This is a genomic window from Gilliamella sp. Bif1-4 (assembly GCF_001690535.1).
GTDB classification, from domain to species: domain Bacteria; phylum Pseudomonadota; class Gammaproteobacteria; order Enterobacterales; family Orbaceae; genus Gilliamella; species Gilliamella bombi.
Genome location: NZ_LZHC01000062.1, coordinates 173,015 through 230,685, shown reverse-complemented (window position 1 = coordinate 230,685; position 57,671 = coordinate 173,015). Strand labels below are relative to the sequence as shown.

Here is a 57,671-nt window from a genome sequence, read left to right as displayed (position 1 = left end):
TGAACAGCTGTTTGAGGTAAACCAACTTGTTTTAACGCTTTTTGGATAACAGAAATTGTGGCCATATTAGTATTGATTGTCTCTTTACCCCCGCGAAGTATTGCGGCATTGCTTGTTTTTAAACAAAGAGCTGCAATATCAATTGTTACATTTGGTCGAGCCTCGTAAATCGCACCAATAACGCCAAGCGGCACTCTGTGACGGTGTAACTTTAAACCGTTTTCTAAAGTAGAACCATCAATGATTTGACCAATAGGATCAGTTAATGAAATGATTTTACGGACATCATTGGCAATAGAAGATAGTCGTTTGGGTGTTAACAATAAGCGATCAAGTATTGCTTCATTTAACCCTTGATCTTTGGCCAATTTAATATCTTCCCCATTAGCTGCAAGAATTGTTGCACTGTGTTCTTCTAATAAATCAGCGATAATGGTTAAAGCTTTATTTTTAGTTGAAGTAGGGCATTGTGCCAATTGATATGAAGCAAGCTTGGCTGCTTTACCTATTTGTTGTAACATTATAGTTGCCTCTAAAGTTTATTTTTTACAATTCTATTTGCTAAGCGGTATTTTCTCTAAAATAATTTTTATCTAACGTTAACATTGTATTAAAATTTAATAAGAAATCTTTATTTCATTACTCACTCGTCTTGTATTATCGTTATGATCTCACAAATTAAATTCATAATAAATTTTAATATCAATGATAGATATCAAAAATATACTTTTCTTGAAAAGAAGTAAAACTTAAGTGAGATATAAAAATAATATTTTACTATTTAAGAATTGCTGTATGGATGAAAATATGAGCAAAGAACAGTGCTTCTTTGCTCTAATAAGCATCAATTTATGACTCTTTATCTTTTAAAACTGTATGTAAAGTGTTTAAAAGTTCTGTTTTTGTGTCATTATCTAAACCACTTAAAGGTATCTTTAAAGTAGATTCCTGTTTACTTATTTTATTACAGTATTCTATAAATATTTTTTTAGGCTCATATCTAATAGATTTGATTTCATCGAAAAGCACACTTATATCGCTTCTTACTAGTGCAGGTCTGAGTGTAATAAAATCTTCACCAATGGTAATATATACCATAAAATAGTGCCAAATTGATATAACTAGTACCAATAGTAACATTGTAATATTATACCATAATTCTGGAGCTATGACTAACATTACTATGATAGCAATGAGACAAACGGCAATACGAGACATTGCCAAATATCGTGCATAAAATTGTTTAACAGTTTGATTTTTTGATTTCATTTTTTATCCTATATATTGTAATATCCTTTTATGTTCTAAAAATTGCGTCTTTCATCAAAAGATCTTGCAATTTCTTGACTCATAATTTTTCTTCCACCGAAAACACCGATTAATCCTAAAGGTATAAAAAAAATGCTACCTATAATGATTAATACACCTCCAATTTTTTTATTGTTTGTTGCAATAATTAATCCTACAGTAGCAACCAAAGAAAAAATAATAGCAAATGGTAAAAGTGTCCGAGATGCCTCATCATAGTTTAATAAAGCATTAAGATAAAATATTAATACGGCAAACCAATTGGCAATTATGCCACCAATAGCTAATCCCATAATTTTTACTCCTTATTGTTTATTGTTTTAATTATCATATCGTCACGGTGAACAGCAACGTGACCATATTCATAGCCAATAATTTGGCTAATTTCTTGCGAATGATGCCCAGCAATTTGCCTTAAAGCATCACTGTTATAACGACTAACACCGCGCGCAATGCGTTTGCCAAATTTATCGCAAATATCAATCACTTCACCACGAGAAAAATCTTTCTCTACGCTGATAATCCCTTTAGGTAATAGTGAACTACCATTATTTAAAATCGCATTAACAGCACCATCATCTAATAACACTTTGCCTGCTTTTGGTGCACCAAACAACCAGTGTTTACGATGCTCTAGTGGTGTTTTTTGTGGTGAAAAATGTGTTCCAATCGGTTTATTATTGACAATATCAATAATAACATTTGATTTATTTCCTGCAGCGATAATAACTTCTATACCTGCACTTCCTGCTACTTCTGCTGCTTGTAATTTTGTGCTCATGCCACCCGTGCCAAGCCCTGAAACACTACCACCGGCGATACTTCGCAAATTATCGTCAATATGATCAATTTCATGAATTAACTTGGCACTTTTATCAGCTCTTGGATCGGCTGTATAAAGACCTTCAATATCAGTTAATAAAATCAACTTATCTGCTTCGGCTAAAATGGCAGCTAGCGCTGATAAGTTATCATTATCGCCAACTTTAATTTCTGCGGTTGCAACAGCATCATTTTCATTGATGACAGGAACGATATGATTATCTAACATTGCTTTTAAAACGTCTTGGGCATTTAAAAATCTTTCACGATCTTCAAGGTCTGCACGGGTAAGTAACATTTGACCAATATAGATCTTATAGATAGAAAATAGCTGTTCCCAAAGTTGAATAAGCTTACTTTGTCCAACAGAAGCGAGTAATTGCTTTGAAGCAACAGTATTAGGTAGGGTAGGGAAGTTAAGATATTCGCGTCCAGCTGCAATTGCACCAGATGTAACAATGATAATTTTATGTCCATCTTTATGTAGACTTGCGCATTGTCTTATCAACTCAACTATTTGTGCTCGATCAAGTTGTTTTGTTCCACCTGTTAGTACACTGGTACCTAACTTAACAACCACGGTTTGTTGTTTTTTAATAGTCATAGCATATTCTTATTTTTTCGCGTTATATAACAGACTTCATCCACTTTACTGATTGTGTTAACGCCTGATGCAAACTTTTTTGTAACTGCGTTTTAGGTACAGTTATTACTTTATTTTGTTTGATTGAATGAATTAATTTTGCCTCACAAAGATCACTTAACTTATCATCCTCAAAGATGATATTCATAACAGGCACATGACAAGCATGAGTTAAAAGGCCTTGATTTTTGAGTGAAAAATAATTCAATTCTGCTGCTAATTGTTGGTTGGATATTGAAGGTAATCCTAAACGGCTAGCTAACATATCCTTATAACTATTTGGTAGATTTTTTTGTAGATCTTTATTGACAAAGATTTGATGAATAAGCGGAGTAAAGTTAAATATGCCTTTTATTTTATTTGGCATCAAATAGGCTAAACGTGTGGCAAGATGCGAACCAAACCTAAATCCAGCAACAATAACACGATGATCATCAATCCATGGTACAGAAGACAACTGTTCTAATATAGCTTGATGAATTTGGCTACTATTTTGTGATAAAGCAAAGTTACGGCTATAACCAATAGTTGGTAGATCAACAGTTAGCATGGCAAATCCATGTGGTGCTAAAAATTCACTAAAATAACGATAATAATCGATCTGCAAATTGCCTAACGCATTACAAATCAACACAACAGGGCAAATCCCTTCGCATTTTGGTAAATGTAAAATTGTTTTTACACTACGATTATCGACTTTAAATTCCAGTTCTTTTATTAAAAATGGCGAAAATTGAAGAGTTTTTGCATAATACTGATAAGCACATGTTTGGGCATACATTGCTAGTTCATCATTTTTAAAATGAGGATAACTAGCAATACTTGCATATATGCTGGCTATAAGATAATAATTGTGTAAATTATTTTTATCTTCATCAGTAAGACTAGCTTTATCAATTGATTCAGCTTTAGCTTGCCATACCGCTGCTTGATTTAAAAATTCATAGATCCAGTTGCCAGATTGATAGCCAACAACAGTGTCTAACCAGTTATCATTTGTGTGGCATCGAGTTGAAGCGGCTATTTTTGATAAAACTGCTTCAGTCTCTAATTTAGGTAATCCACGCCAATGCCACAAAATGGGATTAATAATTCGATACCATTTGGAGTCAATTTCACCATCAAAGGCACTAATGCTACTACCATCACTATTATCAATGCGATTGATAAGTGTTGAAGTTTCAGGATAATCAAATTGTGGTTTGAAGATCTGTTCAGTTAGATTTTTGGTAGTTGCCATAACAACCTTAACTTCCTTATTGATTATTTATGATCGCTAATAGGTTTAACAAACGTTACGCCTGTATCCCACGGTTGTTCAATCCAAGTATCTTGTGCAATATCGACAATATAATCATCAACAAGTGGTTTACCTGCAGGTTTGGCAAAAATAGTTACGAAGTGAGCTTTTGGATACATTTCACGGATTGTATGAGCGGTACTACCAGTGTCAACTAAATCATCGACAACAATAAAACCTTCACCATCGCCATTGGCTTGTTTTAATATTAGCTTTTCACGTTGGTGGTCATGGTCGTAACTTGAAATACAAACGGTATCGACATAGCGAATACTTAATTCACGCGCTAAGATCGCCGCTGGAACTAATCCGCCACGGCTAACGGCAATAATACCTTTCCATTGATTTGCAGGTAATAAGCGTTCAGAAAGTTGGCGCCCGTAGGACTGTAACATTTCCCAAGTGACATTGAATTTTTTCTTTTCAGCAATAAGTTCTGCTTTATGTTGCTTTTTTGCTTGGATTTGTTCTTCTGTTAATAAAATTTGATCTGTTGACATGGGTAACCTGCAATTTTAATCGATTGTACGAATAAATAAATATTAATGAACTAAAAATAGATGTAAAATTGCACTTTATTATAATGTGATTAGATAAAAAAAACCACTCATTAATTTATTACATACTTAATATTGAGGTTATATTATGCTTTCTACCTTAAGGCCCAAATTTATTTGGCAGATTTTTAATGATATCTGTAAAATTCCGCACCCGTCTCACCATGAACAAATGATAACTAAATATATTGTTGATTTTGCCAATACTCATGGTATTAATTGCAAACTTGATAAAGTAGGTAATATTTTGTTAAGTAAACCTGCTACCAAAGGTATGGAAGAGTGCCCATCAATTGCATTACAGGCTCACATGGATATGGTGCCACAAAAAAATGAAGATACTCGTCACGACTTTTTAACCGATCCAATTCAAGCTTATGTTGATGGCGAATGGGTAAAAGCCAAAGGAACGACATTAGGTGCTGATAATGGCGTTGGGTTAGCATCTGCGTTAGCTGTTTTAATCGATCCTGTTGTTGAACATGGACCGATTGAAGTATTGATAACAATATCAGAAGAAACTGGTATGCACGGCGCCTTTGGTTTACAACCTAATTGGTTAAAAAGTCACTATCTAATTAATACTGATTCTGAAGATGAAGGCGAAATATTTACAGGTTGTGCTGGCGGCGTTGACTTTACTACAACCTTTGCCGTTACTTATGCAGTAATGCCAGAAAGGCATGATTGTTATATGAATATTTCACTTAAAGGATTAAAAGGTGGACATTCAGGTTGTGATATTCACCTTGGTCGTGGTAATGCAATTAAATTGATGGCTCGCTTTTTAGCGCAATATGCACAAGATATCTCGTTTAGATTAGCTGATATAAAAGGTGGTTCACTACGTAATGCGATCCCAAGAGAAGCCTTTATTGAAATTACACTAAATAAACAAGAACTGCCAAAATTAGAAACCATTGTTAAACAATATCAAACAATTTTACACAATGAGTTAGGTCATGTAGAACCTGCTATCGAAATAACGTTATCGGAAGTTGAATCAAACAAAGTAAAACGCGTATTAACTACAGAGCATCAAAATAAAATCATAAGCTGGTTAAATTCAGCGCCTAATGGTGTAGTTAGAATGAGCGATCAACTTCATGGTGTGGTTGAAACATCGCTCAATTTAGGTATTGTTAGTATTGAGGACAATCAACTTAATGTCCATTTTCTTATTCGTTCTCAAGTCGATAGCGCTAAAGATGCAGTGGTATCAACATTGACATCACTTAGCCAATTAGCAGATGCTAATTATGAAATAAGTGGCGGTTATTCAGGTTGGGAACCTAATTTAGATTCACGGCTTTTAAAGCTTGCTAAAGATAAATATCACGAAATTTTTTCTCAAAAAGCTAAAATAATGGTGATTCATGCAGGGCTTGAATGTGGTTTATTTAAGCAAAGTTATCCAAATATGGATATGATATCAATTGGACCAACGATTGTTTCGCCGCATTCACCAGATGAAAAAGTTAACATTCAAAGTGTTTATCGTTATTGGGAATTATTGATAGCGATATTAAAATCAGCAACTTTATTAAAATAATCCAACACCTCACCTGCCGATCTTTATCGGCAGATATTTCGAACAGACTACTCGTGTCTATATTTACTAAAAAACAATTTAATACAACATAATACGTTAGAATATTAGGGTATCTGCAAAAAAACATTTGAAATTAAATTCAAAAAAAGTGAATAAAAATTCATTTTGTGCTTGTGCTAGTTTTATAAATAGCCTACTATATACTCATTATTGCATAATAATAGATAAGGATAGGTATGTTAAAGGCAATTATTGTTGGTGCGAGTGGCTATGCTGGTGCAAAATTAGCTTATTATCTACACAAACATCCACATATTGAACTTATTGCATTAACTGTATCAGAGAACAGTCAAGATGGTGGCAAGCTGATTTCTGATTACGATTTACATCCCCAATTAAAAGGTGTTGTTGACTTACCACTTATTGCCACTGCCAATTATTCTGCCTATATCAATGATCTTGATATTGTTTTTTTAGCTACTGAACATGCTATCAGCCACAATATAGCTCCTTATTTTTTAGAACATGGTTGTACAGTTTTTGATTTGTCGGGTGCGTTTAGAGTTAACTCTGCTAGTTTTTATACCGATTATTATGGTTTTACCCATCAACATCTAAAATGGTTAGATAAAGCAGTTTATGGTTTAGCAGAGTGGAATAGTGAACAAATCAAACAGGCACAACTTATTGCTGTACCAGGATGTTACCCTACAGTATCACAATTACCACTAAAACCATTAATCGAGGAGGAGCTACTAGATAATTCACAATGGCCTGTTATTAATGCTGTGAGTGGGGTGAGTGGAGCAGGGCGAAAACCTTCGCATAATAATATATTTTGTGAAGTAAGTTTACATGCTTATGGACTTTTTACGCATCGACACCAACCCGAAATTGCAACACATTTAGGTCAAGAAGTAATCTTTACACCTCATTTAGGCTGTTTTAAACAAGGTATCCACACCACAATTACTTGTCGAGTAAAAAAAGGCGTTAAATCACAAGATATCCTTAAAGCTTTAAATAAATATTACCAAAATAAACCTTTGATTAGAGTTTATCAAAAAGATTGGCCCGCATTAAAATCTGTCATTGGTCTGCCTTATTGCGATATTGGATTTGTATTAAAAGATCGTCATTTAATATTAATTTCTGTTGAAGATAACTTATTAAAAGGCGCAGCAGCACAAGCTGTGCAGTGTATGAACATTCGATATAATTTTGATGAAACCACATCACTATTATAAAAATGAGTGAATTATTTCTAAACTCTGTACAAAATTTTTAATGAATTAAAAGTAGGTTAAATTAATAGGAAACTAAAATGAAACCATTAATTATAAAAGTTGGAGGCGTATTACTCGATAATAAAGATGCCTTAAGTAAATTATTTGACGTTATTAGTGAGTACAAAAAAAATTTTCAACGATCATTAATTATTGTTCATGGTGGTGGTACGGTCGTTGATTCATTAATGGATAGGCTTTCTTTACCCGTAGTCCGTCGCAATGGATTACGGGTAACTCCTGCTGATCAAATTGACGTTATTGTTGGTAGCCTTGCTGGCAGTGCCAATACTACTTTATTGTCAGAAGCAAAAAAACAGCAAATAGCAAGTGTAGGACTCTGTTTAGCTGACGGTAATAGTGTAGAAGTTAAACAAATTTCAGAAGATTTAGGTTATGTTGGTGAAGCCAAAGCTGGCGATCCTACATTAATCAATCTACTTATTAATTCGGGTTACCTTCCCATTATTAGCTCGATTGGTATTACTCAAGCGGGACAAATGATGAATGTTAATGCCGATCACGCAGCGGTAGCACTAGCTAAGACCTTAAATGCAGATTTAATATTATTGTCTGATGTAGTTGGCGTACTTGACGAAAACAAACAACGCATTGAATCATTAACTCAATCGCAAGCGGAACAACTGATTGCTAAAGGTGTTATTACAGACGGTATGGTTGTTAAAGTGAATTCAGCTTTCGAAGCCGCCAAGGCCTTAGGACGACCAATTGATATTGCTAGTTGGAAAGAGTCCTACCAACTCATCGAATTATTTAATGGGCAATCAGGCACTACAGGCACAAGAATCATTGCTTAGATATTGAGCAGATATTATATTAAGCTAGTTATCTATATCTAACAATTAATAAAAAAATGTCTTTAACTCATTTTTATCGTCAGTTAATTTAGAAAGGGTATAACATGAAAAAAAGTGGAACAAAAAAGGTTGTGTTGGCTTATTCGGGTGGTTTGGATACATCAGCAATTATTCCTTGGTTGAAAGAAAATTATGGTGGATGTGAAGTTTATGCCTTTGTTGCTAATGTAGGTCAAGATCCAAAAGAACTAAAAGATGTAGAAAAAAAGGCTAAGGCATCGGGAGCAGTTGCTTGTAAGGTTGTTGATTTAAGAGAAGAATTTGTTAAAGATTACGTATATCCGGTTTTAAAAACAGGAGCCTTATACGAAGGAACTTATTATCTTGGTACCTCAATGGCTCGTCCAATTATTGCAAAAGCGCAAGTTGAATATGCGTTAGAAGTCGGGGCTGATACACTCTGTCACGGAGCGACTGGTAAAGGAAATGACCAAGTGCGTTTTGAAACAACCTATACTGCACTTGCACCACAACTTAAAGTGATTGCTCCTTGGCGTGAATGGGATCTGCGTTCACGCGAAGCATTAATTGATTATTTAAAAGTTCGTAAAATTCCAACAACTGCAACCGTTGAAAAAATTTACAGCCGTGACGAAAACGCATGGCATATCTCCACTGAAGGAGGTGTGTTAGAAAGCACATGGAACCAAGCTAATACAGATTGCTGGGCTTGGACTGTTTCGCCTGAAGATGCTCCAAACCAACCAGAATTAGTGAGCATTGGTATTGAAAAAGGCGAAGTGGTTTCAGTAAATGGGAAAAAATTATCACCATATAACTGTGTTGCAACATTAAATAAAATTGGTGCAAAACATGGTGTTGGCCGAGTTGATATTATTGAAAATCGCTTAGTCGGTATCAAATCGCGTGGTTGTTATGAAACGCCTGGCGGCACAATAATGATGACAGCATTACGTGGTTTAGAACAATTAATATTAGACCGCGACAGCTTTAAATGGCGTGAACAGCTAGGTATTGAAATGGCTTATGTTGTTTATGATGGGCGCTGGTTTGCACCATATCGTCGATCAATTCAAGCTGCGGCTGAAGTTTTGGCACAAGACATGACGGGTGAAGTAGTGGTTAAACTGTATAAAGGTAATGCAACTGCCGTGCAAAAGAAATCACCAAATAGCCTATATAATGAAGAATTTGCTACATTTGGTGAAGATGAAGTTTATGATCATAGCCATGCCGGAGGATTTATTCGTCTATTCTCATTATCATCACGTATACGTGCTTTAAATGAGGAACAGCAAAAACAAACTGCCAAAAAAGCGAAAAAGTAAACGCCAATTTGCAAATAAAATAGCGATAATAATAAATATATACAGGCAATGCCCTGTATATATTATTCTTGATTAAATTTAATTTTATTATAAAAATAAATATACAAAACGAAAATTGAAATTGTACAGCTAATCATTAAGATAACATTCATTTAAGATAATATTGAGGTAATTATGGCATTATGGGGTGGGCGTTTTAGCCAAGAAGCAGATCAACAATTTAAGCATTTTAATGATTCATTGCGCTTTGACTATCGTCTTGCAGAGCAAGATATCATTGCCTCAATTGCTTGGTCAAAAGCATTGGTGACGGTTAACGTTATATCTTATGATGAACAAAAAAAATTAGAAAAAGCCTTAAATGAATTGTTGCTATTGGTTAAACAAGATCCTAACCAAATTTTACAAAGTGATGCCGAAGACATACACAGTTGGGTTGAACAAAAACTGATTGAAAAAATTGGCGACTTAGGTAAAAAATTACACACAGGACGAAGCCGTAATGACCAATCAACAACCGACTTAAAATTATGGTGTAAAGACCAAATTCCTCATTTAATTAATGCAATAAATCACTTACGCCAATTACTAGTTACAACCGCTGAACAGCACCAAAAAGCCATTATACCTGGTTACACCCACTTGCAACGAGCACAACCAATTACATTTTCGCATTGGTGCTTGGCTTATTTTGAAATGCTAAGTCGTGATGTTAGCCGTTTAGAAGATACATTACAACGTTTAGATGTTAGTCCATTGGGCTCTGGTGCATTAGCCGGAACTGCCTATCCAATGGATCGTGAGCAATTAGCACATTGGTTAGGGTTTGCTCAAGCAACGAATAATAGCTTGGATTCGGTGTCTGACCGTGATCACATTCTTGAACTATTAAATAATGCCTCAATAGGTATGGTACACCTATCGCGTTTTGCTGAAGATCTGATTATTTTCAATAGTGGCGAAGCCAATTTTGTTGAACTATCAGATCGAGTGACCTCAGGATCTTCACTCATGCCACAAAAAAAGAATCCAGATGCATTAGAACTGATTCGAGGCAAAGTAGGGCGGGTTGCGGGCGCATTAACGGGTGCTTTAATGACCTTCAAAGGTTTACCGCTTGCTTATAATAAAGATTTACAAGAAGACAAAGAGCACCTATTTGACGCACTCGATACTTGGCTAGAATGCCTAGATATGGCCGTATTAGTACTAGAGGATATTAAGATTAACTATACAAATTGCCAAGAAGCCGCTAAACAAGGTTATTCTAATGCAACCGAACTGGCGGATTATTTAGTTGCTAAAGGCATACCGTTCCGTGAAGCTCATCATATTGTTGGCGAAGCGGTTGTTGATGCAATAGCAAAGCAAAAAGCGCTCGAAGAACTTTCGCTTGAAGAACTACAAAAATTTAGCTCAGCTATTGATAATGATGTTTATCCAATATTATCATTAGAATCATGCTTAGCTAAACGTTGTGCCAAAGGTGGGGTTTCACCACAACAGATAAAATCAGCGATTGAAGTTGCCAAGCAACAACTTTTATAAACACCTATATCAATCTAATAACAGCTATGCCGGCATTAGCCGGTTTTTTATACTGAAACACATATTTACCTGAAACTTTTTGACAAAAAATCTGATTGTATATCTATTCATACAGTGTAAAAATAGAATTCTTTTTTGAATGGATTAAAGTGAATCATAATGAGTAAAAGTTATAATTTTAGTGCAGGTCCAGCAAAATTGCCTGCTGAAGTATTAAAACGAGTTCAAACTGAATTATTAAATTGGCAGAATACTGGCGCATCAGTCATGGAATTAAGCCATAGAGGTAAAGATTTTGATGCCTGTGCTATTGAGGCCACCAACGATCTACGAGAAATATTAAACGTTCCTAACAATTACAAAATTCTCTATTGCCAAGGTGGTGCCAGAGCACAATTTGCTGCAGTTCCATTAAATATTTTAGGGAATAAAACCAGTGCCGATTATATTAACAGTGGTTATTGGAGCCAGTGTGCAATCAAAGAAGCCAGCAAATATTGCCAAGTGAATGAACAAAGTGTTGTTATCAAACAAAACGGACTAACGGCAGTTAAATCTATGTCAGAATGGCAATTAAATGATAATGCTGCTTATGTACACTATTGTCCAAACGAAACAATCGACGGTGTTCAAATCTTCGAAGAGCCTAATTTCAACAACAAAACTGTTGTAGCCGACTTATCTTCATGCATATTATCGCAACCTATTGACGTAAGCCGATACGGCATCATTTATGCTGGTGCACAAAAAAACATCGGGCCATCAGGTATCACTATAGTTATTGTGCGCGAAGATCTAATTGGTTATGCACAAAAAATCTTACCATCAGTACTAGATTATAAAATCTTAATGGACAATGATTCAATGTTTAACACTCCACCTACATTTGCATGGTATTTGTCGGGGCTAGTGTTTAAATGGATAAAAGGCATTGGTGGACTAAAAGCAATGCAGCAACGAAATCAAGCCAAAGCACAATTACTATATCAATTCATCGACCAATCTGATTTTTATCGAAATAATGTTGTAGCAGCTAATCGGTCAATTATGAATGTTACCTTCTTATCACCAAATGAAGAGTTGGATAAAAAATTTGTAAGCGAAGCAACTCAAGCTAACATTATTGGCATTAAAGGTCACCGAATTGCAGGAGGTATGCGAGCATCAATTTATAACGCTATGGATCAAGAAGGCGTCAATTATTTAATTGATTTTATGCAGCGATTTGAAAAACAAAATAGCTAATTTAACTCAAAATATTACAAGTCATTACTATCAGCAAAAAAGGGAGGCAAACCTCCCTTTTTTATTTAATCAGCATTATTTACAGCTATAAACCTCACCAACCATAACCGCATCTGTTGGTGCAATATCAGAAATATATTGCATTGAAGTATCCTGTGCATTATAAATCATATTACCACCCATTGCAGCAGCTTTATTCATCAGGTCAGAAGCCGCATCACGAATAAGCTCACTATGTGTTTTAAGACCAGAAAAAAAACTACTACGACGCCCTTCTGCTTTACCCAATAACTGACAAGAAGCAGCAGGTTTGGTATCAATAAACTGAACTTGACTACCGCCAGAAGTAGGTTGATAGTTAGAACTACTACAAGCACCTAAAAGCAAAGTCGCAACCATCGTACCGCCAATAAATAATAATTTTTTTATAGACATAATATTTCCTCAACCAATAAAACAATAATCAATAATAAACTAAATTATTGTAGCAGTTTAATTAAACAAAAAATATCAGTAATTAAACTTGTATAAAATCTAACAAATCACAGAACAATAAATAATCAAACCAACCTGTTTTATTAATTAGCTATAGCAAATTCGATTTAACTCTATTATAATCGCAACCCTACTAACTAAGTAGCACATCGAAATGGCCCCTTAGCTCAGTTGGTCAGAGCAGTCGACTCATAATCGATTGGTCACTGGTTCAAGTCCAGTAGGGGCCACCATTCATGATTTTAATGTTTAATAAATTTTTTAAGGGTTAATATCATGAGAGAAAAATGCAACAGTGATCACTATAGCCGATACGAAAGGCGGTTCTACCAAATCTATTACAGCAGTTAATATTGCTGCGTTTATAGCACATTCGGGGTTAAAAACACTATTACTGTATTTTGACTTAGAGCAGCCTACAGCTTGTTCATATTTTCCATTGCAAAAAGAGGCTCCATATGGCATTTATGATTTTCTTATAATGCATGAAACAGATTTAGATAAACTAATATCTGCGACAACAACACAAAATTTAGATGTTATGTCATCAAACAGCGTTAGACAAGAAATCGTTTCTCATTTAAACGCTTCGGACGATGGTATTATCCGTCTAAAATCCTGCTTAAAACTTCTCAAAACCGAGTATGATGTGATAGTCATTGATACTGTAGAACCCTATGGATCCAATTGTTAACATGGCGGTATTTGCTTCATACTGTTATGGCGTAAAGATTCTCAATAGGGTATTAATAGTTAAATGAAAATAGGAATCATCTTGTAAACCTTTTGCAGAAATATAGGCACCTTGCAAAGTAGACATTATAAGTGTAACCGCCTCTAAAGGAGCAAGAATACTAGAAATACTCCCATCAGAAATGCCAACTTTTATAATACTTTCTAACGTTTGTTTCACTGATTCAAATCCACGAGTAACCTCAGCCGCTAAAACGGTATTTTCCATAATAGATCTATCTCGAGCCAATTGACCAACCAAACATCCTCTATTTATATTACGGGATTTTAATAAGAGATCTGAAAGTTTATTATATGCATTTTTATCTGTATTTAAAACTAACGTATTGAAACTTATTAATTGCTCTACATTATATTTTATTGCGGATAAGGATAGATCCTCTTTACCTTTAAAATAATGATAAAGGCTACCTTGACCAACTTCTGCACGAGTCAAAATATCATTTGGACTTGTGTTGGCCAGACCTTTCTCTAACAAGAGATCTGCCATAGCTTTAATTAGTTTTTCTTTGGAACTCTGTTTTGTATTCATTTTCACTATAAAACATCATACCTCCAAGTGGCGGTATGATCATATTTAATCAAATCATTATTTAATCTGTAAAATCGTATCCACTAAACGGTTTGAAAACCCCCACTCGTTATCGTACCAACTGACAACTTTGAGTAATTTACCATCGATAACCTTGGTGAGTTTGGCGTCGAAAATAGAGGAAGCTGAATTTTGGATAACATCCGATGAAACAATTTCATCTTCCGTGTAAGCGAGAATATCATCTATTCTTTTTGAGTTAACTTCCTCCTTAATAGTATCATTTACTAATTGTACTGTCACTTCTTTTTCTAAGTTTAAAGTAAGATCTATCATTGATCCGGTAAGAACAGGAACCCGTATCGAACCACCATCTAGTTTTCCATTTAACTCTGGGATGACAATACCAATTGATTGCGCCGCACCTGTTGATGTAGGGACAATATTTTGAGCGGCACTACGAGCTCGTCTCATATCACGATGCGGACCATCTTGAAGATTTTGATCCTGTGTATAAGCATGAATAGTTGTCATAAAACCCGATTTAATACCAAAGTTTTCATGTAGGACTTTAACTAAAGGGGCTAAACAGTTTGTGGTGCATGAAGCATTTGAAATAATGTGATGTTCATGTTGGTTATACATGTGGTTGTTCACACCTTGAACAATGGTCAAATCAACATTTGATGCAGGCGCTGAGATCAGAACTTTTTTAGCCCCTGCTTTGATATGAGCTTGTGCTTTTTTTCCATCATTAAATATGCCTGTTGATTCAAGTACAACATCGATTTGGTGTTTAGCCCATGGAAGATTATCAGGATTACGCTCTTGATATACAACAATTTCTTGACCATCAATTACTAAACAATCTTTTTTTACTTCGACACTTTTGGCAAAACGCCCAAAAGCCGTGTCATATTTTAAAAGATGAGCTAGTTGTTCAATCGAGCCTAAATCATTAATTGCAACAATTTTGATATCATGCGAACGTTCTTGCAATGCACGTATAAAACTGCGTCCAATACGGCCAAAACCATTAATAGCTACATTTGTCATCCTTATCTCCATTCATTTACGTTTAAGTTATAAAAAATACATATCAGTATGTTAGCATGTAAATGATTAAATTGCTTAAAAATAAAATTATTTTTTAAAAATATATATATATTACAACAACTTAAAATATGTTTTAAATTGTTTTTCACAAGCTATGATAAATGTGTTGTTATTCATACTAGTATGTGTTTTTATAAAAAAGGAGATGTTGGATGTGCAGGTTTAATTATTTGGCTACAGCCCGTAAAACAAATTAGTTGAATTATATACTTTAGGGCGCTGGGTAAACTCTAAATATAACCATCAAAGTTTAAATGTAGTTTACTTTCTTAATTGAGGAAATTATGAATAAAAAAAATAATTATCGTTGGTTTGTACTTGGAATTGGCGTGTTAGCACAAGCAACGTTCGCAATGGGGTTTGCTGGTATTCCTATAACAGGAATTTTAATGCGAGAGGCTTATGATTTTTCATTATATGAACTTGGTTTTGTTTTAGGTTCAATGGGACTTGGGGTTGCGGCTTCTGAGATAATTTGGGGAATCATTACCGATAAGTTGGGCGATAAGACAGTTCTTATTCTAGGGTTATGGTCATCAGCAATGGTGTTTGTCGTTATAGCCATATCGCTTACCCCAGAGACTTCAATTAATGGTATTAAGTATTTACATTTGGGAGCAGCTTTGGCAATAGCAGGTGCCTGTGGAGGTAGTATTAACTCGTCATCAGGTCGAACTGTTATGTCGTGGTTTGATGATAGTGAACGAGGTTTTGCCATGAGTGTTCGCCAAACTGCCATTCCTGTTGGGGGGGCAATTGGGACGGGCTTGCTTCCTTGGCTAGCTTATTCATATGGGTTTGAAGTGACTTTTCTTGTCTTAGCCGTCGCCAGTTTTATTGTTGGCCTTGCTGTATTTTTCTTTATTAACTCTAAGCATACAGCATTAAAACATGAAACAAAATCTACACTTACTGTAACCCCCCTAAAAAGTGTTGAAGTCTGGAGGGTTGTGATGTCCGCTGGTTTTCTAACTGTACCTCAAATGGCAGTACTTACATTTGGTGGTATCTATATGCGAGATGTTCTCAATATCAATTTAGCTTTGATCTCTGTCATTCTTATTGGTATTCAGTTAGGTGGTGGAGTTCTCAGAATTTGGTCGGGCTATTATACGGATAAAAAAAAGAATCGTATTCCGTTATTAAAATATTATGCCATCCTTGGTGGAATTGCTTCTTTTGTGCTGTGTCTAATGGTTAATAACACATATATGGGGGTTATATTTCTTGTATTAACAGGTTTGTTTGGTCATGCTTGGCATGGTATTGCTTACACCGAAGCAGCTGTAAAAGCTGGCGTTGAACGAGCAGGAACTGCATTAGGTATGGTTGGTACTACCGTATTTATTGCATCGTTTTTAACACCTATTCTAGTCTCCCGTATTGCACATAGCTACGGATGGGGAGCCGTGTGGGCAGCTGTAGCTATTCTAACATTTGCATCTTTATTGTGTTTTATTTCATTCTCAAAAAAGAAAGAAACGTCAACGTCTATTGGTGAAATCAATGAGCCCTAAAACGATTGTTCAGAAAATTTGGGAATCAAATATTGTTGATTCTTTAGGTCTACAAGAAGTCCTTATCTATATAGATTTACATCTTCTTCATGAAATTAATACCCCACCAGCCTTTGATGGGTTAAAAGAAAAAGGCATAAAAGTTCGCAGACCAGACAAAACATTATCAACTGAAGATCATAATGCGCCAACAACGTCAGTCATTGATATTAAAAAGATTATTTAACATGGACACAAATTGATCTATTACGTCGAAATTGTGGATTACACGGTATCAAGCATATAAGGTTTTAGCTATTTGATAAACATTGATTCCCCATAAGCTTGTTTTGTTAAAAGCATCAATAATTTTTTAGGTGCTTTTTCTCGCTTAAAATAGCAATTCATTGATCTTTTGTTCAAAATAGATACTTGCTTTTTTCTTAAATCTGCGTTTATATCTAATAGTGATGAGCATGGGTCTTATCACTAATTTAACTTGGGAGGAATTTATAATGGTACAAAAATTTGCTCCGTATGGTTGTGATGTTTCGGTTGGCACTTATAAGTGTGCCGATTGTGGCTATATCTATTCAAACCAAAGTAAGAAATCGTTACCTCCTTGCCCTGAACATAAAATAAAATCGCATAGCAAAAATGGGGGTATATTATGTCAGGACAGGGTGATTCCATTAAAGATCCTCATCCAAATAAAAATTAATATGTGTTAATTTATGCTATTAAAAGGTCCCCAATTTGGTTACCTCAGATTGATGACAAAGGACTCGCTTTTTGGCGAGTTCTTTAATCTAATAGAGAGGAGTCCATTATAAGAGGAATTCTTCTATGCTAAAAAAAACAACTCCAGCGACACCAGAAAAAATAGAGCAAATCATCGCTAGATGTGCTTGTCCCTGAAAGTCATCTTGTTCGTAAAATAGCTAAAGTCATTGATTTTGAATTTATTCGAGAAGCGGTAGTACCTCTTTATTGCCCTAATAGCGGTCGTTCGGCAGAAGATCCGGTCAGAATGTTTAAAATCATGCTATTGGGATATCTTTTCGGTATCTCCAGTGAACGTCGTCTGGTTCAGGAAATTCAGGTCAATTTAGCTTACCGCTGGTTTCTGGGAATGGGATTAACCGAAAAAGTGATTGACGCCTCAACACTCAGCCAAAATCGTCGCTGTCGGTTTAATGACAGTGAAATCTATCTATAACATTCAAAACGATACTTATACTTACCCAAACGGTCAAACATTAATATATAAAACTACCAGTAGGGAAGGTTATCGTCATTATCATTGTGATGCAGCAACCTGCAAAGTTTGTCCGTTATTGTCACAGTGTACACAGAGTAAAAATACACAGAAAGTCATCACACACCATATTTGGGAAGCAGATAAAGAGAAAGCCAACGAGATCGTTTAAGTCAGTGGGGAAAAAAGTCTATGCTCGGCGAAAAGAGACCATAGAGCGCAGGTTCAAATGCAGTGTTTATTGGCTGCAACGCCTCAAAATATCAAGAAAATAACAATAAAGTTATTTTGTTACGGTTTTTAGGCTATTTTTTAATTTATTTAATAAAATCCAAATTAAAAATCCTATTTATGGTTTAAATAAAAAAATAAACCTCCGAATTATATCGAGGTTTGTCATCAATCTGAAACCCCAATTATTGGGGTTTTTGTTTAATCGTTTATTAGTTTGAAACAAAACGATTAATTAAAATAATTACAAGTTTAGATAATTTCAGACGCTTTTTTTAGAATTTCATGAATTTCGTCTTTAATTTTAAGTTTCTGTTTTTTTAATGCCTCTATCGTTTCAGCGGTATTGACAATAATTCCAGATTCAATGTTTGTAATTTTTTGGTCTAGCTCATTATGTTGGTCGAACAATTTTTGAAAACGTAAATCGGTATTTTTTAATTTAGAAATTAATTCTCGATATTCTGGAAACATATAGCCTCCTTATGAGGGTTAGATGAAATAATAACAATAGCAGCTATTGCTAATTCAGAATACAATATTATTCGTAGCTTTGATAGAAAAATTGTTTTAATAGCCAAATATATTTCTATAACAAAACTGTTTTAATGGCAAAGTAAAAAACAAGAAGGGAGTTATTCCATGAGTGAGTCAATTGTAGTTGCCAAAAGTCACGGTAAAGATTTATCAATTATTGCAGCATTAGCTAATCGCCATGGTTTAATCACTGGCGCAACCGGTACAGGTAAAACAGTGACATTACAAAAGATGGCAGAAGGTTTTTCAAAAATAGGTGTACCTGTTTTTCTTGCTGATGTTAAAGGCGACCTAACTGGGATTGGTGAAAAGGGCATATTAACTGAAAAATTACAAGCTCGTTTAGCGAGTATTGAAGTTGATAATTGGCAACCAGACTTATCACCCATTGAATTATGGGATGTTTTTGCTGAAAAAGGGATCCCCGTTCGTAGCACTGTGTCAGATATAGGGCCTATTTTGCTTGGCAGGTTACTCAATTTAAATAACGTTCAAGCTGGGGTTTTACAGTTAATATTTAAAATTGCTGATGATAATGGTTTATTATTAATTGATTTTAAAGATCTTCGAGCATTAATTCAATTTGTTGGTGATAACGCTAAAAAATTTACCACACAATATGGAAACATTTCGTTATCGTCAATTGGTGCAATCCAACGTGGATTGTTAACTCTAGAACAACAAGGTGCCAAATTTTTCCTTGGTGAACCATTGCTAAACATTCAAGATTTAATGCAAGTTAATCCTGAAGGTTACGGTATAATTAACATATTATCGGCCGAAAAGTTATATAACTCGCCAAAATTATATTCAGTCTTTTTATTGTGGCTATTATCAGAACTTTTTGAGCATTTGCCAGAAGCAGGTGATCTTGATAAGCCAAAACTTGTCTTCTTTTTTGACGAAGCTCACTTACTTTTTAATGACATTTCGCCTGCATTATTAGCAAAAATAGAACAAGTGGTGCGTTTAATTCGCTCTAAAGGGGTTGGGGTTTATTTTTCTTCTCAGAATCCGAGTGATATTCCTGATACAGTTTTAGGGCAATTAGGCAATCGTGTACAACATGCCTTACGCGCATTTACCCCAAAAGATCAAAAAGCTGTAAAAGCGGCTGCCCAAACTATGCGCGCCAATCCAAGTTTTGATACTGAAAAAGCAATAATGGAATTAGGCGTTGGCGAAGCACTTATTTCGTTTTTAGATGAAAAAGGCCGTCCAAACATGGTTGAACGCGGTTATATTATTGCACCGAGTTCAAAAATGGGACCAATGTCGTCAGAAGATCAATTAACTATTATTCGCCAATCTCATTTTTACAACAAATACGCACAAACCATAGATCGACAATCCGCTTATGAAATACTGAAAAATGGATTTTCGTTAAATAACCAATCCGATCAAAACAGTAATGGTAGCGATACAAAAATAGACGACGATAAAAATAATAAACAAAATAATGGTGGATTGCTAAATTTTTTAAGCACACTACTTTTTGGTACTAAGGGACCAAGAGGTGGACAACACGATGGTATCACCCAAAAAATAGCCAAAAGCGCAACAAGGCAAGTTGTTAATCAAATCGGTAAACAAATCACCCGTGGTATATTGGGTGGTTTAAAAAAATAACCAAAATGAAGTTATTACTTAAAAAGTCAGCAAAATAGGAGTATTTTAATGTTAAAAATGTTCATAGAATGGTATAAAAAACGCTTTAGCGATCCGCATGTTGTTTCGCTAATGGCTGTTATTGTTGGTTTGTTTATTATTATCTATTTTTTCAATAAAATTCTTCTACCAGTTTTAATCGCGATTGTACTATCTTATTTACTTGATAGACCAGTTAACTATCTACATAAAAAAAACATACCAAGAACACTGGCTGTTGTAATGGTGTTACTGCTTTTTCTAATGATTGTATTAGTCGGATTTATGATTTTATTACCATTAATTTGGCAACAAAGCATTAGCTTAATCACTAATATTCCAAATATGCTAAATTTTGCAAACAATTTCTTAACCACCTTGCCTGAACACTATCCTGAACTAATTGATGTTGGCTTATTTGACTCGGTCATCCAAGGTATTACCAACAAAGTTGTGCAAACTGGCAATTCGTTATTGCAATTTTCCATTGTGTCTTTATTAGGGCTAGTATCTGTTGCAATTAATGGGGTATTAGTGCCCATAATGATGTTTTTTTTATTAAAGGACAAAACAAAAATATGGGGATACTGTTCAAAAATCTTGCCTAAGAACCGTACAATTTTAAACAAAGTTGCTGCTGAAATGGATATGCAAATATCCAATTATATAGTAGGCAATGTACTACATATAATTATTTTATCCATTTGTGTCTATATTCCTTTTTGGTATTTTGGTTTAGATTATGGACTTTTATTAGCAGTGCTTGTTGGATTATCTGTATTAGTGCCTTACGTTGGTATTATTATTTCAAGTATTCCGGTTGTATTAATTGCGCTATTTCAATGGGGATTAAGCGCACAATTTGGTTATTTGTTGTTTTTCTATGTATTAATACAAGCATTAGATGGTAATTTATTGGTACCTTGCTTATTTTCTGAAAAACTTAATTTACATCCATTAGTAATTATTTTAGCGGTAATTGTGTTTGGTGGTTTATGGGGATTTTGGGGAATATTTTTTGCAATACCTTTGGCTACATTGGTTAAAGCAATTATAAATGCATGGCCAAAAACAGACGAATTAAATACTGTCAATAGCGAAGTAAAAGCAGATTAATGGTTAATCTGCTTTTAATCAGAACTATTTGTTGTGTTTTTTAAGATAATCTAAAACTACTTCATGATGGTTGGCGGTTTTGAAATCGTCAAACACTTTTTCGATTTTACCGTCTTTACTGATTAAAAAGCTTATACGGTGAATTCCATCATAGGTTTTCCCCATAAACTCTTTTTCGCCCCAAGTACCAAATGCTTGAGCAACTTCATGATTTTCGTCAGAAAGCAACGTAAAATTTAACAGCTCTTTTTCAATAAATCGAGATAACTTTTCAGGTTTATCGGTACTTATACCAAGAATCACCACATTGTATTTTTTGAACTCATCAGAACAATCTCGCAAATTACATGCTTGCACAGTGCAACCAGGCGTCATCGCTTTTGGGTAAAAATAAATTAAAACACGTTTGCCTTTAAAGTCATTTAAGCCTACAAGCTCTCCATCTTGGTCTGGCAACGAAAATTGTGGTGCTTTTTCACCTTCTTTAAGTGGATTAACCATATAATTATTACCTATTTTAATAGTTTAATTTTTAATTGGAAATATAAAAAGTGCCATACATTTAAACTAAGTTATTAAAAAAACGACTTGCTGCATCAATGGTATGATTGATCTCTTTGTCTGTGTGCTTAAGTGACATGAAACCAGCTTCGAAAGCTGAAGGTGCAAAATAAACACCTTCATTTAGCATATGATGATAGAATTTCTTAAATAATTCAACATTACACTGCATCACATCTTGATAAGTGGTTACTTCAGAAGCAGTTGTAAAGAATAATCCAAACATCCCACCTGCATAATTCACCACTAATGGTACATTATGCTTTTTAGCTACCGACAATAAGCCATCGGCAAGCGATGCGGTTTTATCTTCTAACTCTTGATAGATCCCAACTTCCATTAACTTGGTTAACGTTGTGTAACCCGCAGCCATTGCAACAGGATTACCTGAAAGAGTTCCAGCTTGGTATATTGGCCCAGTTGGTGCTAATTGCATCATAATATCCGCACGACCACCAAACGCTCCAACAGGCATACCACCACCAATAATTTTACCTAAACAAGTTAAATCGGGCACAACATCATAATAATCTTGAGCTCCGCCAAGAGCGACTCTAAAGCCCGTCATAACTTCGTCAATGATCAATAACGCACCATACTTATCGCAAAGTGTTCGTAAACCGTGTAAAAACTCTTTTTTTGCTGGCACGCAATTCATATTGCCAGCAACAGGCTCAATAATGATGGCGGCAATTTGGTCGGAATATTGTTCAAATTGTTTTTTGACCGATTCTAAATTGTTATAATCACAAACTAAGGTATGTTTAACAAAATCATCAGGTACACCTGGGGAAGTTGGGTGTCCAAAAGTAAGAGCACCAGACCCCGCTTTAACTAACAAATAATCAGCATGACCGTGATAACAGCCTTCAAATTTAATAATCTTATCACGTCCAGTAAAACCACGTGCAACACGGATGGCACTCATGGTCGCTTCAGTTCCCGAATTTACCATACGCACCATTTCAATTGAAGGCATTAATTGAGTGACCAAATTAGCAACTTTGGTTTCAATTTCGGTTGGTGCACCATAACTTAAACCGTTATGAACAGCGTTAATTACCGCATTGGCTACATCGGGATCATTGTGTCCAAGGATCATCGGCCCCCAAGAACCAACATAATCAATGTAGGCTCTTTCGTCCACATCATAAATATACGCACCGTTTGCACGCTCAATAAATAAAGGTGAGCCACCAACACCGTTAAAGGTGCGAACAGGTGAATTTACGCCACCGGGCATAACTGATTGAGCCTGATGATAAAGTTTTTCTGATTTGAAATTGTTTAGCATAATCGAGATAATCTCTCTAGAAAATTTTGTGTATTTATTCATAAAATCAAAATAAATTCAAGCTAACTATGAGAAATTTATTTAATAGAAGTTTTCTATTTTGTATTTTCATTTAGCAAAGGTATATAATGCAAAGATCAATATGTTAGGAGAAGAATATGAGCGATGCTTTACCGATTAACTTTACTGATGCTGCAGCCAACAAAGTTAAATCATTAGTTACTGAAGAAGAGAACCCAAACCTAAAATTAAGGGTGTATATAACAGGCGGTGGTTGTAGTGGATTTCAGTATGGTTTTACTTTCGATGAAAAGGTAAACGAAGATGACTTAGCTATTGAAAAAAATGGTGTATCTTTAGTTATCGATCCCATGAGCTTACAATATCTAGTTGGGGGTACCATCGATTATGTAGAAGGTTTACAAGGATCTCGTTTTGTGGTTGATAATCCCAATGCAACAACAACATGCGGTTGCGGTTCATCTTTTAGTGTTTAAGCCATATTTAAGTTTTTAAAATACCAATAACGTTATGAGAAAAGTAACAGATCATAATTTTAATATTTATAGATAGATTAATAAAAGCCATAAAAAGTGACAAACATTGAGCAGTTAAACAATAATTTTTAATTTTTAGTTGACGGCAAAATTAAGATGGGTAAAATGCACAGCATTCGAAACGCAGTTACCTTTTGGTAATGTGTTTTGAGCCCGGGTGGTGAAATCGGTAGACACAAGGGATTTAAAATCCCTCGGCCTTTTTGGCCGTGCGAGTTCAAGTCTCGCCCCGGGCACCACTAACAAACAACTCTTATGCGGGAATAGCTCAGTTGGTAGAGCACGACCTTGCCAAGGTCGGGGTCGCGAGTTCGAACCTCGTTTCCCGCTCCAATAAAACATCTATTTAGTATAAAAGTAAACTTATATCCCATAATGTGTTAACTAACGAAAGTTACTAGTTGTATGCAAGGCACAAAAAACACAGCAAAAACATTGTAATAAAAACAGAAATCAGCCAATAATTACTTGATTTAATTAAAAAAACTTAAATAAAATCAATAGTCTACCTGAGTAGTTTTAGAGAAAAACACAACGTGCAAGGTTAATCTACCTATCTTTTAACTGTGTCGGAGTGCTTTGCCAACAGAGTGAGGGCTGCACGCCAAATTGGACTGTTTGGCGAGTTTTTGCTTTGTTAGGGATGCCAATTTGTCAGGAACAATTTGGCACTTTTGAGCAAAGCAAAAAGGCTTAAAAAAGGCGAATATCATAATGATTTGAGTAAATCATGCCGATGGTTAAGAGCGATTGTAGGCGTTGGTTATCATAGTTCATATTTTGTAGCCCATGTGAGTTGTAAAATGTTACGATCAAAATTCTTAAATTAAACGTTATCACCAATATCAGTTATTTCGACAAAATTCAAAAGCTATAAAGTTAGCAGCATATTTTAATTATAAAATTAATCTATCTATAAAGTCGAATTGTTTCATCTTTACATTTCTTTACAAAAAATCCGCTAAAAACTAGTCAATCATCCCTTAAACGGCTATACTTTAATCGCTTTAGAAAAATAAGCTTATTAAATAAGCGAATAAACATAAAAATTCAAATAAAACAAAATATTACTTGACAGGTGAAACGAAATGCAGTACCATTTTAGGCACAAGGCACAAGGCACAAGCACTGGCAAACCTATGTCTTAAATTTATCAAATAATCCTATTCAACGAGTTTTTACACGAAACTTATTTATATTTTCCAAATTATCTCTCAAATTATCATCGAAGTTGTTCCGAAAAATCTTGTTGGGATTGTTATTATTGCCCTATTCATGGAGTTTAGAGGCATTGGCTAGCACAAGTGGTCGAGCGAATAATTATCGTAGTGATGCCATAATATTACCATCAGAACCATTACCAGATGAACCTTTTGTACCAGCTATTAGTTATGTAAGGCCAAATAAGGATTGGGGTACAGATCAATATGCAGGCCCTATTGACGCATGGAATGTAAAAGAGGGATTTCCCATTCAATCAGATCCAAAATCTAATTTTCCAACCACAGGGGCTGATGGATTATTTTTTGATTTAGCGATAAAGGGAGTTGATCCAGATCAATTGACATGGACACCAGTCACGCATGATGGAATAACCGTCACCGTAAAAAGGACAAGAACAAACGATAGATGGACTAAAGAAGTGGTAACACGTGTTACTCTAAAGGGACCAGAGGCTAGATTTCAATGGTATAATCCTTATCCGCGTCGAATTACTGTACCAAGGTTACCTTGGGAATTCGTATTAGTGGGTAGAGATAGTGGCGGTAATGAGATAGTAAGATATGCATTTGTATTACAAAAGTGGTTTGTTCACAGAGGAGATCAAGGGGGGTATTCTTTTGAGCAAGACGATTGGTGTAGGGGGTTAGGATATCGTATACCACAGGTAAAGGATCTGACTAATGCTGTGTGTTTTGGTTTGAATTCAGATAGGCGATGTAATGGAGCTGTCGGTGCTACGCCATCATCAACAGGTAATCATTATCAGCGCCGAATAGGGGCAGGATTTTTTACGGAATGGGGGCTGTTGGCCAGTTACACTGATGCAAACTTCAACCGCTTCGGAGAGTACTGGACAGGTGATGATTCATTCACTGTAAATTTAAATGGTAGCGTGATGGGTATTTTTCCAAGTTTCTCCTCGTATGGAATTTGTACAACTCCTTAGCACTTAGTTCTTAATCCTAGAGTGATAGGATAATTAAAGATAACGAATTAAAGTAAGCGCTTTCTGCGTAAGCAGGTGGCGCACGAGCCGACAAAGAGGCTCCTTACAAAGGTAAATCCAGTAAAACCCACTTATTCCAGCAAAAAAACGTCAGGGATTAGGTTGGTTTTATTATTTTCTATTTTAATTGTTTTAAAAAATAACGCCTCCATAATTTGCTCTAAAAATCCCCATTAAGTAGCTTGGTTATAAGATACCAGTAGGAACAAGCTAAATTGTACGCTAAAATAGCTCGCATTATTACGATAAATTACCAAGGAAATCGCATGACGACTGAAATGACAACACTCGACAAAATCAAAAAACAAATTGCCGATAACCCGATTATTTTATATATGAAAGGTTCGCCAAAATTGCCAAGCTGTGGCTTTTCGGCTCAGGCGGTGCAGGTTTTGTCGCAATGTGGTGAAGCGTTTGCTTACGTTGATATTTTACAAAACCCTGATATTCGTGCCGAATTACCTAAATTCGCTAATTGGCCAACGTTTCCACAATTATGGGTTGAAGGCGAATTAGTAGGTGGCTGTGATATTATGTTAGAGATGTTTCAAACAGGCGAACTGCAAACGCTTATTAAGCAAACTGCGGAAAAGTATAAATCCTAATTTAATGCAGTATGGTAAATTAAGCGCGCAAAATAGGCGCGCTTTTTTATTTTTATCAATTAGTGAATTAATACTGTTTACTCTTGTTTTTGTTGTCTATTATCTAAATCATTTTCGATTTTTGCATCTACACCCGAATCTGTAACTGCCAAAGGCCATCCACCTAATGCTTTAAATTGGTTAACGATTTTACAAAAAAGCATTGCCGTTTTTTGTGTATCGTATAGCGCACTGTGAGCTTGTTTATGATCGAATGTGATTTGTGCTACTTGGCAGGCTTTGGCTAGTACTGTTTGACCAAAAACCAAACCACTGAGTGACGCTGTGTCAAAAGTAGCAAATGGGTGAAATGGATTGCGTTTCATTCCTGTGCGTTCAGCTGCCGCCATTAAAAAGCTATGATCAAAGTGTGCGTTATGCGCAACAATCACCGCCCGAGTACATTCACTGGCTTTTATGCCTGATCTAACCATTTTAAAAATTTCCTCTAAGGCATGCTTTTCGTTAACAGAACCACGAAGTGGATTATCAGGATCGATGCCATTAAAAGCAAGGGCTGCTGGTTCTAAAATTGCACCACTAAATGGATTGACATTAAATTGTAAGGATTGATCTGGCTCTAGCCAACCATCTGGGGTCATTTTTAAGGTGATAGCGGCGATTTCTAAAATAGCATTGAGTTTTGGATCGAATCCAGATGTTTCAATATCAATTACAACAGGATAAAACCCACGAAAGCGTTCACATAATTTGGCGTTTGGCACGTTAATTTTTCTTATCTATCAAAAAAGGTGTTATTATGCCATCTTTTAACCAGTTCGCCTAGCATTGGCTACAAGAGTTTGTATTCAATTTGTTAATCTTTGTAAAAAGCCAATACAGTAGTTTTATTCAAATTACATTAAACGAATGAGTAGGTGCGATTATTGGTTAAACTGATTATAATCATCAATTATTATTAAACAATATTAAAACTGAGCGAATAATGCACAACTTTGAATTAGAACAAATTATTAATAACGAGCTGCAAATTAGTCGTTATCGTGACTATGCGCCAAATGGATTGCAAGTGCAGGGGCGCAAACAAGTGAATAAAATTGTCACAGGAGTGACCGCTTGCCAGTTATTGTTAGATAAGGCGGTTGAATTAGAAGCTGACGCGGTTCTGGTACATCATGGTTATTTTTGGAAGAGTGAACCACAAATCATTACAGGCATTAAATATCAAAGAATTAAAACACTGTTAACTAACGATATTAATTTATATGGTTATCACTTGCCATTAGATGGCCATCCTGTTTTTGGAAACAATATTGAACTGGCTAATTTATTGGGTATTTCAGTCGATAAACGCAATGACATTACCGATCTACTTTTTACTGGTATATTAAACACGCCACTTACTACTTTACAATTTAAACACCAACTTGAGCAAGTATTACACAATAACCAACAACAAGCACTATTTTGTGGAGATAATGCTCCGCAAGTTATCAATCGTATTGCATGGTGTAGTGGTGGAGGGCAAGATTATATTGAACAAGCGGCACTAATGGGAGTGGATGCTTTTTTTACTGGCGAAGTGTCTGAACGCACTATCCACATTGCACGCGAATATGGTATTAATTTTTATGCAGCAGGACACCATGCTACCGAACGTTACGGTATTAAAAAATTGGGTGAATGGTTAGCGAGCTGTTACGGAGTTGAGGTTATTTTTGTCGATATTGATAATCCAGTATAACAAAAGTTGAATTTAGTCTAGAAATATCGCATACTTATCCGCAGATTTTTATTCTTTACGTTGTGTTATAAACCAATTATATGAGAGGTCATTTTATGTTTACAGGAAGTCTGGTCGCACTTGTTACTCCCATGGATACAAAAGGAAACGTTGACCACGTAAGCTTAAAAAAATTGGTCGAATATCATATTGCAAATGGAACATCGGGTATTGTTTCGGTTGGTACAACAGGCGAATCAGCAACACTTGATCACCATGAGCATATTGATGTAATTAAAAGAACAATTGACTATGCAGATGGGCGCATTGCCATCATTGCTGGCACTGGCGCAAACGCAACGAAGGAGGCTATAGAATTAACCAGTAAGGTCGAAAAAATTGGCGTCGTAGGCTGTTTAACGGTTGCACCTTATTATAACAAACCGACTCAAGAAGGTATGTATCAGCACTTTAAAGCTATTGCCGAAAGTACGGAGTTGCCACAGATTTTATATAATGTACCAGGCCGTACCAGTAGTGATATCAAGCCTGAAACTGTTGGACGATTAGCTAAAATCAAAAATATTGTTGCATTAAAAGATGCAACAGGCGATCTTTCAAGAGTTTATCCTACTCGAAAATTGGTTGGACCTGATTTTAAATTATTGAGTGGTGATGATTCAACCTTTTTAGATTTTATGATTTTAGGTGGCGATGGCGTTATTTCTGTTACAGCTAATGTTGCAGCTAAGGCGGTTGCTACAGTTTGTCAGCTTGCGACTAATAATCAAATTCAAGAAGCCCGCAATTTAAACGATACTTTAATGGCTTTACATCACAATTTGTTCATTGAACCCAACCCAACACCAGCTAAGTGGGCTTGTGCAAGATTAGGTTTAATGCAAAATGCAACAATTAGATTACCAATGGTCTCATTGAGCACATCGTCAATTCCTGCGGTTGAACAAGCGTTAAAAGACGCGAATTTATTGTAATATAACCTTTAATTTTAAAAGCAGATATTTATGTTAAATAGCACATTAAACAGAACATTAAACTTAACCTTATTTAAAGGTAACGTCATTAAAAAAACAGCTGTTTTAACCGTTGTGACTTCTTTATTTCTTGTTGGCTGTGGTAGTGATCAAAATTATAAGCGTGAAGTTGAAGGTAATGAAGATTACCTTAAATCACCTACGTTAAAACCGTTAATTATTCCTGAAGGTGTTTCGGTGCCTGCGGAAAGTGGCGATTTTTATGTTGTTAAAACTGAGGTTAAAGGCGAATTAGGTAAAAAACTTGATATAAGACCGCCTATTTTACCGATCCCAACTATTCAAGATGCATTTGCGATTTATAATAACGGTTCGGTCACTTTTAATGTACCATTAAGCAATAATGTCTGGGATCGTATTCCTAATAGCCTAAATAAAAAAAATATCTTTATCGCTAGCCGTGATAATAACAGCATTAAAACCAATAAAGCCTTTATGGTGCGTGCAGACGAAAATCGAGCCGTTGAAGCCACTTATTCAATGACACGAAACTTGGTAGGCGATACTGAAACAATCACCATTTCAATCACCTCATTAACCCGTGGTACTGAAGATTTAATTTCGCAACCAATTGAAGTGCAACGCTATGTTGTAAGTTTATTTAATGACATAATGGATGATGTTGCACCTGATTCAGTTCGGGTTGTACCACGAAAAGCACAAGATAAAGAGGCTGAAAAAGAAAATACCGAAGACAAAAAAACAGCAACACACGTAAGCGGTGCAAATCAAGAATAAGTTTGGAATTTAAGGAGCGAATAGCTCCTTAATTATTTATTGGTAATTGATATAAGGTTATAAACATGAAAAAGTTGGCTGAGCTTTATCGTGGTAAAGCTAAAACAGTATATACCACCGAAAACTCTGATTTATTAATTCTTGAGTTTCGTAATGATACATCGGCATTTGATGGATTGCGTATTGAACAGTTAGATCGTAAAGGCATGGTTAATAATAAATTTAACTATTTTATTATGAGCAAATTGCGTGAAGCTGGCATTCCAACTCAAGTTGAAACCTTATTATCTGACAATGAAGTGCTAGTTAAAAAGTTGCAAATGGTACCTGTTGAGTGTGTGGTACGTAATCGAGCCGCTGGTTCTTTAGTTAAACGTTTAGGGGTTGAAGAAGGTAAAGTTTTAAATCCTCCTACGTTTGAATTATTTTTAAAAAACGATGCATTGCATGATCCAATGGTTAACGAATCACACTGTAAGGCTTTTGGTTGGGCTAGCGATGATCAACTTGCTAGAATGAAAGAACTTAGCTTTAAAATTAACACCATTTTGACTGATTTGTTTGATAAAGCAGGACTAATATTGGTTGATTACAAACTCGAATTTGGATTATTTAAAGGCGAAATCACTTTGGGGGATGAGTTTTCTCCTGATGGTTGCCGTTTGTGGGAAAAAGAGACAATGAAAAAAATGGACAAAGATCGCTTTCGCCAAGGTTTGGGCGGTGTGATTGAAGCCTATGAAGAAGTAGCTAAACGAATTGGTGTTCCTTTGTAATGTTTGCACAGTTTGATATCTCTTTTTTTCTACTTTTAGGGTTAGCGGCGCTGTGTTATTTAACGCACAATAATACCGTGACATTTGCAGTGCTGTTATTGTTACTGTTTAAATTAACGCCGCTAGCCAGTTATTTCCCGTTTTTAAATCAATATGGCTTAACAATTGGTATTGTTATTTTAACTGCTGCAATGATGGTGCCTTTAGCTGATGGCTCGTTAAAAATAGGCGATATTGCTAAATCATTTACCACTTGGCAATCTATATTAGCTATTTTTGTTGGAATTTTAGTATCGTGGCTTGGTACCCGAGGTATATCTCTCATTGGTGCACACCCCACGATTATTAATGGCTTAATTATTGGTACGCTAATTGGTGTGGCTTTTTTCAAAGGTATTCCTGTTGGTCCTCTGATTGCTGCAGGTATTTTGTCGTTGTTAATTGGAAAAAGTTAACCTATGCACAAGTATCCCAACAGCACAAGAACGCTATGGGTGTTACAGGGTGAAGGCACACAGTTATTCGAGCAACTTAGCCAGACTATTTGTCATTACTCTGGTGATTGGTTAACGGTTACATCTCACTCCGAACTTTCTAGTTATTTACCCAACACATTAATTTCTGATGTAATACCGCCCAATCAAACTAAACAGTTATTAGGTCGGCAGTATCGACATGCTATTTTTGATGCAACGGTAGGCTTTAATCTTGATGCTTTTGCTATGCTTGTTGGCACGTTAGTTAAAGGTAGTATATTGGTTTTATTATTGCCCAAGAATCTGTTTACTTGGCATGATCAAGATAGTTTACGCTGGAACGAAAGCCAAATGCCCATTAACGTGCCTAATTTTGTTGCCCATTTAATACAGACTTTAACTGAATTTGGTTTATCAATTTATCCTAAAATTTCATCAAAACAGGTTATATCCTCCAAGATATCCCTGCCTGAAGTTATTATTGATAACGTTTGTGATTTAGCCGAGCAACAAGCAACTTTAAAACAATTATTAAATAGCACTAAGCCTATTAACGTATTAGTCGCTAAACGTGGACGCGGTAAATCGGCACTAGCTGGGTTATTTAGCCATTACCAACGTTGTATTGTGACAGCACCAAATAAATCAGCACTGACCACCTTTTTTGCTTTTGCTAAGCCCGATACCCCATTTTTTGCCCCAGATGAATTAATTGCTCAAGCATGTATTACCATTGCCGACTATCTAATTATTGATGAAGCAGCCATGATCCCACTTCCCATGCTTGAAAAATTGTTAAAACTAGCTAAAACAAATAACACTCGAGTATTATTAACAACAACTACTGATGGGTATGAGGGCACAGGACAGGGCTTTTTGTTGAAATTGTTATCAGGTAAAGCATGCCAATGTTTTCAGCTATTTACCCCCATTCGCTGGCAGGCTGGCGATATACTAGAGCAATTTAGTGATCGATTGTTACTTAATGGTTTATTAACACAGGGCGATAATTTTGATGCAAGCCCATCATTAATCCAATATTCAAAAGTTGAACGTAATAATGTTGATACATTAAGGTCAATATTTTATTTATTGAAAATAGCACATTACCAAACTACGTTAGTTGATTTAAGACGCTTATTTGATGCACAAAATTTGACAATTTGGCAAGCAACAGCTAACCATAATCAAATAGCTGCCGCACTCACTGTTGTTGAAGGTAACTTGCCAGATAGTTTAATAACCGAAGTGTGGCAAGGTACACGTCGACCAAAAGGTAATTTGGTCGCACAGTCGTTAGTCGCCCATGCAGGTGAGCAGCAGGCGGCTAAATTGCGCTCAATTCGGATTAATCGTATAGCGGTTATTAGTGCCTATCGGCGACAAAATATAGCAAGGCAACTTGTGCAAACTATCTTTGAAGATGCTAAAGCACAGAATATCGACTTTTTATCGGTTAGTTTTGCTTATACCCCGTCTAATTACCAATTTTGGATTGCTTGTGGATTTGTTTTGGTGCATGTCAGTAGTCATAAACAGGCAAATAGTGGTAGTTATTCAGTTATGGCGTTAAAGCCATTAACCGATTCAGGACGAAATCTAATCATTAAATTAAAACAAAAATTACAGCGTAATGTTTATTGGCTTAAAGATATTATTGATTTACCATTTACTGCGATAATTGAAAGTAAGGATATCTCACCACTATCACAAGATCTAGACGCCTACGATTTGGATGAACTAAACGGATTTGCTTACTATCATCGACCATTTGAAGCCACTTATGCCACACTGTGTCGATTAGTTTGCTATAATCAAACTCATCAACAATCGCAAAAACCACAATCACAACCACAGCAGCAACTAACATTGCCTGTGTTATCAGTACTGATAGAAAGCAAAAACAATCAATCTTTGCTCATTAGTTCATATCAACTAGCAGGGAAAAATGCATTAATGCAAACTATCAAGCAAGAGATCAAAACATGGTTAGCAATTCATGGTTAGTAAATCATGGCAATAATGTGTTATTTGATGAAAAAACCAATAATAAAGATAGCTGATTATCATTGCAGGTTACCAAGAGCTATGTTTACAATAGTTATCATGTTTAAGTTCATTTTAAATTTTACCTAACTAGTTTTAACTGAACTAGTTTCAACATAATTCGTTTTAATTAAAAAGGAATCGAATGTGACGCAAAATAAATTAGAAAATCAAGCACAACATCGCCATTCAAAAAAACAAACTCAAAATCCAAAAAATCAACCCACAACAGGCATTGAGTATTTTTTTAAAGGTTGGTCATTGGCGTTTAGTCCAGGTATTAAGCGATTTGTTTTTTTACCATTAATTGCCAATGTTGTGATTATGTCTGCATTATTTTATTGGTTCTTTACGGCTATCTCGGGCATGGTTGATTGGGGAGTGTCGTATATGCCAAGTTGGTTGCATTGGCTAGGTTATATTATTGTTTTTATGGTTATTTTAGCTTTGGTTATTTTGTTTTGTTATTTCTTTAGTACGGTAACCAATATTATAGCGGCTCCGTTTAATGGCTTGTTAGCTGAACAAGTTGAAGCACAGTTAACGGGGATCCTCGCAGCAGATATGTCGTGGATAAGTCTTATTAAGGATCTCCCTCGTATTTTTAAACGTGAACTACAAAAACTACTTAACTATTTATCATGGGCAATTCCGATACTGCTAACTTATTTTATTCCTGTTATTGGGCAATCAATAACGCCAGTGGTTTGGTTTTTATTTACCGCTTGGCAAATTAACATCCAATATGCTGATTATGCCTTTGATAACCACAAAATTACCTTTCAGCGTATGCGTGAATTACTCAAGCAAGATCGGGTAGATAATTTAACTTTTGGTATGATAGTCAGCTTTTTTACCATGGTACCATTGCTTAATTTAATTGTTATGCCTATTGCGGTATGTGGCGCAACGGCAATGTGGGTTGATCGCTACCGTCATCAAGCCTTATTTGACAGTAGTAGCCAAGACTTTCGTTAAGCAGAGAGTTATTTTTTCTTCGTCGAATTTGTTGATGGCCAATCGTCGTCATCATCTTGATAAGGGATAGGTTTTATCCCTTTCTTTTTTTCAAGATACGCTTTATAACTTAGTCGATTCAGCGCCTTAATGGTATTAATAAAAATCCCAATTAAAATAACGACAATTATCCACCAGTAATCTTTAAGCCACTCCATCGTACTTCCTCTTAGGTTAAAACCGCAATCGCCAAGTTATAGTAGCTAGGCACAACAACAATTGTGCCACAATTATGCCAACAGTAATTTTTCTAATATGCGGTTATAAATTGCAGTTAAGGTAATTATATCTTTGCAGTTGGCGTTTTCGTTGACTTTGTGAATAGTCTTATTTAATACGCCTAGTTCGATCACTTGACAGCCCATCTTAGCAATAAAGCGTCCATCTGAAGTACCGCCGCTGGTCGATAGCTTGGTATCAATGTTGGTAAATTCCTTAATAGCACTTGCAGCAGCGTTAGTTAAATCGCCTTGTGGTGTTAAAAAAGGATGTCCTGATAATCGCCAAGATAACGTATAGTTCAAATTATGTTTTTGTAAAATCTGCTCAACGCGGGCTTTAATTATCGTATCAGTTAATTCACTACTATAGCGAAAGTTAAATTGCACACTTAGATCACCTGGCACAACGTTTTCAGCACCTGTACCGCCATTAATATTGGCAATTTGCATAGTTGTTTGAGGAAAATACTGATTGCCTTCATCCCAAACTGTGCTAACCAGTTCATTTAATGCAGGTGCAAAACGATGGACAGGGTTATCGGCAAGGTGAGGATAAGCCACATGACCTTGAATACCATGCACAACTAAATTAGCCGTTAGCGAACCACGGCGACCGTTTTTAATTTGATCGCCAAGTACAGCATCGCTTGACGGTTCGCCCACGATACAATAATCAACACGTTCTTGACGCTTCATTAGCAAATCGACAACCTTAACAGTGCCATCGGTTGCATCGGCTTCTTCGTCTGATGTAATTAAAAAAGCTACTCGCCCAGTGTGATTTGGATGTTGCTTAACAAAATCTTCAGCCGCACAAACCATGGCAGCAACGCCACTTTTCATGTCAGATGCACCACGTCCATAAAGCACGCCTTGTTCATCAATGGTTGGCGAAAAAGGAGGATAAAGCCATTTGCTTTCATCACCAGCTGGTACGACATCGGTATGTCCAGCAAACATTAAGGTTTTGCTGTTAGCCTCGCCATGATAAGCCCATAAATTTTTGGTCTTTCCAATATTAACTTCTTCAATAGTAAAACCGAGCGGTTTTAGCCGTTCAATAATCATTTTTTGACAATTTTTATCGTCAGGACTTATTGATTTTTCGGCGATGAGAGCTTGAGTTAGAGCAATAACAGGTTCAGTCATAGTGGTCTCGATTTTTATTTAGATTGCGAAATAAATTGTGAATAAAGTTCATCTGAAAAGCCTAACAATGCACGCTTTCCATCGATAAGTAAAGGGCGTTTTAAAATAGATGGATTGGCTAACATAATCTTTTTAGCTGTTTGAGTATTATTAACCTCAGCACGAACAGATTCATCTAACTTACGCCAAGTAGTGCCCCGTGTATTGAGCAAGCTTTGCCAATCAACCAATTGTAAAAAAGCATCCAATAGCTCCTCTGAAAGCCCATCGGTTTTATAATTATGAAATTGATAGCTTACATGATGATCATCAAGCCAAGTAAAAGCTTTTTTCATCGTATTGCAGTTTTTGATACCGTAGATGATGTACATAGTAGGTGATCCAACATTGAAAATAATAGCAAAGATTATAACAGTTATCGGCTTAAAGCGGCAAATTAAAGGGATTTATTTGTATTAATTCATATTAATACTCATATTTAATCTTAGTTGTTAAAGCCAAATGGTTACTAGTGAAAGTTTGAAAATTTTAAATATTTTGGATAGTGAGTTAAGAAATGAATTTTTGATCAGATAAAATCACTCATTTTGAAAAGATCAAACTTGTGCTGACCCTTTTTTTTAATAATAAATAAAATATAATAAAAACAACACACTAAAAAAGCTCTAAAAAAAAGGGTTTTTAAAAGCAAAAATCCTATTTGTCTTTTGCGAAACAAGATTTATAGTATATCGGATTCTAGTTTACCGCCGAGTAGGCGGTTTAGAAAGACGGTCGCATTACAAGCTCATTACCGTTTTCGTTTACCGCCGAGTAGGCGGTTTAGAAATTTTGGGGCATTTTCCTGCGGAAATCGGGCTAGTTTACCGCCGAGTAGGCGGTTTAGAAATTGAAGGACAATTACAAACTCGAAAATGGCAAGTTTACCGCCGAGTAGGCGGTTTAGAAAACCAACTCAACGTTACATCCGTACTCATCAATGTTTACCGCCGAGTAGGCGGTTTAGAAAGTACGTTATTCAGGTTAATGAAAAAACAGGTAGTTTACCGCCGAGTAGGCGGTTTAGAAATTGATTATTGGTAATAATGAAGATGAGGTTAAGTTTACCGCCGAGTAGGCGGTTTAGAAATAATAACGCATACACACAAATTAAGAATGCTAGTTTACCGCCGAGTAGGCGGTTTAGAAACTTGCTTCCCTTTTTTATCGGAGTGTTATTTTGTTTACCGCCGAGTAGGCGGTTTTTTGTATAAAAAATAGAAATTTCTGTATAACTGGTTGATTTTAATAAAAAATAAAATATTAAATAAAATCAATGCTCTACCTGAACGATTTTGTGGGGGGAAATATATCTTATAACATGGTAAGGTTTATATGTTCATTTTTCATGACGCTTAGAATGTAACAATAACTAAGTGAGGTTAGTGTGTCAAATAGGAATATTTGCAAGTTTGTGCTTTGTTGGGAACACAAATTTGAACATCAAAGCAAAGTTAAGATAGCTTTGTTGAGGTGAGAGCCATGGGGGATGAGGATATAAATCGAGCACATTTTGCAGCTAAAGCATCGGTTGTTAGGTAATTCACTAATTCCTTGATTGAGAAGTTATCACCAATATTCATGATATTCACAAAAGTTAAGACTTACAAAACCTAACACCATATGCTAATAAAAAATTACATAAAAAAACTAGCCAAGTTTTTTTTAAATGGCTATACTTTAGCACCTTAAAGGAATAGATTGATTAAACAATCAAATAAAAATTAAAATTAAAATAAGTCATTAATTTACTTGGCATGTAAGCTGTAATTCATTATCATTTAAAGCACAAGGACTGGCAAAATAATGCATTATCATTTAAGGCACAAGGCACAGAAATTATCTCTCAACGTATTATCGAAATTATTGTTCAAATCACCTAAAACAGTTTTGCTAGTATTAGCACTGTTATTATCTTCTTCATGGAATGTACAGGCAAATGGTAAAAAAGCTCGAGCAGGTAATCGTAGTGATGCAATACTGCTACAACAGTCGCCAGTTATCGATTATGTAAGGCCGAATCTACATTATGGTGGCGACGGATATGCAGGTCCAGCTGACATGTGGAATCCTGATAAGGGCTTCTTAGTTCAATCAATCAATCCTGAATCATACAACCTCAATTTTCCAACTACAGGTACGCATGGAGTATATTTTGATTTACTCATTACAGGAATAGATGTAAGAAAATTGACATGGAAACCCGTTAATTTGGGGGGGATTACTGCAACAGTGGAAAATGTTGTAGCTGATGATTACTGGATTCCTAATAAAGATAGGAGAAAAGTTGTTGCCCGTGTTACGTTAACAGGTCCATATGCAAGGCACCGGAGAAAACAGCGAGGAATTGGTAGGGTAAGTTTACCGCAGACGTTTGAGTTAGTGGGTAGATATAAAGATGGTTATGAGGTAGTAAAATATGGATTTGTGTTGAAGCAGTGGTTCATCGACAATTTTTCGAGTGGTAATCGTGTGCCTGAACAGTGGTGTAGTAGAAATGGCTACCTGATACCAAGGGTCAGGGATTTAACTAACGCGGCTGGTATTCCAGCTCTAGGTGCCAGCCCATCTTCACCAGGTAATCATTACATGCGTTATATTGGTGGAGGCCTTTTTTCCGAGTGGGGCTACATGCACGGCTACGCCAATAGCCCTCGCTTTCAAGACAACTTCCATACGGTGTTTGATCCTGATGGTAAAGATAAGTGGGACTCCGTAGCGAAGTACGAATCATTCAACAAGTTCGGTGTGGGCTCGCACAGTGGCTACTTCCGTCGGTACCTCCCACTCCACAAGGATAGTTATATTTGCGCCTCGGCCCTTAGACCTTAGTCCTTGGGCCCGCCGAGGCGAATATGGACTAATATAGCCGAGGTTATTTAAGGAAGGGTTGCAGCGCAGGGGCACCCCCCCTCGCTCACAGCGTGGGCGAGCTAACGAATCATAGAGCGATTTGGTGGCGTAAGCGACCAGATTGCGTGACCAACAACGGTGAAGGCGGTGTTGGCGGTGGTAAAATTGGGATATAAAAGAGTAATTAAACATGAATATCGAAGAAAAATGACAATTAAGCAAAAAGCCCGTTAATTTTATCGTTGAGGGGAATTTTTAAAAGTTTATAACCAGTTGTTATATGTAGTACAGCAGTTGTTGGGGTTTAAGCTTAATTAGTCATTATTATTTAAGCGGTTACGATAAGTGGTATGAATCACAGTGCCAATTGTTTTACACGAAAATTGGCAAAAGCGAGAGCACTAAAAAGGATTCAGAAAGCCATGTTTTTGAACAGCGGTTTAGAAATTATCAACAGGTAACCTAATACGTCCGCTAATCCTTACCGTTGCGTAAGCAGTTTAGATATGAACTTATGAATTTGGTTATCGCAAACTAGCGTTTACCGCTGAGTAGGTGCCATATAAATTAAAAAAGCCCTCAGACGAGAGCAATAGGTGTCTATTGACAGAATAGCTGGCTATGGTTATTAGCTGTGTTCAAAAATTTTATAGAACACTTAAGCTAGTCATTAATAATCCATTATCAATAACATAAAATAATTATTAATCAATCAATTACAACATTTTTCAATAAAGTAACGCATAATTCGATTATCGGCGGTTAGTTCGGGGTGAAATGAGCAAACCAAAATATTATCTTGCTGTGCCATCACACAATGATTATCAATAAAAGCTAGCTGATTGACTTGCTCACCTGCTTTAGCAATATATGGCGCACGAATAAATACTGCTGGAATTTGCTCACCAATATTTGGTATCTCTAACATTGTCTCAAAGCTGTTAATTTGCCGACCAAAACCATTGCGTTCAACGCAAATATCCATCAAATCTAATAATTCGACCTCGTTATGAGTTGTCGTTTTGCCACAAAGCACTAGTCCAGCACAAGTACCTAAGATTCCTTTACCTTGTTTAGCTAATTGTTTTATTGGCTCTATTAATCCATTTTGTTTTATTAAGCGAATAATAGTGGTTGACTCTCCGCCGGGAATAATTAAGCCATCTAAATTAGCTAATTGTTCGGGTTTCTGAACGAGTGTTGCTTGTACATTATCGATACTATTTAGCATTGAAATATGCTCACTAACCGCTCCTTGTAAGTTGAGCACACCAATGTATTTAACTTTGCTTAGTTTGGATGATTTTGCCATTACCAACCTCGATCTTGCATTCTTTCTGATTGAGTAAGTGTGCTGATTTCAATGCCTTTCATGGCTTCGCCTAATCCTTTTGATAATTCGGCTAATCGTGGATAATCATCAAAATAAGTAGTAGCTTGTACAATGGCTTTGGCAAACTTTTCTGGATTTTGAGATTTAAAAATGCCTGAACCCACAAATACGCCATCGGCACCCAGTTGCATCATAAGTGCCGCATCGGCAGGGGTCGCAACGCCACCTGCGGCAAAATTGACAACGGGTAACTTACCTAGTTGTTTTACTTGTAATACAAGCTCATAAGGTGCGCCAATTTCTTTAGCAAAAGTCATTAGCTCATCTTTTGATTTTCCTGTTACCAAACGGATTTGTTCATTTACTTTACGCATATGGCGAACAGCTTCAACAATATTCCCTGTTCCTGGCTCGCCTTTGGTACGTAACATTGATGCTCCTTCACCAATTCGACGTAATGCTTCACCTAAATCACGACAACCACAAACAAAAGGCACGGTAAATTCATCTTTTAGAAGATGGTACTGTTCATCGGCTGGGGTTAGTACTTCGCTTTCATCAATATAATCAACCCCCATTGATTCTAAAATACGTGCTTCAACAATGTGGCCAATACGTGCTTTAGCCATAACAGGTATGCTAACAGCATTCATGACTTGTTCAACAATAGTAGGATCTGCCATTCGAGCGACACCGCCAGCAGCTCGAATATCTGACGGTACTCGCTCTAAAGCCATTACCGCAACTGCACCAGCTTGTTCGGCAATTTTAGCTTGTTCAGCATTAACAACATCCATGATTACGCCGCCTTTTTGCATTTGTGCCATACCACGTTTAACGGTCTGTGTGCCTGTAATTTGATTCATTTTTTACTCCTAGTTGAAAATTGGCCTTGTTTGAAAAGTATTATTCAAAAAGAAACAGTTAGACGAAACAGCCAATTGGACTATAATAAAACCATCCAATTTTAGGTTTATTGGTGTTACTATAAAAATCGTTCAGGTAGACTATTGATTTTATTTGATTTTTAATGTATTTTCTAAAAAAAAACAAGTATTTAAAAATAAAATATGTGGCAAAAACAAAAACTAACCCAATTTGAAGGATCACTTTTTCAACAACTGACTCATTTAATTGAACATTATATTGAGCAAGGAATTTTGATTGCAGGCGAAAGGTTACCTTCAGAAAGGGAGCTAGCCAAAATGTTACAGATTAACCGCTCAACTGTAGTACATGCATTGGAGCTGTTGACTGAACGAAGCATACTAATTCGACGTCGAGGCAGTGGTACTTATGTCAATAATAAAAAATGGGGCGTACAAACTTATTCATCGATCAATTGGCGTTTACCTGCCCATTTTTATCGAGATAATAAATCATTTTATCAACAAAAAGTGGCACAAGTACGTGCGCAACAAGTGCATATTTGCGATCTGGCTAATGGTGATTTGCCAACCAATTTAATTCCCAAACTCCAGCTACCTAATATCTCGTTAAATGAGTTGATTATGCATGAAAAAAACAGCGATACATTACAATTAGGTTTACCATCGCTTAAAGCTCAAATTGCAACTTACATGCAAACGCAGTTTTCTATGCAAGTTGATATTAACGAAATTTTAATTACATCGGGCACGCAACAGTCGTTATTTCTTATTACACAGGGTTTACTTAAGCCAGGTGATACAGTTGGAATTGAATCTCCTTCCTATTTTTACTCCTTACCTTTGTTTCAGGCTGCTGGGTTACGTTTATATGGTATTGAATGTGATAATGAAGGTATTACTCTTGAAAGCCTAGCAAATTGTGTACAACAACATCAAATAAAATGGTTGTTTTTGAATCCTATATTTCAAAACCCAATGGGCTTTGTTATGAGTAATAAACGAAAACAGGCAATTGTTGCATTTTGCCGTTCGCAATGTATTGGTATTGTTGAGGATGACGCCTATAGCAGTTTAGCTTTTAAACCTAATTTGCCAGTATTGCCCATAAAAAAATGGGATCAGTATAATCAAGTTATCTATTTAGGATCTCTATCAAAATATATAGGGGGAAATATCCGTATTGGGTGGATGGTAGCACCGCGTAATATTATCAAAAATCTGTCCAATATTCGGCAACACATTGATTCGGGGTTAAGTATATTGCCGCAATTATTAGCTCAAGAATATCTACAGCATCATCACACTGTCCATCAACAACAGCTACGGGAAACGTTACAAAGCAGAGCAGAGCAGTTAATGTATTGGTTGGATTGCTATTTCGGTGGTGAGATTACTTATCAACCTCCATTAGGTGGCTTTCATTTATATGCGCATTTACCTGTAAAAACGGTAGCGCAGGAATTAGCCTTACTTAACCAACTGTTATCAAAAGGTGTAACGGTATCGCAAGGGACTGACTTTGGTGATAACTTAGGGACAATTAGATTAAGTTATGGGCATTTTGAACAGCAAATAATCTCAAAAAAATGATAAAAACACTTGCTTTTTTAGATAAAATAAAATTAATTTTATGGTCGTTTAATATTTAATCTTTTCAATAAATACGTTAATAATCATGTTGTTACGTAGTTATCAACAGGTTTATTCAGTAGTTATTAAGTCATAAAGTGAATAAATATCTTAAGCCCCCTTTTTTAATTATCCGCAAATAAACCACACTCAAAAAAGCTGAATAGGAATTGAGCAAAATATCACCTTTTAACCAATTATTGAAATTAGTTTTTTCTTGTTATTTGCTTTTGTAACGCAATGCTAACAAATGACAAATTTTTATAACATTATGAATAAATGTAAAATCACTTATAAATAACATTATGGCTTAATCAAAAATTGGCTAATTACTTACCTTTTTTTTATTTTACTTTACCATTGAACCAAATATGTTAGTTTACTGCCACTATTCTGAATCGTTATAATTACAAGCATCAGGTGAAAACCATAAACGATATTAGGAGACTATTTTGCATCTTTCATCTAAGGCTTTTCGTATTTTGGGTATTATCGCTACAGTGGCGTCATTAGGGATGTATGTTTCTTATATTCCACAAATCATCGATAATTTGCATGGATTGAAAACAAATCCAATTCAACCATTAGCCGCTTCCATTAACTGCTCGCTTTGGGTCTGTTATGGCCTGCTACAAGAAAAGAAAGATTGGCCACTAGCAATTGCTAATTCACCAGGCGTAATTTTTGGGTTAATTGCCTTTTTTACTGCTCTGTAATTTATATAAGGGCATTATGTAACAGGTAATTAGTTGCGTTTAAATTATTGCTTTTGGGATAGCATTTTTGTTGTTGGAGTTGATAGTAAATTTCAACAAGGATTGCAAAAAAGATTTTTTTGTTATCAAATTAAATCGAAAATTGTACAGATTAATATTTAACCAGTAAAAAAATTATTTAATAATTAAAATGTTATTGAGTTATTAACAGGTTTGTTAAATACTTATCAAATTGTACAGTGAATAAATCAAGTTAATCGATTTGCTTTAATATTATCGACAAAATGATAGTTTTTTGAAACTTGCAATTATGCTGGCAGATTATTTTTAAGTACATCTTAAAAGAAGATAGACAGACTAATAGATAGTTTTATAATGCATCCAAAAATCAAATAACCGTTAAAAGGGAAAGAAAATGAAAAAATTAATTGGTGTATTTTTACTTAGTTTACCCATGTTGGCAGTAGCTTCAAATTGTGATGAAATTAGTGCTAATATTGCTGAAAAAATCAAAAATAACGGTGTTGATCCGTCACTATTTCAGTTAAAACTTGAACCATCTGATAAATCAGAACAACAAATCGAAGGTAAAATTGTTGGTTCATGCGATCGTGGTCAACAACGTATTGTTTATGTTCGTTTGGATGGTTTTGCAACGCAAACTCAAACAGAAACTCAACCAGCTAATACAAAAGAGGAAACTAAGAACAGTAAAGATAAAGCAATACTATCAACAAACCCCCCAACCGAATCAACACCAGCCGAAGGTAAATTACCCGTTAAAAATTAATTTGTAATTTTGCAGAAAAATAGGGCGTAATGCCCTATATTTGTATGTTTGTGACTAGAGCAAATGGCTGTAATTTGCTTTGACGTCTTCGTTCCATACGCTTGATTGTACTTGACCAATGTGTTTTTGTTGTAAAAGTAACATAACCAAACGCGATTGCCCAATTCCACCACCAATGGTTTGCAACAAATCGCCATTAATTAATGCTTTATGCCAAGCAAGTTCTAAACGATCTTCGTCATTTGTTAGTTTTAATTGACGTTTTAACGTTTCTGGATTGACACGAATCCCCATTGATGAAATTTCCAATGCTCTATGCAAAATTGGATTCCACACTAAAATATCGCCATTTAAGCCATTAGATCCTAAATCGTTTTCACTGCTCCAGTCATCATAATCAGGTGCACGAGCATCGTGCTTTTCATTATTTGATAATTTACCGCCAATACCAATTAAAAACACAGCTCCAAGCTCTTTAGTTATTGCGTTTTCACGCTCTTTTGGAGATAAATTTGGATAGCGTTTTAATAACTGCTCACTATCGATAAAGGTGATAGATTCGGGTAAAAATTGTGAAAGATGATACTGTTGTGAAACAATTTTTTCGGTCGCTTTAATGGCTGCATAAATATTTTCGACCGCTTGTTTTAGATAAGTTAAATTGCGATCTTCTGGACGAATTACTTTTTCCCAATCCCACTGATCAACATAAACTGAATGAATTGGCGAAAGTTGCTCCTCGTCTGGGCGTAATGCTTTCATATTAGTGTAGATTCCTTCGCCAACTTCGAAATGATGATCGCTCAAAATTTTACGCTTCCATTTAGCTAGTGAATGTACCACTTCATATTGTGCATTAGGTATTGCTTTTACCTTAACTTGTACTGCATGCTCGGTACCTGACAGATTATCTTGAATACCATCGCCAACTTTACTTAATAACGGAGCTTGCACTTCGATCAGTGATAAACGCTCGGCAAGTTGATCAGCAAAGAATTGCTTAACAAAGCTAATTTGCTGTTGCTGCTCTTTAAATGATATCGTCATGTTTACGCTCTAATCATTTATTTAATTTTCAGTGTGCCAGTAAAGTAAACTAGATGAGTGAATTTTGCAAGATGAAGATAGAAAGCTAAAGCATCGACTTGTTTAAATTGAATAAACGCTTGATTTTGCTAAAAAATGCAAATTTAAAAATTCAATAAAATCAATTAGTTACCTGAGTGATTTTAGAGTAAAACATACTCATAGCGCCATAAAGTTAATATGCTTGTCTTATAACAGCATTAAAATGCATGATCACTAAGTTAAATTAACACGGCAAACTGGCTGTTTGGTGATTTTGTGTTTTGGCGGTTATTACTGATATTTAGTTTTAAAAACAAAAAGCTAATTTGTCATAAACTTAACATCATATTTTAATAAAAAATTGACTTATTGCTAAAGCTGAATCGTTTCTATCTTTACATTTCTTTACAAAAAAATAAGCCCAAAAACTAGCCAAATATTTTTTTAACGGCTATACTTTCAGCGATTTAGGAGAGCAAGCGTATTTAACAAGCCAATACAAATAAAACAATGTTACTTGATGGATGAATCGTAATGCAATATCATTTTTGTCACAAGACTTGGCAAGCCTATGTCTTAAATTTATCAAATAATTTTATTCGACGAGTGTTTACTCAAAACTTATTTATATCTCTGAAATTATCTATAAAATTATTTTTTAAAATTCAATTGGTACTGGCGCCGTTGTTGTTATTGCCGTATTCATTGGAATCGCAAGCATTATCGGCCACTACATCGAAAACCATTCAAGGCACAGCCCCCTATTTAACGCTTGATGGCGGTATCACTAAAGAGACTAATATAGATGGCTTATTAGCTATTACGTTATCAGACGGTCGAACATTTACACCACAAAATAATCCTTCATCACCGACAGCACCAATTGAGCTACCTGTAGAGTATACTTGGGATAATATTTATATGATAGTTCCGCCATTAAGAGAGATGATCCATATGGACGAGTTGGTGGCACAAGGTAAATTGCGCGATGATGATGGAGATCTTATCATGGCAAATGGGGATATCACTTTGTCTATCTTTGATAAAAATGGTCAATGGATTAATACTGATCGTACTAGTAATAGTAGATTAACGATATGTGGTGCACCTTATGCAGTGAGATTAGAGAGTTCACCTGTTAGTTTATTTACTATGTATGGTGACCCATCTTATAGTATGCTCGAAGGAGGTTCGGTAACGTATTACATTAGTCCAAATATCTCCTCTAAAGTCTGTTCTGCAAAGCCGAATAACGGTGGCGTGGATGGTCCAGCTGACATATGGAATCCGATGAAGGGCTTCTTTGTTCAATCAATTAATCCTGATTTATACGACCTAAATTTTCCGACTACGGGTGCGCATAATTTATATTTTGATTTACTCATAGGAGGAGTAGATGAAAGTCAGTTGACTTGGTCGCCAGTTACACTTGGGGGAATCACAGCGACAGTAACGAAAGAAGTGGTTACTAATTGGGCGGGGGGTGAAAAAGTTATAACACGCGTTAGGTTGACAGGACCAGCGGCAAGTGATAGTCAAAAAGACTCAGATAGTCCAGGTCAAGTTGCCGTGCCAGATTTACCACAGGTATTTGAATTAGAGGGTCGGGATAGTAGTGATAATGTGGTTGTGAAATATGGATTTAAGTTAAAGCAGTGGTTTGTTGCACGAGGAAATAAGTTAGGGACATTTTCTGAGCAAGAATCTTGGTGTAATAGCATAGGTTATCGTCTGCCTCGGATAAGCGATTTAACCAATGCGAAATGTGGTGTAGATAAAAATAGCTTTCCATGTGTAGAAAGCATAGATGGTGCTAAGCCTTCATCAACAGGTAATTATTCTAAGAGACGAATAGGCGCAGGTTTTTTTACCGAGTGGGGCTCAGTGTTTGAATATAATACCGATGCTGATCTCGGATTCGACCATTGGACGAGTGATATAATGGGAACCAATCCGTTTCTTGTATACGAAGGCATGGTTACTGGATTTTATGGGGTTTATGATGCTTCTGCTATTTGCACGTTTTAGTGGTTAGTTCAGTTTTAAAGCACAGGGATATTTATGGCGTTAATCAAGGACAATCTAGCCAAGAACTAAGCGCTACTCAATGGAGCATCGGCTGGCAAAACCAGTTGGCCTTAAGCTTTAATAACTTAAAGTCAAAAAACGCCCCGACTAATAAGATTTAAAAATTTGCGCTTTGATTATTAACCAGTTGTTATTAAACAGCTGTTATTAAATAATAAAAGCGCTTTTCTTGAAAAATAAAGCCACAATAATAAAAAAGAATTAATCTATAAATCATTAATTTTAATTAAAAAATAGATTAAACTATGAAAGCAAACAGTCTGATTATTCTTTATTAACTACCTTATTATTAACGTATCAAACTTAAATTAAAGTATGGAATGGCAACACATTTTCAAACAAAAAAATTAAGAGGTAAGTGTTTTTTAAATTCAACGGGAGGCAAGTAGCCTAGCGAAGAACGTAATCATTTATGATTATACCAATAAGCATAAGCCGAAATAGATTGTTCACTTTGCTCATCGTGTACTAAAAGTAGACAAGTATCACTTAATGATACGGCTTTTTGTAAGCGTGCTTTGTCTTGATCATTAAGATTATTGATACAAGCAACCACATAGCTGCAGGTTTTGTATTGTAATGCTTTTTCAATGGTTGATACTAGGTTTTCATTATTTAAATTTGCTAGATGAATCACTTTGTGTTTATCTAACCCAGCAGTATTAACCCATGAACGTTTTAACATTGGTCTGTCAGAAAGCCATAATTGCCATTTTTTAGCTTTATTAAGTGATTTTAATAAAGGGCGTTGTTGTTGTAATATTTGTTGAAAAGGGGACTCAAAATTAATAGCCATAAGTTGTTGTGTAGAATGTTCAATAAGCATAATAACCTCTTTACTGTTTTTCTATACAGTGTATATTAATACAGTGTTTTAAGGTTGTAAACTCTATTTATGATTATTTTTATGTGATTTATTAATTGAGTTATTTTAAGATCGCAAATATTGATACGATAAAATACCTAAATATGTCATTAAAACTGAACCAATTACATGAATCAATATTGTTGCTAAACCCCAAGATATTCGACCGTCTTGTAAAAAGTTAACCACCTCGGCAGAAAAGGTTGAAAAAGTTGATAAGCCACCACAAAAACCCGTTATAACCAATAACCGCCATTCAGGAGAAAGGTTAGAGTGATTAAAAAAGGCAATTGCAAAGCCAATAATATAGCCAGCAACTAAATTAGATAGCAATGTACCCAGTGGAATAGTAAAAGCAATAACATTGAGTTTAAGTGATAAGAACCAACGCATTAATCCCCCTGCTACTGAACCGACAGAAATGGCTAAAATCAGTTTTAACATAATGATATATCCTTGACTATACTTTGAAATATGAATTTGTTATCGCTATAGATAATAGGTGATCGGGAAATATTTAAAAGATCATACCAGTAGAAAATAGAAATAGGAAATCCTAATCAGATTGAGATAGAATATTCAATATTAAGAAAATTTGAGGTATATCTATGTTTACAGGCATTGTTCAAGGCGTTGGTCAAATTATTGATATTTTTGATCAAAATAAATTAAGAACATATAAAGTTAAATTACCGCATCAATTAACTAATAAAATTGAAATAGGGGCGTCGATTGCCAATGATGGATGTTGCTTAACAGTAACGGGGTTTGATAAAGATATTGTGTCGTTTGATATTATGGAAGAAACTCTTGCATTAACGACATTGGGCGATAAAAAAATCGATGATTTTGTGAATATTGAGCGTAGTGCTAAATATGGTGACGAAATTGGTGGTCATGTAATGTCTGGGCATATATCTTGCACTGCAACTATTGTTGATATTCAAAAAACTGCCACAAATTGTGAAATGACGCTACAATTGCCGAAAGAATTTATGAAATATGTATTATATAAAGGCTTTATAGGTATTGATGGCGCAAGCCTAACAATTGGGCAGGTAAAAGAAGATCGTTTTGCTATTCATTTAATCCCTGAAACGTTAGTTATTACCACGTTAGATTCAAAAAGAGTAGGCGACAAAGTTAACATCGAAATTGATTCCCAAACTCAAGCCATTGTTGATACAGTTGAAAGGGTATTGGCAGCAAAAGATTGATAATATTTAGTTTTGATTCTCGATTAATTTGAGAAAAACATTATTAGATTGTTGTTGGGTAAATTGTTGATTTTAATTAAATATTTACGTTGATTTACCTGGGTTAAAACATGAAGTGCAATTTTAAACTCGGTGGAGTGAAGAAAGTATAAAGGTGATTTATACTAGCTACTTCACACCACCACAGTTTGGAGATTGCTATGCATTATAATCACCTTTCTAGGAAGGAACGATACCAGATTTTCGTATTATTACAAGCCGGAAAGAATAAAAAAGAGATAGCCCAGCAACTTAATAGACATCCCTCAGTGCTAAACGTAAAAAACATATTCCTCCCCACGAACACCAAAAAAGCTATTGGTGCCTAATAAACAAGGTGAATGTTGGACAATGGATTTTATGAGTGATAGTAGCCGTAATCAACGTCGCTTTAGGACATTTAATGTCATCGGTGACTTTAATCGTGATGCGTTAGGTATTGATATTGCAGTAAGCTTACCGGCAGGAAGGATTACCCGTTACTTAGATAAACTGGCCAAATATCATGGGTATCCATTAAAAATACGGGTCGATAATGGACCCGAATTTACAGGAAAAACCTTTATAAACTGGGCTAAATCACATGATATAACCATTGATTATATAAAGCCTGGCAGCCCTTATCAAAATGGCTATATTGTAGTTAAAACAAAGAAGGGCTGGATAGGAATAGAAGTAACAAGTAAAACAGCACCCAAGGGAATTCAAGCAGCAAAAGAAGAGGATATTCGAAGAGGTGGTGGTGTTTTTGTGCGTCATCCAAAAACCAAAGCGTTGATAAAACTTTCTGATGATTTATCTAAAATAATACGTTTAGAATAGAAGGAGTTGTAAAGATATGAACATAAAAAGATTTAGTTATTCAGCACTTTTAGAAAAAAGTGAAGATTTAACTTATCGTAAGCAAGTAACTGATCTAGCAACAGTATTAATGACCTTTTTTAAAGAGAATAATTTAATTACAGTTGATCCCTTTAACGAAGATGGTAGCCTAAAGGAAGATGATTTCGCTTTGTATAATTCTGATTTTACTAAGGTCGGTAGGCTTTTATTTGATCAGTATTATCCAAAATGGTCTGCCTATCTAGATCGTGGTGGGGATGTTCATAATACAAAGATATTTGAAAAAGGTTTAAAGGCATTAACAAGTAGGTAAATAAGACACCGAATTTTGCTACATTTGGCTGATATCCACAGTTCTTGCTAATCCAAATCCATTAACTAAGTTAGCTAATATTGATGCTAACAATTAATATAACAAAAAAGAGCCCATAATTACTTATGGAGCTCTTATCGCCTATAACCAGCGCCACTAGTTAACGAGTGAAACTGACTTGACTGGGCAATGGCGCAATTGGCGGGGCAGCCACTGGCTGCAGAGCAATACCAACAACTTAGTTTCACAACCGACGAGCTGGGACAGCTGATTACTGAACAAAATCACGATGGACCCCATCACTATCAGTATGACGCGCTGGGCAACTTACTCACCCACACGTTACCGGATGGCAATCAGCTCAGCTACTTCTACTATGGCTCAGGTCACCTAAGCCAACTCAACTTCAAAACCCCCGATAAGGTGTATGAGATTGCCGACTACGAACGTGACCGGCTACATCGGGAAATAAAACGCCGTCAGGGGCACCTAACTCAAACCCTAACCTTTGACCGACTAGGCAGAATGACGGCTAAGCGCACCTATCTTAACCATCAGAGTAACCACGCCTCACCGCTGATAGATAAATGCTTTGATTACGACCACGCCAACAACTTAATCCAGCAGGTCAACGGCTATGGCAACGACCCAACACACACACTAGACCAGTCCGCGCGTTACAGCCAGTGTTATCAATACGATGCTGCCCATCAAGTAATACAACAACGTCAGCACCACGACTGGCAGCGTTTTATCTACGACCCCGCGGGTAACTTACTTAATCAGCAGGGACAACTAAGCAAAGGCAACCAGCTCCAACAATACAACGGCTACCACTACCGTTATGATGGTTTTGGACGATTAATTGAACGACAACGCCCTAGCGATGGCTTAACTCAGCACTTTAGCTACAACCACCAACATCAATTGATAGAAGCTCGGGTAGACAGCCACCTGCACCGCTCCATGACCCGATACCAATACGATGCCCTTGGTCGACGACTTAGCAAAACCACCGAGCAGTACGACAAATACAGCCGCCAGCATACGACGACCCGTACTGATTTTAGTTGGCAGGGGCTACGCTTAAGTGGCGAACGCAGTAGCGCCCAGCCACTCCGGCAAATACGTTATATCTACAACGAACAAAGCTACGAGCCCATCGCCAAAATCATTAGCGACCGCCATCCAAAAACGGGGGAAATTGAGCAACAAGTACACTACTTCCATACCCTCGCTAACAGCCTGCCGACGGAGCTCACCAATGAACAAGGGCAAATAATCTGGCAGGCAGATTACCAACTATTTGGGCAGATAAAACGGCAGCACAACCGCGATAACTTATACAGCACTGACAAAATCGAACAAAACCTGCGCTTTGCGGGGCAATATTACGATAACGAAACTGGTTTACATTACAACACATTTCGGTATTATGACCCTAACTGCGGACGCTTCACCCAACCCGACCCGATAGGCTTAGCTGGCGGTATTAATCTTTATCAATATGCGCCTAATACCTTGACTTGGGTGGATCCGTGGGGGCTGAGTTGTGGATCTAGTGCTTATAAAGGCAAACTTAATTCGGCTGCCTCTAAAATGAAACCGATTCAACGAGGAACAAAAGAATGGAAATTGGCAATAAAAAATACACAGGCAGCCTTGTTAGCTGGTAATAAATTTCAGGTAAAAGTTAAATCAAGTACTGATGCTAAAGCTTTTTTAAAAGAAGCTCAAGGAAATATGAACCGTTATAAAGCTCATACTCAAAGTTCTAGACCTGATGGTGCGCCTAAATATCCTAAAGGATACGAACAACACATGAATCCAGAAAGCGGTTTTGGTGATACTCCGCATATTAAATGGTATAACAATGGAACGGATGGTCATATTTTTTATGATATTCCAAATTAAATTATGAAAAATAATTATTCATTCAAACAATTAATTTATAAAGAAATCATTTCAGAATTTGAGAAAAATGATATTTTTCTGAGTATGCTAAATATTATACATACAGGAAATTTATTATTATATACAACCTCCTTTTCTGACCTAATTCCTTTTTTCACAGAGGAAAAATATTATATTGCACATAAATTGGTTTCTTATAAAGGAAAAAAAATAATAATAAAAGGAGAAATGTTTAAAGTTTCAAAAAGTGAACTAATAAATTTTATTCAAAAATCAATAGATATTGGTGATATGCGAGAATTTCTGATTTCGCCGATTTCGACCAACAGTAAAAAGGAAGTTCTATACTTAACAGAAGATTCATATTATTTATATGAATCTTAGCTTTTTTAACTATCCATAACGGGAGTAAATACATCACGACAACCTCGAGGACAGATTACCGACTTTACCGATGTGGAAGGCAATCACTACACCTTAAGTTGGAATAAACAATCCAATCTCACTAAATTTATTGACCCACAAGGGGGAGAGTATCGTTTTCATTACGATGATATGGGCAATTTAGAGCTGGCAGTCAACCCGCTGGGCGAAGTCAGCAGTATCATCTCTATTACGGTGCCGGGCATTTAAGCCAACTAAAATTAACCACGCCAGACCAGCATAGTTATCCGCTGGCTGACTATGAGCGTGACCGCCTGCACCGTGAAATCAGCCGTACGCAAGGAGTACTAACTCAAAACCAGCGTTTTGACAATCTAGGGCGCATGACGCACAAATACAGCTGTATTACTGAACTAAGCAACCATGCACAACCGCTAATAGACAAACGATTTGACTATGACCGTGCCGGCAACCTTATCGGGCAAGCCAACAGCTATGGTAATTACCCGAATCGGGTATTAAATAAATCCCCCCGTTACAGTGAAAATTATCACTACGACCCGGTACAGCAAATTACCGGTTTACAAACGCATTACGGGCAACACCACTTTGCCTATGACCCAGCCGGCAATCTGCTTAATGACCACAGCCAAGCAATCCAACACAACCGCTTAACGCACTATAACGGCTACTATTACCGCTATGATTTTGTCAAAGGACCAATAACATATTCCAAACAGAAGGATGTTGAATTTTTCATTTTTATACCTTATAAAGATTTCGATATATTTACTGAACAAATGAACTATATTTTGGATTGCATAGGACAAGGAATTATATTTGTATTTAAGAAATACAAAACAGATCCTATAGGAGTAGAAGAGGTAATGGATAAAATGAAAGCCTTAATAGCCAGTGATCCAGAAAAATATCAGAAATGGACTAAAGTGGAATAACCGAGAAATCATTCAGTTTTTACAGCATCTGGCAGCGCCTATATAACAGCCGCAATCCAGCAGTGGGTCTATTAGGACGTGGTTGGCGTCTACCTTTTGAAGTAACACTGCGCATTGTTTCCACCTCTGATTCACAGCACGCCGATACCCTTATCTATACCGACCAAAGCGGTCGCGAACTGGGTCTTGGTGTTGTAGGGTTAGGGCAAACGCTGTTTTATCCCGATGAAGTGTAAATACCCCAAACTTAGTACACAACTCACGTAGAAAATCATGCTGCTTGTTTTAGTGTTTTATACTCAATCGGCGTCATGTTATTTAATACCTCATGCGGTCTTTCGGTGTTATAAATCGTTAACCATTCTTCGGTTATTCTCCTTGCTTGTGCTAAGTTGTTAAAAAGATATAAATCGAGTACTTCAGTACGATAGGTACGATTAAATCGTTCAATATAGCCATTTTGATAAGGGCTACCGGGCTGGATATAATCAATGGTTATATCATGTGATTTAACCCAGTTTATAAAGGTTTTTCCTGTAAATTCGGGTCCATTATCGACCCGTATTTTTAATGGATACCCATGATATTCGGCCAGTTTATCTAAATAACGGGTAATCCTTCCTGCCGGTAAGCTTACTGCAATATCAATACCTAACGCCTCACGATTAAAGTCATCGATGACATTGAATGTCCTATAGTGACGTTGATTACGGCTACTGTCACTCATAAAATCCATTGACCAACATTCACCTTGTTTATTAGGCACCAATAGCTTTTCTGGGCATCGTGGAGGAATGCGTTTTTTACGCTTTACTCTGAGATGAAGCTTTAATTCACAATACACCCGATAAACACGCTTATGGTTCCATTGATAGCCGAGCTTTTGATACGATTAAAGCATTTAGGAAAGCCCCCAACGTAAATGCCGGTCTGTGATAGTATTCAACACCGAAATAATTACTGAATCATCCTGTAACTTAGGTTGATAATCGTAAGCACAACGGCTTAAGCGAACAATGGCACAACTCATAGCAATAGTAACAGAATGATTTTGTTGTAGTTGCGGTGCCACGTTTTACGTGCCTTTGTGGGCACTAAAGCTTTTTTATGATTTCTTCCTGAAGCTGGGATTTTAAGCTTAGTTCGGCAAACATCTGCTTAAGCTTGCGATTTTCAGCCTCCAGCTCCTTTAAGTGTTTGATATCCGAAATTTCCATTCCACCGTATTTTTCTCGCTATTTATAGAAAGTTGAATTACCCATGCCATATTTACGGCACAGTTCCTTGACAGGAATACCTGCTTCAGCTTCTTTTAAAATAGCTACGATTTGATGTTCAGTCATTTTTTTCATAATTAAATCCCCTTTTCTTTTATCATAGAGAATTTTCTACTTTTTTTGCTGTACTATTTTAGGGGATAGTTACATAGTGTACACTACACATAATAGAAATTAGTTATCGCAATCAAAGTAATAATCTTATAATTTGTATAAATTTTAGAGTAAAATACAATCAATAAGTTATATTAATAGTCATACCCTGTTTTAGTCATAAAAAAAGATACGCATTGATTATCAATTAAACAAAAATTATACTGGTTTATACATAAATTATTACCTGTTTCGATACAGAAGCTTCTATTGATTCTGCATTTGGAATTGTAGTTCAACATATTTTGTTTAGCTTGGAGAAAGGAAATGTATTTATTAGAAATGACACCAAAATTTTTATTAGCTTTAATTATTTTACTTGTTTATGTGAAGTTATCTGGTAAAAGCCAAATAGCACCAATGTCACAGCTTGATCAGGTTGGTAGTATGGTTATTGGTGCGTTGGTTGGGGGGGCCTTACTTAGTCCGACAGTATCTTCTTGGGAATCGGCTGGATTAGTGGCTATTTGGGCTGGCTTACTTGTTTTAATTCGATTTATCAAATCTAAAAACTCACGTTTACGCGATGCTATAGATGGCGAACCAATCCAACTTGTTAAAAATGGGCATTTAATAACGGATAATTTTGTTAAAGCCAACTTACCAGTAAGGGATTTTGAAACCTTAGTCAATATACAAGGCATAGCTTCTTTTGATGAGTTAAAAGAGGTTTGGTATGAACTAAATGGTTCGTTAACTGTTATCAAAAAAGGTGATAAAGATATTGCTGTGCTTATTATCGAAAATGGCGGTATTAGCCATGACAATTTAGAGCAACTTAAAAAAGATGAAAATTGGGTTAAACAAGAGATTGCAAAACAAGGTTATGAAAAATTAGAAGATATTTTTTGTGCTGAATGGTTTGATAATAAATTAATTGTTTATCCTTATGACGCTGTTCGTGAAGGAAAAAAATAACTATTATTTGTATCTTAGGGTGGATAGTAATCCACCCATCTTTTAGCTAAATTGGTTAAAAATGTATCTTCAAATTAACGTAGTTGGCTATCTTTGCTGCCACGACGATTATATAAACTTGCTGCTTTAGCTAATTGTTTATCGATTTCTTGTTGGCAAGACAAACAATATTGTACGCCAGGCAATGCTGATCTTCTGGCTTTTGCAATAGGCTCTCCACATTCAATACAAAAATGAGCACTAATTGTACCGTGATTGAGTTGTCTTCTTGCATTTTCGATGGCATCGGCAATAGTGCCTTCGATTTGTTGATTAACGGCATCGTCAGACGCCCATCCACTTGCCATAAATGAATCCTTCTATAACTGAAATAGTTGGGTAATGATATGGTGTTTTTTTAAACATTTTCAAGTAGTATACTAATTTAAAGTAGTGCATTTTAGTGTTAATGATTATGCTGAAGTTAAGCAATAAATAGAAGTATTGTTTAACATATTAAGTGGGAGGTTATTATGCAACAATATGAACAAGCAATATTTGCAGGTGGTTGTTTTTGGTGTATGGTTAAACCCTTTGATCAGTATGAAGGGGTTATTAGTGTTGCAGCAGGATATACTGGGGGGAATGTAATCAATCCAACCTATCAACAAGTCTGCTCAGGCACAACAGGGCACACTGAAGCGGTACAAATCAAGTTTGATCCAAAAGTTATTAGTTATAAAAAATTGCTTGAAATTTTTTGGAAACAAATCGATCCAACTGATTCACAAGGACAATTTGCTGATCGAGGTGATTCTTATCGTCCTGTTATTTTTTATCATAATGAATATCAACATAAACTAGCATTAGCGTCTAAACAAGCGTTACAAGATAGTAAGAAGTTTGATAAGCCTATAGGTGTCGCTATCGAGCCTGCGGTTGCCTTTTACCTAGCTGAGGATTATCACCAAAATTATTATACAAAACAATCCCAGAATTATAATCAATATTATCAATTATCAGGGAGATCAAAGTTTTTAGCACAGCATTGGCAAAAATAAAGAGGCAATTGAATTATGCAAAACTATCCACAATATAGTAGTAAACAAAAATGGATTCATTGGTTAACATTGATACTGATTGTATTAACGTTTTTATTAGTGTTTTTTAAGGTGACATTGTCACATTATTTGGGTGGTATGTTTACTATTTATTTATTACATAAATCTTTTGGCTTATTGATATTTATAATAACCTTGTGGCGTTTTACAATTATTAAAGCTGAAGGTGTGCCTAATGTCTTGCCCAAAAATCAAAAACTACAACGTATTTTATCGAAGTCCATACAAG

60 protein-coding genes, 3 tRNA genes, 2 pseudogenes and 1 CRISPR repeat array (2 of these 66 running past the window's edge) are annotated in these 57,671 nt (G+C 35.8%); of the genes and pseudogenes, 42 read left to right on the top strand and 23 right to left on the bottom strand.

All coding sequences use genetic code 11. The features are described 5' to 3' along the window. The 6 genes from proA to gpt form a co-directional block, all read right to left on the bottom strand. Positions 1–521, bottom strand: partial view of a glutamate-5-semialdehyde dehydrogenase gene (gene proA / locus A9G25_RS10660; RefSeq protein ID WP_065626899.1) — the beginning only. Its footprint begins 733 nt before the window's first position; 521 of the gene's 1,254 nt are visible here — the first part of the coding sequence; its start codon is at positions 519–521; its stop codon lies beyond the left edge, outside the window. 328 nt (positions 522–849) lie between these two features. Continuing rightward, positions 850–1,269: a hypothetical protein gene (locus A9G25_RS10655; RefSeq protein ID WP_065626898.1), complete on the bottom strand. Its 420-nt coding sequence runs from the start codon at positions 1,267–1,269 to the stop codon at positions 850–852. A gap of 35 nt (positions 1,270–1,304) precedes the next feature. Next, positions 1,305–1,601, bottom strand: coding sequence for a hypothetical protein (locus A9G25_RS10650; RefSeq protein ID WP_065626897.1), 297 nt, complete (start codon positions 1,599–1,601; stop codon positions 1,305–1,307). Positions 1,602–1,606: 5 nt separating this feature from the next. Further along, positions 1,607–2,728 (bottom strand): glutamate 5-kinase, encoded by a 1,122-nt coding sequence (gene proB, locus A9G25_RS10645; protein ID WP_141675091.1) that lies wholly within the window; start codon positions 2,726–2,728, stop codon positions 1,607–1,609. 28 nt (positions 2,729–2,756) lie between these two features. Beyond that, a complete protein-coding gene (locus A9G25_RS10640) occupies positions 2,757–4,013 on the bottom strand; it encodes an alpha/beta hydrolase (protein WP_065626895.1) in 1,257 nt (418 codons plus the stop codon). A gap of 23 nt (positions 4,014–4,036) precedes the next feature. Then, a complete protein-coding gene (gene gpt, locus A9G25_RS10635) occupies positions 4,037–4,573 on the bottom strand; it encodes a xanthine phosphoribosyltransferase (RefSeq protein WP_081297239.1) in 537 nt (178 codons plus the stop codon). Between the two features lie 145 nt (positions 4,574–4,718). Here gpt and A9G25_RS10630 point away from each other — a divergent pair, with 145 nt between their 5' ends. The 6 genes from A9G25_RS10630 to serC all read left to right on the top strand — a co-directional run bounded on the left by A9G25_RS10630 (position 4,719) and on the right by serC (position 12,428). Continuing rightward, positions 4,719–6,182 (top strand): aminoacyl-histidine dipeptidase, encoded by a 1,464-nt coding sequence (locus A9G25_RS10630; protein WP_065626894.1) that lies wholly within the window; start codon positions 4,719–4,721, stop codon positions 6,180–6,182. A gap of 236 nt (positions 6,183–6,418) precedes the next feature. Beyond that, positions 6,419–7,429, top strand: a complete 1,011-nt coding sequence (gene argC / locus A9G25_RS10625) for an N-acetyl-gamma-glutamyl-phosphate reductase (protein WP_065626893.1) — start codon at positions 6,419–6,421, stop codon at positions 7,427–7,429. A 77-nt stretch (positions 7,430–7,506) separates the two neighbouring features. Beyond that, positions 7,507–8,286, top strand: coding sequence for an acetylglutamate kinase (gene argB, locus A9G25_RS10620; protein ID WP_065626892.1), 780 nt, complete (start codon positions 7,507–7,509; stop codon positions 8,284–8,286). A gap of 104 nt (positions 8,287–8,390) precedes the next feature. Beyond that, a complete protein-coding gene (locus tag A9G25_RS10615) occupies positions 8,391–9,635 on the top strand; it encodes an argininosuccinate synthase (RefSeq protein WP_065626891.1) in 1,245 nt (414 codons plus the stop codon). 174 nt (positions 9,636–9,809) lie between these two features. Beyond that, positions 9,810–11,183, top strand: coding sequence for an argininosuccinate lyase (argH, locus tag A9G25_RS10610; RefSeq protein WP_065626890.1), 1,374 nt, complete (start codon positions 9,810–9,812; stop codon positions 11,181–11,183). A gap of 159 nt (positions 11,184–11,342) precedes the next feature. Further along, on the top strand, positions 11,343–12,428 hold the full coding sequence (gene serC, locus A9G25_RS10605; RefSeq protein ID WP_065626889.1) for a 3-phosphoserine/phosphohydroxythreonine transaminase: 1,086 nt from the start codon (positions 11,343–11,345) through the stop codon (positions 12,426–12,428). Positions 12,429–12,503: 75 nt separating this feature from the next. On the opposite strand, the gene A9G25_RS10600 is transcribed toward serC, so the two are convergent. After that, complete coding sequence (locus tag A9G25_RS10600; protein ID WP_065626888.1) at positions 12,504–12,863, bottom strand: DUF4156 domain-containing protein; 360 nt, start codon at positions 12,861–12,863, stop codon at positions 12,504–12,506. Between the two features lie 216 nt (positions 12,864–13,079). On the opposite strand from A9G25_RS10600, the gene A9G25_RS10595 reads away from it, so the two are divergent. Then, positions 13,080–13,156 (top strand) — tRNA-Ile (locus A9G25_RS10595). Between the two features lie 62 nt (positions 13,157–13,218). Beyond that, entirely contained in the window at positions 13,219–13,617 is a 399-nt protein-coding gene (locus A9G25_RS10590) for a ParA family protein (protein ID WP_065626887.1), read from the top strand. 24 nt (positions 13,618–13,641) lie between these two features. Here the strand turns inward: A9G25_RS10590 and A9G25_RS10585 are convergent, their stop codons facing one another. Continuing rightward, positions 13,642–14,208, bottom strand: a complete 567-nt coding sequence (locus A9G25_RS10585; protein WP_065626886.1) for a TetR/AcrR family transcriptional regulator — start codon at positions 14,206–14,208, stop codon at positions 13,642–13,644. Between the two features lie 57 nt (positions 14,209–14,265). Continuing rightward, a complete protein-coding gene (gene gap, locus A9G25_RS10580) occupies positions 14,266–15,264 on the bottom strand; it encodes a type I glyceraldehyde-3-phosphate dehydrogenase (RefSeq protein WP_141675085.1) in 999 nt (332 codons plus the stop codon). 344 nt (positions 15,265–15,608) lie between these two features. Between gap and A9G25_RS10575 the strand changes: the two genes are divergently transcribed. The 4 genes and pseudogenes from A9G25_RS10575 (at position 15,609) to A9G25_RS13455 (ending at position 18,250) form a co-directional block, all read left to right on the top strand. Then, positions 15,609–16,841: an MFS transporter gene (locus tag A9G25_RS10575; RefSeq protein WP_065626884.1), complete on the top strand. Its 1,233-nt coding sequence runs from the start codon at positions 15,609–15,611 to the stop codon at positions 16,839–16,841. Next, a complete protein-coding gene (locus A9G25_RS10570) occupies positions 16,831–17,067 on the top strand; it encodes an aconitase family protein (RefSeq protein WP_065626883.1) in 237 nt (78 codons plus the stop codon). Before A9G25_RS10575 ends, A9G25_RS10570 begins: the two co-directional genes overlap by 11 nt. A gap of 599 nt (positions 17,068–17,666) precedes the next feature. Then, positions 17,667–18,033, top strand: a pseudogene (locus A9G25_RS13460) (transposase); the annotation flags it as partial. Further along, the gene (locus A9G25_RS13455) at positions 18,017–18,250 is read left to right on the top strand and encodes a transposase (protein ID WP_442903094.1); all 234 of its coding nucleotides are present in this window, start codon (positions 18,017–18,019) and stop codon (positions 18,248–18,250) included. The pseudogene A9G25_RS13460 and the gene A9G25_RS13455, both read left to right, overlap by 17 nt. A 311-nt stretch (positions 18,251–18,561) precedes the next feature. Here A9G25_RS13455 and A9G25_RS10555 read toward each other — a convergent pair whose 3' ends face one another. Continuing rightward, complete coding sequence (locus A9G25_RS10555; RefSeq protein ID WP_065626881.1) at positions 18,562–18,783, bottom strand: YdcH family protein; 222 nt, start codon at positions 18,781–18,783, stop codon at positions 18,562–18,564. A 168-nt stretch (positions 18,784–18,951) separates the two neighbouring features. On the opposite strand from A9G25_RS10555, the gene A9G25_RS10550 reads away from it, so the two are divergent. Then, positions 18,952–20,475, top strand: coding sequence for a helicase HerA-like domain-containing protein (locus A9G25_RS10550; RefSeq protein WP_065626880.1), 1,524 nt, complete (start codon positions 18,952–18,954; stop codon positions 20,473–20,475). Between the two features lie 48 nt (positions 20,476–20,523). Beyond that, positions 20,524–21,609 (top strand): AI-2E family transporter, encoded by a 1,086-nt coding sequence (locus tag A9G25_RS10545; RefSeq protein ID WP_065626879.1) that lies wholly within the window; start codon positions 20,524–20,526, stop codon positions 21,607–21,609. 24 nt (positions 21,610–21,633) lie between these two features. Here A9G25_RS10545 and bcp read toward each other — a convergent pair whose 3' ends face one another. Further along, positions 21,634–22,110 (bottom strand): thioredoxin-dependent thiol peroxidase, encoded by a 477-nt coding sequence (gene bcp, locus A9G25_RS10540; RefSeq protein ID WP_065626878.1) that lies wholly within the window; start codon positions 22,108–22,110, stop codon positions 21,634–21,636. Positions 22,111–22,171: 61 nt separating this feature from the next. Beyond that, entirely contained in the window at positions 22,172–23,464 is a 1,293-nt protein-coding gene (gene hemL, locus A9G25_RS10535) for a glutamate-1-semialdehyde 2,1-aminomutase (RefSeq protein WP_065626877.1), read from the bottom strand. 158 nt (positions 23,465–23,622) lie between these two features. Between hemL and erpA the strand changes: the two genes are divergently transcribed. The 5 genes from erpA (at position 23,623) to A9G25_RS10510 (ending at position 26,856) form a co-directional block, all read left to right on the top strand. After that, positions 23,623–23,961: an iron-sulfur cluster insertion protein ErpA gene (erpA, locus tag A9G25_RS10530; protein ID WP_034914816.1), complete on the top strand. Its 339-nt coding sequence runs from the start codon at positions 23,623–23,625 to the stop codon at positions 23,959–23,961. Positions 23,962–24,172: 211 nt separating this feature from the next. Further along, positions 24,173–24,260: transfer RNA gene (locus tag A9G25_RS10525), tRNA-Leu, on the top strand. Between the two features lie 18 nt (positions 24,261–24,278). Further along, positions 24,279–24,354, top strand: a tRNA-Gly gene (locus tag A9G25_RS10520). Between the two features lie 931 nt (positions 24,355–25,285). Then, positions 25,286–26,191 (top strand): hypothetical protein, encoded by a 906-nt coding sequence (locus tag A9G25_RS10515; RefSeq protein WP_141675084.1) that lies wholly within the window; start codon positions 25,286–25,288, stop codon positions 26,189–26,191. Positions 26,192–26,529: 338 nt separating this feature from the next. Continuing rightward, positions 26,530–26,856 carry a Grx4 family monothiol glutaredoxin gene (locus tag A9G25_RS10510; protein ID WP_034914241.1) on the top strand — a complete coding sequence of 109 codons (327 nt, stop codon included), beginning with the start codon at positions 26,530–26,532 and terminating at the stop codon, positions 26,854–26,856. Between the two features lie 77 nt (positions 26,857–26,933). Here the strand turns inward: A9G25_RS10510 and rnt are convergent, their stop codons facing one another. After that, on the bottom strand, positions 26,934–27,620 hold the full coding sequence (rnt, locus tag A9G25_RS10505) for a ribonuclease T (RefSeq protein ID WP_218057608.1): 687 nt from the start codon (positions 27,618–27,620) through the stop codon (positions 26,934–26,936). 221 nt (positions 27,621–27,841) lie between these two features. On the opposite strand from rnt, the gene A9G25_RS10500 reads away from it, so the two are divergent. The 7 genes from A9G25_RS10500 to cysZ all read left to right on the top strand — a co-directional run bounded on the left by A9G25_RS10500 (position 27,842) and on the right by cysZ (position 34,648). Further along, the gene (locus tag A9G25_RS10500; protein ID WP_065626874.1) at positions 27,842–28,600 is read left to right on the top strand and encodes a Nif3-like dinuclear metal center hexameric protein; all 759 of its coding nucleotides are present in this window, start codon (positions 27,842–27,844) and stop codon (positions 28,598–28,600) included. 95 nt (positions 28,601–28,695) lie between these two features. Further along, complete coding sequence (gene dapA / locus A9G25_RS10495; RefSeq protein ID WP_065626873.1) at positions 28,696–29,574, top strand: 4-hydroxy-tetrahydrodipicolinate synthase; 879 nt, start codon at positions 28,696–28,698, stop codon at positions 29,572–29,574. Positions 29,575–29,604: 30 nt separating this feature from the next. Further along, the gene (gene bamC, locus A9G25_RS10490) at positions 29,605–30,372 is read left to right on the top strand and encodes an outer membrane protein assembly factor BamC (RefSeq protein ID WP_065626872.1); all 768 of its coding nucleotides are present in this window, start codon (positions 29,605–29,607) and stop codon (positions 30,370–30,372) included. Between the two features lie 65 nt (positions 30,373–30,437). Further along, a complete protein-coding gene (purC, locus tag A9G25_RS10485; RefSeq protein WP_065560552.1) occupies positions 30,438–31,148 on the top strand; it encodes a phosphoribosylaminoimidazolesuccinocarboxamide synthase in 711 nt (236 codons plus the stop codon). Next, positions 31,148–31,603 carry a DUF441 domain-containing protein gene (locus A9G25_RS10480; protein WP_065626871.1) on the top strand — a complete coding sequence of 152 codons (456 nt, stop codon included), beginning with the start codon at positions 31,148–31,150 and terminating at the stop codon, positions 31,601–31,603. The genes purC and A9G25_RS10480 overlap by 1 nt, the downstream gene beginning before the upstream one ends. A 3-nt stretch (positions 31,604–31,606) precedes the next feature. After that, positions 31,607–33,631: a tRNA(Met) cytidine acetyltransferase TmcA gene (locus tag A9G25_RS10475; protein ID WP_065626870.1), complete on the top strand. Its 2,025-nt coding sequence runs from the start codon at positions 31,607–31,609 to the stop codon at positions 33,629–33,631. A gap of 186 nt (positions 33,632–33,817) precedes the next feature. Beyond that, positions 33,818–34,648 carry a sulfate transporter CysZ gene (cysZ, locus tag A9G25_RS10470; RefSeq protein ID WP_081297238.1) on the top strand — a complete coding sequence of 277 codons (831 nt, stop codon included), beginning with the start codon at positions 33,818–33,820 and terminating at the stop codon, positions 34,646–34,648. Between the two features lie 8 nt (positions 34,649–34,656). Here the strand turns inward: cysZ and A9G25_RS10465 are convergent, their stop codons facing one another. From A9G25_RS10465 to A9G25_RS10455, 3 genes are all read right to left on the bottom strand, one after another. Continuing rightward, entirely contained in the window at positions 34,657–34,845 is a 189-nt protein-coding gene (locus A9G25_RS10465; RefSeq protein WP_065589987.1) for a YpfN family protein, read from the bottom strand. A 72-nt stretch (positions 34,846–34,917) separates the two neighbouring features. After that, on the bottom strand, positions 34,918–36,057 hold the full coding sequence (gene dapE / locus A9G25_RS10460) for a succinyl-diaminopimelate desuccinylase (protein WP_065626869.1): 1,140 nt from the start codon (positions 36,055–36,057) through the stop codon (positions 34,918–34,920). Positions 36,058–36,071: 14 nt separating this feature from the next. Then, a complete protein-coding gene (locus tag A9G25_RS10455) occupies positions 36,072–36,428 on the bottom strand; it encodes an ArsC family reductase (protein ID WP_065626868.1) in 357 nt (118 codons plus the stop codon). Positions 36,429–36,798: 370 nt separating this feature from the next. Further along, positions 36,799–37,306: direct repeats of the CRISPR family, unit length 28 nt; unit sequence GTTTACCGCCGAGTAGGCGGTTTAGAAA. A gap of 596 nt (positions 37,307–37,902) precedes the next feature. Between A9G25_RS10455 and A9G25_RS10450 the strand changes: the two genes are divergently transcribed. Then, complete coding sequence (locus A9G25_RS10450; RefSeq protein WP_065626867.1) at positions 37,903–38,928, top strand: hypothetical protein; 1,026 nt, start codon at positions 37,903–37,905, stop codon at positions 38,926–38,928. Between the two features lie 733 nt (positions 38,929–39,661). Here the strand turns inward: A9G25_RS10450 and pdxT are convergent. Together pdxT and pdxS are read right to left on the bottom strand one after the other, a co-directional pair. Further along, on the bottom strand, positions 39,662–40,261 hold the full coding sequence (gene pdxT / locus A9G25_RS10445; RefSeq protein ID WP_065626866.1) for a pyridoxal 5'-phosphate synthase glutaminase subunit PdxT: 600 nt from the start codon (positions 40,259–40,261) through the stop codon (positions 39,662–39,664). Further along, entirely contained in the window at positions 40,261–41,148 is an 888-nt protein-coding gene (pdxS, locus tag A9G25_RS10440) for a pyridoxal 5'-phosphate synthase lyase subunit PdxS (RefSeq protein ID WP_065568728.1), read from the bottom strand. Before pdxS ends, pdxT begins: the two co-directional genes overlap by 1 nt. Before the next feature lie 204 nt (positions 41,149–41,352). On the opposite strand from pdxS, the gene A9G25_RS10435 reads away from it, so the two are divergent. The 3 genes from A9G25_RS10435 (at position 41,353) to A9G25_RS10425 (ending at position 44,307) form a co-directional block, all read left to right on the top strand. Next, a complete protein-coding gene (locus A9G25_RS10435; protein ID WP_065626865.1) occupies positions 41,353–42,762 on the top strand; it encodes an aminotransferase-like domain-containing protein in 1,410 nt (469 codons plus the stop codon). A 491-nt stretch (positions 42,763–43,253) separates the two neighbouring features. After that, positions 43,254–43,517 carry a SemiSWEET family transporter gene (locus tag A9G25_RS10430; protein ID WP_034914233.1) on the top strand — a complete coding sequence of 88 codons (264 nt, stop codon included), beginning with the start codon at positions 43,254–43,256 and terminating at the stop codon, positions 43,515–43,517. A gap of 415 nt (positions 43,518–43,932) precedes the next feature. After that, entirely contained in the window at positions 43,933–44,307 is a 375-nt protein-coding gene (locus tag A9G25_RS10425; protein WP_065626864.1) for a DUF1161 domain-containing protein, read from the top strand. Between the two features lie 54 nt (positions 44,308–44,361). Here the strand turns inward: A9G25_RS10425 and asnA are convergent, their stop codons facing one another. Further along, positions 44,362–45,354: an aspartate--ammonia ligase gene (asnA, locus tag A9G25_RS10420; RefSeq protein ID WP_065626863.1), complete on the bottom strand. Its 993-nt coding sequence runs from the start codon at positions 45,352–45,354 to the stop codon at positions 44,362–44,364. 555 nt (positions 45,355–45,909) lie between these two features. On the opposite strand from asnA, the gene A9G25_RS10415 reads away from it, so the two are divergent. Continuing rightward, the gene (locus A9G25_RS10415) at positions 45,910–47,403 is read left to right on the top strand and encodes a hypothetical protein (RefSeq protein WP_065626862.1); all 1,494 of its coding nucleotides are present in this window, start codon (positions 45,910–45,912) and stop codon (positions 47,401–47,403) included. A 466-nt stretch (positions 47,404–47,869) separates the two neighbouring features. Here A9G25_RS10415 and A9G25_RS10410 read toward each other — a convergent pair whose 3' ends face one another. Further along, entirely contained in the window at positions 47,870–48,289 is a 420-nt protein-coding gene (locus A9G25_RS10410; protein WP_065626861.1) for a cell division inhibitor SulA, read from the bottom strand. Between the two features lie 105 nt (positions 48,290–48,394). Then, entirely contained in the window at positions 48,395–48,772 is a 378-nt protein-coding gene (gene crcB / locus A9G25_RS10405; RefSeq protein WP_065610046.1) for a fluoride efflux transporter CrcB, read from the bottom strand. Positions 48,773–48,936: 164 nt separating this feature from the next. On the opposite strand from crcB, the gene A9G25_RS10400 reads away from it, so the two are divergent. From A9G25_RS10400 to A9G25_RS13445, 8 genes are all read left to right on the top strand, one after another. Then, positions 48,937–49,545: a riboflavin synthase gene (locus A9G25_RS10400; protein WP_065626860.1), complete on the top strand. Its 609-nt coding sequence runs from the start codon at positions 48,937–48,939 to the stop codon at positions 49,543–49,545. Positions 49,546–49,745: 200 nt separating this feature from the next. Next, positions 49,746–49,913, top strand: a complete 168-nt coding sequence (locus tag A9G25_RS13450) for a helix-turn-helix domain-containing protein (RefSeq protein WP_081297237.1) — start codon at positions 49,746–49,748, stop codon at positions 49,911–49,913. Next, positions 49,906–50,406, top strand: a complete 501-nt coding sequence (locus A9G25_RS10395) for a DDE-type integrase/transposase/recombinase (RefSeq protein ID WP_141675082.1) — start codon at positions 49,906–49,908, stop codon at positions 50,404–50,406. Before A9G25_RS13450 ends, A9G25_RS10395 begins: the two co-directional genes overlap by 8 nt. Positions 50,407–50,422: 16 nt before the next feature. Then, complete coding sequence (locus A9G25_RS10390) at positions 50,423–50,740, top strand: hypothetical protein (RefSeq protein ID WP_065626858.1); 318 nt, start codon at positions 50,423–50,425, stop codon at positions 50,738–50,740. Between the two features lie 189 nt (positions 50,741–50,929). Beyond that, complete coding sequence (locus A9G25_RS10385; protein ID WP_065626857.1) at positions 50,930–52,654, top strand: RHS repeat domain-containing protein; 1,725 nt, start codon at positions 50,930–50,932, stop codon at positions 52,652–52,654. 3 nt (positions 52,655–52,657) lie between these two features. Then, on the top strand, positions 52,658–53,038 hold the full coding sequence (locus A9G25_RS10380; RefSeq protein ID WP_065626856.1) for a hypothetical protein: 381 nt from the start codon (positions 52,658–52,660) through the stop codon (positions 53,036–53,038). Between the two features lie 383 nt (positions 53,039–53,421). Beyond that, positions 53,422–53,994 (top strand): RHS repeat domain-containing protein, encoded by a 573-nt coding sequence (locus A9G25_RS10375; RefSeq protein WP_065626855.1) that lies wholly within the window; start codon positions 53,422–53,424, stop codon positions 53,992–53,994. After that, entirely contained in the window at positions 53,991–54,230 is a 240-nt protein-coding gene (locus A9G25_RS13445) for a DUF6531 domain-containing protein (protein ID WP_442903096.1), read from the top strand. Before A9G25_RS10375 ends, A9G25_RS13445 begins: the two co-directional genes overlap by 4 nt. Positions 54,231–54,265: 35 nt before the next feature. On the opposite strand, the pseudogene A9G25_RS13440 reads toward A9G25_RS13445, so the two are convergent. After that, positions 54,266–55,346: pseudogene (locus A9G25_RS13440) on the bottom strand (IS3 family transposase). Positions 55,347–55,691: 345 nt separating this feature from the next. Between A9G25_RS13440 and A9G25_RS10360 the strand changes: the two are divergent. Continuing rightward, positions 55,692–56,342, top strand: a complete 651-nt coding sequence (locus A9G25_RS10360) for a DUF421 domain-containing protein (protein WP_065626854.1) — start codon at positions 55,692–55,694, stop codon at positions 56,340–56,342. A 74-nt stretch (positions 56,343–56,416) separates the two neighbouring features. On the opposite strand, the gene A9G25_RS10355 is transcribed toward A9G25_RS10360, so the two are convergent. Next, complete coding sequence (locus A9G25_RS10355; RefSeq protein WP_065626853.1) at positions 56,417–56,689, bottom strand: DksA/TraR family C4-type zinc finger protein; 273 nt, start codon at positions 56,687–56,689, stop codon at positions 56,417–56,419. A gap of 165 nt (positions 56,690–56,854) precedes the next feature. Here A9G25_RS10355 and msrA point away from each other — a divergent pair, with 165 nt between their 5' ends. Next, a complete protein-coding gene (gene msrA, locus A9G25_RS10350) occupies positions 56,855–57,382 on the top strand; it encodes a peptide-methionine (S)-S-oxide reductase MsrA (RefSeq protein ID WP_065626852.1) in 528 nt (175 codons plus the stop codon). Positions 57,383–57,397: 15 nt separating this feature from the next. Beyond that, positions 57,398–57,671 carry the 5' portion of a cytochrome b gene (locus A9G25_RS10345; protein WP_065626851.1) on the top strand. Its footprint extends 254 nt past the window's final position, so the window shows 274 of its 528 coding nt (coding positions 1–274); it begins with the start codon at positions 57,398–57,400; the stop codon falls past the right edge of the window.

Coding starts and splice junctions, on each gene's coding strand:
- A9G25_RS10655 (WP_065626898.1), bottom strand. CDS start 1,269: ATGAAATCAAAAAATCAAACTGTTAAACAATTTTATGCACGATATTTG.
- A9G25_RS10650 (WP_065626897.1), bottom strand. CDS start 1,601: ATGGGATTAGCTATTGGTGGCATAATTGCCAATTGGTTTGCCGTATTA.
- A9G25_RS10640 (WP_065626895.1), bottom strand. CDS start 4,013: ATGGCAACTACCAAAAATCTAACTGAACAGATCTTCAAACCACAATTT.
- gpt (WP_081297239.1), bottom strand. CDS start 4,573: ATGTCAACAGATCAAATTTTATTAACAGAAGAACAAATCCAAGCAAAA.
- A9G25_RS10630 (WP_065626894.1), top strand. CDS start 4,719: ATGCTTTCTACCTTAAGGCCCAAATTTATTTGGCAGATTTTTAATGAT.
- argC (WP_065626893.1), top strand. CDS start 6,419: ATGTTAAAGGCAATTATTGTTGGTGCGAGTGGCTATGCTGGTGCAAAA.
- argB (WP_065626892.1), top strand. CDS start 7,507: ATGAAACCATTAATTATAAAAGTTGGAGGCGTATTACTCGATAATAAA.
- A9G25_RS10615 (WP_065626891.1), top strand. CDS start 8,391: ATGAAAAAAAGTGGAACAAAAAAGGTTGTGTTGGCTTATTCGGGTGGT.
- argH (WP_065626890.1), top strand. CDS start 9,810: ATGGCATTATGGGGTGGGCGTTTTAGCCAAGAAGCAGATCAACAATTT.
- serC (WP_065626889.1), top strand. CDS start 11,343: ATGAGTAAAAGTTATAATTTTAGTGCAGGTCCAGCAAAATTGCCTGCT.
- A9G25_RS10600 (WP_065626888.1), bottom strand. CDS start 12,863: ATGTCTATAAAAAAATTATTATTTATTGGCGGTACGATGGTTGCGACT.
- A9G25_RS10585 (WP_065626886.1), bottom strand. CDS start 14,208: ATGAATACAAAACAGAGTTCCAAAGAAAAACTAATTAAAGCTATGGCA.
- gap (WP_141675085.1), bottom strand. CDS start 15,264: ATGACAAATGTAGCTATTAATGGTTTTGGCCGTATTGGACGCAGTTTT.
- A9G25_RS10575 (WP_065626884.1), top strand. CDS start 15,609: ATGAATAAAAAAAATAATTATCGTTGGTTTGTACTTGGAATTGGCGTG.
- A9G25_RS10570 (WP_065626883.1), top strand. CDS start 16,831: ATGAGCCCTAAAACGATTGTTCAGAAAATTTGGGAATCAAATATTGTT.
- A9G25_RS13455 (WP_442903094.1), top strand. CDS start 18,017: ATGACAGTGAAATCTATCTATAACATTCAAAACGATACTTATACTTAC.
- A9G25_RS10555 (WP_065626881.1), bottom strand. CDS start 18,783: ATGTTTCCAGAATATCGAGAATTAATTTCTAAATTAAAAAATACCGAT.
- A9G25_RS10550 (WP_065626880.1), top strand. CDS start 18,952: ATGAGTGAGTCAATTGTAGTTGCCAAAAGTCACGGTAAAGATTTATCA.
- A9G25_RS10545 (WP_065626879.1), top strand. CDS start 20,524: ATGTTAAAAATGTTCATAGAATGGTATAAAAAACGCTTTAGCGATCCG.
- bcp (WP_065626878.1), bottom strand. CDS start 22,110: ATGGTTAATCCACTTAAAGAAGGTGAAAAAGCACCACAATTTTCGTTG.
- hemL (WP_065626877.1), bottom strand. CDS start 23,464: ATGCTAAACAATTTCAAATCAGAAAAACTTTATCATCAGGCTCAATCA.
- erpA (WP_034914816.1), top strand. CDS start 23,623: ATGAGCGATGCTTTACCGATTAACTTTACTGATGCTGCAGCCAACAAA.
- A9G25_RS10510 (WP_034914241.1), top strand. CDS start 26,530: ATGACAACACTCGACAAAATCAAAAAACAAATTGCCGATAACCCGATT.
- A9G25_RS10500 (WP_065626874.1), top strand. CDS start 27,842: ATGCACAACTTTGAATTAGAACAAATTATTAATAACGAGCTGCAAATT.
- dapA (WP_065626873.1), top strand. CDS start 28,696: ATGTTTACAGGAAGTCTGGTCGCACTTGTTACTCCCATGGATACAAAA.
- bamC (WP_065626872.1), top strand. CDS start 29,605: ATGTTAAATAGCACATTAAACAGAACATTAAACTTAACCTTATTTAAA.
- purC (WP_065560552.1), top strand. CDS start 30,438: ATGAAAAAGTTGGCTGAGCTTTATCGTGGTAAAGCTAAAACAGTATAT.
- A9G25_RS10480 (WP_065626871.1), top strand. CDS start 31,148: ATGTTTGCACAGTTTGATATCTCTTTTTTTCTACTTTTAGGGTTAGCG.
- A9G25_RS10475 (WP_065626870.1), top strand. CDS start 31,607: ATGCACAAGTATCCCAACAGCACAAGAACGCTATGGGTGTTACAGGGT.
- A9G25_RS10465 (WP_065589987.1), bottom strand. CDS start 34,845: ATGGAGTGGCTTAAAGATTACTGGTGGATAATTGTCGTTATTTTAATT.
- dapE (WP_065626869.1), bottom strand. CDS start 36,057: ATGACTGAACCTGTTATTGCTCTAACTCAAGCTCTCATCGCCGAAAAA.
- A9G25_RS10455 (WP_065626868.1), bottom strand. CDS start 36,428: ATGTACATCATCTACGGTATCAAAAACTGCAATACGATGAAAAAAGCT.
- A9G25_RS10450 (WP_065626867.1), top strand. CDS start 37,903: ATGCATTATCATTTAAGGCACAAGGCACAGAAATTATCTCTCAACGTA.
- pdxT (WP_065626866.1), bottom strand. CDS start 40,261: ATGGCAAAATCATCCAAACTAAGCAAAGTTAAATACATTGGTGTGCTC.
- pdxS (WP_065568728.1), bottom strand. CDS start 41,148: ATGAATCAAATTACAGGCACACAGACCGTTAAACGTGGTATGGCACAA.
- A9G25_RS10435 (WP_065626865.1), top strand. CDS start 41,353: ATGTGGCAAAAACAAAAACTAACCCAATTTGAAGGATCACTTTTTCAA.
- A9G25_RS10425 (WP_065626864.1), top strand. CDS start 43,933: ATGAAAAAATTAATTGGTGTATTTTTACTTAGTTTACCCATGTTGGCA.
- asnA (WP_065626863.1), bottom strand. CDS start 45,354: ATGACGATATCATTTAAAGAGCAGCAACAGCAAATTAGCTTTGTTAAG.
- A9G25_RS10415 (WP_065626862.1), top strand. CDS start 45,910: ATGCAATATCATTTTTGTCACAAGACTTGGCAAGCCTATGTCTTAAAT.
- A9G25_RS10410 (WP_065626861.1), bottom strand. CDS start 48,289: ATGCTTATTGAACATTCTACACAACAACTTATGGCTATTAATTTTGAG.
- crcB (WP_065610046.1), bottom strand. CDS start 48,772: ATGTTAAAACTGATTTTAGCCATTTCTGTCGGTTCAGTAGCAGGGGGA.
- A9G25_RS10400 (WP_065626860.1), top strand. CDS start 48,937: ATGTTTACAGGCATTGTTCAAGGCGTTGGTCAAATTATTGATATTTTT.
- A9G25_RS13450 (WP_081297237.1), top strand. CDS start 49,746: ATGCATTATAATCACCTTTCTAGGAAGGAACGATACCAGATTTTCGTA.
- A9G25_RS10390 (WP_065626858.1), top strand. CDS start 50,423: ATGAACATAAAAAGATTTAGTTATTCAGCACTTTTAGAAAAAAGTGAA.
- A9G25_RS10385 (WP_065626857.1), top strand. CDS start 50,930: ATGGCGCAATTGGCGGGGCAGCCACTGGCTGCAGAGCAATACCAACAA.
- A9G25_RS10380 (WP_065626856.1), top strand. CDS start 52,658: ATGAAAAATAATTATTCATTCAAACAATTAATTTATAAAGAAATCATT.
- A9G25_RS10375 (WP_065626855.1), top strand. CDS start 53,422: ATGACGCACAAATACAGCTGTATTACTGAACTAAGCAACCATGCACAA.
- A9G25_RS10360 (WP_065626854.1), top strand. CDS start 55,692: ATGTATTTATTAGAAATGACACCAAAATTTTTATTAGCTTTAATTATT.
- A9G25_RS10355 (WP_065626853.1), bottom strand. CDS start 56,689: ATGGCAAGTGGATGGGCGTCTGACGATGCCGTTAATCAACAAATCGAA.
- msrA (WP_065626852.1), top strand. CDS start 56,855: ATGCAACAATATGAACAAGCAATATTTGCAGGTGGTTGTTTTTGGTGT.